The organism is Sinomonas sp. (assembly GCF_036848755.1).
Lineage (GTDB): Bacteria > Actinomycetota > Actinomycetes > Actinomycetales > Micrococcaceae > Sinomonas.
Genome location: NZ_DAIUJO010000021.1, coordinates 1 through 42697, shown reverse-complemented (window position 1 = coordinate 42697; position 42697 = coordinate 1). Strand labels below are relative to the sequence as shown.

Annotated in this window: 36 protein-coding genes; 24 read left to right on the top strand and 12 right to left on the bottom strand. The window is 69.2% G+C overall.

Going from position 1 to position 42697, the window contains the following annotated elements; translation table 11 throughout:
- Positions 1-257: 257 nt before the first annotated feature.
- On the bottom strand, positions 258-2225 hold the full coding sequence (gene acs / locus V7053_RS05195; RefSeq protein WP_334171204.1) for an acetate--CoA ligase: 1968 nt from the start codon (positions 2223-2225) through the stop codon (positions 258-260).
- Positions 2226-2462: 237 nt separating this feature from the next.
- Here acs and V7053_RS05190 point away from each other — a divergent pair, with 237 nt between their 5' ends.
- From V7053_RS05190 to V7053_RS05180, 3 genes are read left to right on the top strand one after another with little or no spacing between them, the layout of a single operon-like run.
- Positions 2463-4259, top strand: a complete 1797-nt coding sequence (locus V7053_RS05190) for a hypothetical protein (RefSeq protein WP_334171203.1) — start codon at positions 2463-2465, stop codon at positions 4257-4259.
- Positions 4256-5125: an endonuclease III gene (gene nth, locus V7053_RS05185; RefSeq protein ID WP_334171206.1), complete on the top strand. Its 870-nt coding sequence runs from the start codon at positions 4256-4258 to the stop codon at positions 5123-5125. The genes V7053_RS05190 and nth overlap by 4 nt, the downstream gene beginning before the upstream one ends.
- On the top strand, positions 5122-5796 hold the full coding sequence (locus V7053_RS05180) for an NUDIX hydrolase (RefSeq protein WP_334171202.1): 675 nt from the start codon (positions 5122-5124) through the stop codon (positions 5794-5796). The genes nth and V7053_RS05180 overlap by 4 nt, the downstream gene beginning before the upstream one ends.
- Before the next feature lie 12 nt (positions 5797-5808).
- On the opposite strand, the gene V7053_RS05175 is transcribed toward V7053_RS05180, so the two are convergent.
- Positions 5809-7479, bottom strand: coding sequence for a bifunctional 3'-5' exonuclease/DNA polymerase (locus tag V7053_RS05175; protein WP_334171201.1), 1671 nt, complete (start codon positions 7477-7479; stop codon positions 5809-5811).
- Between the two features lie 115 nt (positions 7480-7594).
- On the opposite strand from V7053_RS05175, the gene ssd reads away from it, so the two are divergent.
- The 7 genes from ssd (at position 7595) to V7053_RS05140 (ending at position 12898) form a co-directional block, all read left to right on the top strand.
- Complete coding sequence (ssd, locus tag V7053_RS05170) at positions 7595-8746, top strand: septum site-determining protein Ssd (protein WP_334171200.1); 1152 nt, start codon at positions 7595-7597, stop codon at positions 8744-8746.
- A complete protein-coding gene (locus V7053_RS05165; RefSeq protein ID WP_334171199.1) occupies positions 8743-9918 on the top strand; it encodes a TadA family conjugal transfer-associated ATPase in 1176 nt (391 codons plus the stop codon). The genes ssd and V7053_RS05165 overlap by 4 nt, the downstream gene beginning before the upstream one ends.
- Before the next feature lie 557 nt (positions 9919-10475).
- A complete protein-coding gene (locus tag V7053_RS05160; protein WP_334171198.1) occupies positions 10476-10835 on the top strand; it encodes a type II secretion system F family protein in 360 nt (119 codons plus the stop codon).
- Positions 10832-11452 carry a type II secretion system F family protein gene (locus tag V7053_RS05155; protein WP_334171197.1) on the top strand — a complete coding sequence of 207 codons (621 nt, stop codon included), beginning with the start codon at positions 10832-10834 and terminating at the stop codon, positions 11450-11452. Before V7053_RS05160 ends, V7053_RS05155 begins: the two co-directional genes overlap by 4 nt.
- Before the next feature lie 446 nt (positions 11453-11898).
- Complete coding sequence (locus V7053_RS05150; RefSeq protein WP_443022515.1) at positions 11899-12033, top strand: DUF4244 domain-containing protein; 135 nt, start codon at positions 11899-11901, stop codon at positions 12031-12033.
- Positions 12030-12434 (top strand): TadE family type IV pilus minor pilin, encoded by a 405-nt coding sequence (locus V7053_RS05145; protein ID WP_334171196.1) that lies wholly within the window; start codon positions 12030-12032, stop codon positions 12432-12434. The genes V7053_RS05150 and V7053_RS05145 overlap by 4 nt, the downstream gene beginning before the upstream one ends.
- Before the next feature lie 74 nt (positions 12435-12508).
- Positions 12509-12898, top strand: a complete 390-nt coding sequence (locus tag V7053_RS05140; RefSeq protein ID WP_443022514.1) for an Rv3654c family TadE-like protein — start codon at positions 12509-12511, stop codon at positions 12896-12898.
- An 11-nt stretch (positions 12899-12909) separates the two neighbouring features.
- On the opposite strand, the gene V7053_RS05135 is transcribed toward V7053_RS05140, so the two are convergent.
- Both V7053_RS05135 and V7053_RS05130 read right to left on the bottom strand, forming a co-directional pair.
- Positions 12910-15270, bottom strand: a complete 2361-nt coding sequence (locus V7053_RS05135) for a DEAD/DEAH box helicase (protein WP_334171194.1) — start codon at positions 15268-15270, stop codon at positions 12910-12912.
- A gap of 100 nt (positions 15271-15370) precedes the next feature.
- A complete protein-coding gene (locus tag V7053_RS05130) occupies positions 15371-16057 on the bottom strand; it encodes a GNAT family N-acetyltransferase (protein ID WP_334171193.1) in 687 nt (228 codons plus the stop codon).
- A 115-nt stretch (positions 16058-16172) separates the two neighbouring features.
- Between V7053_RS05130 and trhO the strand changes: the two genes are divergently transcribed.
- Positions 16173-17096: an oxygen-dependent tRNA uridine(34) hydroxylase TrhO gene (gene trhO / locus V7053_RS05125; protein WP_334171192.1), complete on the top strand. Its 924-nt coding sequence runs from the start codon at positions 16173-16175 to the stop codon at positions 17094-17096.
- Here the strand turns inward: trhO and V7053_RS05120 are convergent.
- The gene (locus tag V7053_RS05120) at positions 17069-17629 is read right to left on the bottom strand and encodes a hypothetical protein (protein ID WP_334171191.1); all 561 of its coding nucleotides are present in this window, start codon (positions 17627-17629) and stop codon (positions 17069-17071) included. The two genes, trhO and V7053_RS05120, sit on opposite strands and share 28 nt — an antisense overlap.
- 168 nt (positions 17630-17797) lie before the next feature.
- Here V7053_RS05120 and V7053_RS05115 point away from each other — a divergent pair, with 168 nt between their 5' ends.
- The 7 genes from V7053_RS05115 to V7053_RS05085 all read left to right on the top strand — a co-directional run bounded on the left by V7053_RS05115 (position 17798) and on the right by V7053_RS05085 (position 26351).
- Entirely contained in the window at positions 17798-18646 is an 849-nt protein-coding gene (locus V7053_RS05115; protein WP_334171190.1) for an aldo/keto reductase, read from the top strand.
- A 2-nt stretch (positions 18647-18648) separates the two neighbouring features.
- The gene (locus V7053_RS05110) at positions 18649-20253 is read left to right on the top strand and encodes a DUF7059 domain-containing protein (protein ID WP_334171189.1); all 1605 of its coding nucleotides are present in this window, start codon (positions 18649-18651) and stop codon (positions 20251-20253) included.
- 61 nt (positions 20254-20314) lie between these two features.
- Positions 20315-20998 (top strand): ArsR/SmtB family transcription factor, encoded by a 684-nt coding sequence (locus V7053_RS05105; protein WP_334171188.1) that lies wholly within the window; start codon positions 20315-20317, stop codon positions 20996-20998.
- Between the two features lie 170 nt (positions 20999-21168).
- A complete protein-coding gene (topA, locus tag V7053_RS05100; protein ID WP_334171187.1) occupies positions 21169-23937 on the top strand; it encodes a type I DNA topoisomerase in 2769 nt (922 codons plus the stop codon).
- Positions 23934-24467 (top strand): SseB family protein, encoded by a 534-nt coding sequence (locus tag V7053_RS05095; protein WP_334171186.1) that lies wholly within the window; start codon positions 23934-23936, stop codon positions 24465-24467. Before topA ends, V7053_RS05095 begins: the two co-directional genes overlap by 4 nt.
- A 7-nt stretch (positions 24468-24474) precedes the next feature.
- Positions 24475-25494, top strand: coding sequence for a Ppx/GppA phosphatase family protein (locus V7053_RS05090; RefSeq protein WP_334171185.1), 1020 nt, complete (start codon positions 24475-24477; stop codon positions 25492-25494).
- 38 nt (positions 25495-25532) lie between these two features.
- Positions 25533-26351 (top strand): sugar phosphate isomerase/epimerase family protein, encoded by an 819-nt coding sequence (locus V7053_RS05085; protein WP_334171184.1) that lies wholly within the window; start codon positions 25533-25535, stop codon positions 26349-26351.
- A 250-nt stretch (positions 26352-26601) separates the two neighbouring features.
- On the opposite strand, the gene proC is transcribed toward V7053_RS05085, so the two are convergent.
- The 3 genes from proC to V7053_RS05070 all read right to left on the bottom strand — a co-directional run bounded on the left by proC (position 26602) and on the right by V7053_RS05070 (position 29751).
- Positions 26602-27432 carry a pyrroline-5-carboxylate reductase gene (gene proC / locus V7053_RS05080; protein ID WP_334171183.1) on the bottom strand — a complete coding sequence of 277 codons (831 nt, stop codon included), beginning with the start codon at positions 27430-27432 and terminating at the stop codon, positions 26602-26604.
- A 230-nt stretch (positions 27433-27662) separates the two neighbouring features.
- Complete coding sequence (locus tag V7053_RS05075; RefSeq protein ID WP_334171182.1) at positions 27663-28346, bottom strand: potassium channel family protein; 684 nt, start codon at positions 28344-28346, stop codon at positions 27663-27665.
- On the bottom strand, positions 28339-29751 hold the full coding sequence (locus V7053_RS05070) for a TrkH family potassium uptake protein (protein WP_334171181.1): 1413 nt from the start codon (positions 29749-29751) through the stop codon (positions 28339-28341). The genes V7053_RS05075 and V7053_RS05070 overlap by 8 nt, the downstream gene beginning before the upstream one ends.
- A gap of 86 nt (positions 29752-29837) precedes the next feature.
- Here V7053_RS05070 and V7053_RS05065 point away from each other — a divergent pair, with 86 nt between their 5' ends.
- The 3 genes from V7053_RS05065 (at position 29838) to V7053_RS05055 (ending at position 33313) form a co-directional block, all read left to right on the top strand.
- Complete coding sequence (locus V7053_RS05065) at positions 29838-31097, top strand: acetoin utilization protein AcuC (protein WP_443022513.1); 1260 nt, start codon at positions 29838-29840, stop codon at positions 31095-31097.
- Between the two features lie 41 nt (positions 31098-31138).
- Positions 31139-31675, top strand: coding sequence for an ArsR/SmtB family transcription factor (locus tag V7053_RS05060; RefSeq protein WP_334171180.1), 537 nt, complete (start codon positions 31139-31141; stop codon positions 31673-31675).
- Positions 31676-31834: 159 nt separating this feature from the next.
- A complete protein-coding gene (locus V7053_RS05055; protein ID WP_334171179.1) occupies positions 31835-33313 on the top strand; it encodes a PKD domain-containing protein in 1479 nt (492 codons plus the stop codon).
- 21 nt (positions 33314-33334) lie between these two features.
- Here the strand turns inward: V7053_RS05055 and V7053_RS05050 are convergent, their stop codons facing one another.
- From V7053_RS05050 to V7053_RS05035, 4 genes are all read right to left on the bottom strand, one after another.
- Entirely contained in the window at positions 33335-34381 is a 1047-nt protein-coding gene (locus V7053_RS05050; protein WP_334171178.1) for a LacI family DNA-binding transcriptional regulator, read from the bottom strand.
- Between the two features lie 73 nt (positions 34382-34454).
- Positions 34455-37637, bottom strand: a complete 3183-nt coding sequence (locus V7053_RS05045; protein WP_334171177.1) for an alpha-L-rhamnosidase-related protein — start codon at positions 37635-37637, stop codon at positions 34455-34457.
- The gene (locus V7053_RS05040) at positions 37637-39685 is read right to left on the bottom strand and encodes a DUF6807 family protein (RefSeq protein ID WP_334171176.1); all 2049 of its coding nucleotides are present in this window, start codon (positions 39683-39685) and stop codon (positions 37637-37639) included. The genes V7053_RS05045 and V7053_RS05040 overlap by 1 nt, the downstream gene beginning before the upstream one ends.
- A 118-nt stretch (positions 39686-39803) precedes the next feature.
- Positions 39804-40463, bottom strand: coding sequence for a hypothetical protein (locus V7053_RS05035; RefSeq protein WP_334171175.1), 660 nt, complete (start codon positions 40461-40463; stop codon positions 39804-39806).
- Positions 40464-40741: 278 nt separating this feature from the next.
- Here V7053_RS05035 and V7053_RS05030 point away from each other — a divergent pair, with 278 nt between their 5' ends.
- The 3 genes from V7053_RS05030 to V7053_RS05020 all read left to right on the top strand — a co-directional run.
- Entirely contained in the window at positions 40742-41158 is a 417-nt protein-coding gene (locus V7053_RS05030) for an L-rhamnose mutarotase (protein WP_334171174.1), read from the top strand.
- The gene (gene rhaI, locus V7053_RS05025) at positions 41155-42318 is read left to right on the top strand and encodes an L-rhamnose isomerase (protein ID WP_334171173.1); all 1164 of its coding nucleotides are present in this window, start codon (positions 41155-41157) and stop codon (positions 42316-42318) included. Before V7053_RS05030 ends, rhaI begins: the two co-directional genes overlap by 4 nt.
- Positions 42319-42377: 59 nt before the next feature.
- Positions 42378-42697 (top strand): class II aldolase/adducin family protein (locus tag V7053_RS05020; RefSeq protein WP_334171172.1); only part of this gene is annotated, 320 nt, incomplete at its 3' end.

Here is a 42697-nt window from a genome sequence, read left to right as displayed (position 1 = left end):
CCTCGCCGGAGTCGAAGGCCAGCAGGACGCTGGTGCCGGCGGAACGGAGGTGCAGTGAGTCCATGGGGTCGCTTTCGGTGTCGAGGGGGCACGATGCGGATGCGGGTCGGAAGTCGCAGCGGGGGCCCGGCCTGTGCCGAGCCAGCGTGGGGTCCAGTATCGTCGCGAGGCGGGCTTGCCGGAAGAGGGCGTTGACACGGCGCGACGGCGGGGCCGCCCGGGAGGCGAGCCCCGCCGTCGTATGGCCTCTTGGGCGGTTACCTGCGCAGGTCGGCGGCGATCTGCTGCATGACGCCGGGGTCGGCGAGGGTGGTGGCGTCGCCGGGGTCACGGCCCTCGGCCACGTCCTTGAGCAGGCGTCGCATGATCTTCCCCGAGCGGGTCTTGGGCAGTTCGGGGACGACGAGGACGTGCTTGGGCTTGGCGATCGGGCCGATCTCCTTCCCGACGTGGGCCCGCAGCACGGCGGAGGGGTCCTCGCCCTCGGAGATCTCGACCTCGCCCCGGAGGATCACGAACGCGACGACGGCCTGGCCGGTGGTCTCGTCCACGGCGCCGACCACGGCAGCCTCGGCCACCCATTCATGGGAGACGAGTGCGGATTCGATCTCGGTCGTGGAGAGGCGGTGGCCGGAGACGTTCATGACGTCGTCGACGCGTCCCAGGAGCCAGACGTCGCCGTCGTCGTCCTTCTTTGCCCCGTCGCCGGCGAAGTACATGCCCTCGAAACGGGACCAGTAGGTGTCCTTGTACCGCTCGGGGTTGCCCCAGATGGTGCGGAGCATCGAGGGCCAGGGTTCGCGGACCACGAGGAAGCCGCCGTGCCCGTTGGGCACGGACTTGCCGTTCTCGTCCACCACGTCCACCGCGATTCCGGGCAGCGGGACCTGCGCCGACCCCGGCTTGGTCGCCGTGACGCCGGGCAGCGGGGCGATCATGATCGCGCCGGTCTCGGTCTGCCACCACGTGTCCACGATCGGCGCCTTCCCGTGCCCGATCACCTCGCGGTACCACATCCACGCCTCCGGGTTGATCGGCTCGCCGACAGAGCCGAGGACCCGGATGCTCGAGAGGTCGTACTTGTCGGGGATCTCGCGGCCCCACTTCATCATCGTCCGGATCGCGGTGGGCGCGGTGTAGAGGATCGAGACCTTGTACTTCTCGACGATCTCCCACCACCGGCCCTGATGCGGGGAGTCCGGGGTGCCCTCGTACATGACCTGGGTCGCGCCATTGACGAGCGGGGCGTAGGCAACGTACGAGTGGCCGGTCACCCAGCCGATGTCCGCGGTGCACCAGTAGACGTCGGTCTCGGGCTTGAGGTCGAACACTACCGAGTGCGTGAACGCGGTCTGGGTCAGGTATCCGCCGGTCGTGTGGAGGATGCCCTTGGGCTTCCCCGTGGTCCCGGAGGTGTAGAGGATGTACAGCGGGTGCTCGGAATCATGGCCGACGGCGGTGTGCTCGCCGGAGGCGGCGTCCATCAGCTCGTGCCAGTGCAGGTCCCGGCCCTCGGTCCACGCCACGTCCTGGCCGTTGCGGCGGACGACGACGACGTGTTCGACCGAGTGCCCGGGCTCGGCCAGGGCGTCGTCGACGGCGGGCTTGAGCGAGGAGGGCTTGCCGCGCCGGTACGTGCCGTCCGCGGTGACGACGAGCTTGGCCTCCGCGTCGTCGATCCGGGAACGCAGCGCCTCGGCGGAGAACCCGCCGAACACGACTGAATGCACAGCGCCGATCCGCGCACAGGCAAGCATCGTGACGACAGCCTCGGGGATCATCGGCAGATAGACGGCCACCCGGTCGCCCTTGCGCACCCCGAGGGACTCGAACGCGTTCGCGCATCTCTTCACGCGCTCAGTCAGGTCCGCATAGGTGATCGTCTCGGTGTCGCCGGGCTCGCCTTCGAAGTGGATCGCGACCCTGTCGCCGAGCCCGTTCTCCACGTGCCGGTCCAAGGCGTTGTACGCGGCGTTGACCTCGCCGCCCACGAACCACTTCGCGAACGGCGCCTCGGACCAGTCCAGAGCCTGCTCGAAGTCCTTCGACCACGTCAGGTACTTCCGTGCCTGCTCGGCCCAGAACGCGACCCGGTCCTGTCCAGCGGCGGCGTAGATGTCCTCGTGAACGTTGGCCGCGGCCGCGAACTCCGGCGTCGGCGGGAAACGACGCTCCTCATGGAGGAGGTTCTCGAAAGCGTCACCGTTGACGGTTTGCTGGGACATGAACGTCCTTTCGGCTCGATCCATCGCATGATCCAGCTCTGCTTCGTCGCGACATGATCCGGGTACCAGATCGGTGGCTCCTACGCAGTGGGCTGCCTCTTCCCACAGTAGACCTTGCGCAGTAGCAGTGGAGTTGCGCACGTCACATCCCGGACGGGTAACCACACCCTTGTGGGCTAGGTGGCGCACAGACGTTATGGCTAGGCTGAACGCCAAGGACGACCGAAGGAGCAGCCCATGTCTGATTCCCGTCAGGGTCCCTCTCGCGTTGGCGGCGCGGTGCCCGGACCCGACAGCATGCCCGAGAATCCGAAAGCCGGCAACCGTGCACCTCGGGTGCCCGAAGCCCCTCATGCCGAAGCCGGTATCGCGAAGGCAATCGTGGGCCCCTTCACTGCGCGCGACATCGCGGTGTTCCTTGGCGTGTTCATCACGTTCATCGGCTCGCTTCTGCCGCTCGTCCAGCGCGGCAGCACGCTGAACCTCTGGAATGCGCAGAACCTCTACTTCATCGGGATCGGAATCCTGCTGCCCCTCGTGCTGGCCGGTGTCTTCGTATGGCGCCGACTCTCGCCCGAGATGGCGTTCCGCGTCGGATCCCTTTCCCTCGACCAGTTCGCGTCCGTGGTCGCTGCCTTCGCGTGCTCCTACTTCTTCATCTTCTTGGTGACGGCCCTGACGCCCGGTGCGTTCGTGGGCTTCGTCGGCGGCGCCGTCCTCGTCCTGGCGACTGTCCTCGCGCCGGTCATTCCTGCCTTCGCCGTGGACTTCGGTGGGCGTGCCGAGGTGCCCGCCCACGTCGTCGCACGTGACGCCGTGGCGCCCCTTCGGAAGCCCAAGAATGAGAAGCCTGGGTCTCAGAAGCCTGGGATGCAGCGGCCAGTCCCGCTCAGGCCCTCCTCAGCGTCGGATGAGCCACAGGGCGCCGGATCCCGGTTCCCCGAGGCGGCCCGCACGCAGAATGCGCCGAGCGGTGCCCCCGCGCCGTGGGCCGGGAGCCTTGCGCCCGACGGCGCGGGCTCTCCCGAGCACTCCGGCGAACGGGCCGCTGGGGTCTCCTCGGCGGGGATCTCCTCCGCCGGGGCGGCAGCCGCGGCAACGGGTGCTGCCGGTGTGGCTGCGGCGGGAGCGGACCTCGCCGCGTTGGCGGCCGGAGCCATGGCTGCGCACGGGGAAGGTTCGCGGAGCGCGGAGGCGCGCGAAAGCGGGACCGACGCGCCGGCAAACCGGAGTGCTGATGCTCCGGCGGGTGTCGCCGGCGCGACATCCTCGCCGACGTCCTCGGGTGGGGGCGACGACGAGCTCATCGGCCGACACGACTCGCGAACCCCTCCGGCAGCGGAGGTGCCTGTGGGGGCCGCCGCGGATGACGCCGTCGTCCTCGGCGATGCGGACGGCGAGGCGTACGGCGCTCCCGCGGCCGCGGGACCGGTCGAGCCGACTGCTGAGCCGTCAGCGGGTGAGACGGCAGTGATGCCCTCGTCCAGTGAACCCGATGAGAGGCTGGCTGCCGGGGCTGCGGGCGTGCCGACTCGGGCGCCGGCGCGCGAGCCTGCCGAGACCGAGCCTGCCCTGACGGAGCCTGCCCCGACGGAGCCTGCCCTGACGGAGCCTGTCGAGACCGAGGCGGACCGGAGGGGGCACGGCCAGGGTGAGGCGGGCCAGGGTGAGGCTGGCCCGGGTGAGGCTGGCCGGGGTGAGCCCGCTCCCACACAGGCTTCGCCTGTCCTTCCCACTGCCGAACCCGAAGGGGACTCCGGCCCGGCGACCCAGCTCGCTCCCGCCGTCGACCGCTCTGCCGGGTTCGAGGCGACGCGGAGCTTCGAGGAGCCGGAGCCCGAGTACGAGGCGTTCTGGTTCGCGGTGAACCACGCGAGGGCGGCGCTTGATCCCGAGAGCGGCCTTCCGCTGTTCACGCTCGAGCCCGGTCAGTGGATCCTCGCGCTCCAAGACCGAGGGGATGAGTTCCTCGTCCAGAGCCAGGATGGAAGGATCGGCGTGCTGCGCGATCTGTCCGGAATCGAGCGGGGCTGAGCAGTCTCGCCGGCGCTGCTGCGAGGCCCGGACGGCGCCGGCTCACTGTCGACGAGTCGCCCCTTGCCCTCAAACGCCGCGCTCGCAAGATCAACCGCATCCTCGCCGACCTCTACCCGTACGCCCACGCAGAGCTCGACTTCCGCAATCCGTTCGAACTGCTCGTCGCGACCGTCCTGTCCGCGCAGACGACCGATGTGCGGGTCAATCAGGTCACCCCAGCCCTCTTCGCACGCTACCCGGACGCTCGCGCCCTGAGCGAGGCAGAGCCCGCAGACATCGAGGAGATCATCAAGCCGACTGGCTTCTTCCGGGCGAAGGCACGAAGCCTGCACGTCCTCTCACAGAAGATCGTGGACGACTTCGACGGCGTCGTCCCGGGGCGGCGCGAGGACCTCGTGAAGTTGCCCGGCGTGGGGCGGAAGACCGCCAACGTGGTGCTGGGCAACGCTTTCGGGGTCCCCGGGATCAGCGTGGATACGCACTTCGGGCGGCTGGCGAAGCGGTTCGGCTGGACCGACTCTGACGACCCGATCAAGGTCGAGCAGGACGTCATGGAGCTCTTCCCCCCTCGCGACTGGACGATGCTCTCCCACCGCGTGATCTTCCACGGCCGGCGCGTCTGCCATTCCCGACGTCCCGCTTGCGGTGCGTGCCCGGTCGCGGAGCTGTGCCCCTCGTTCGGGATCGGCGAGACGGACCCGCAGAAGGCGCGAAAGCTCCTCAAATACGAGCTCGCGCCGGGCCAGGAGGCCCTCCGCGAGGAATTGGTCGCCAACGTTCACAGGGCCGCGGAGATCCGCATGCGCGAGCAAGGGCACCCGGTCGTCGGACTCGCGGACCCGGAGCCGGGCGGCGTTCAGTGAGCGCGAGGGCGGAGCTCGAGGCCCTCGCCACCGCCATCCGCGAAGGGCGGATCGACCCGTTCGACCCCCGGTGGCATCCGAGCGTGGACCACATGGCGCGCGAGGCGGCGGTCCTCGTGCTGTTCGGCAAGCTCGATACCGTTCCGGCCGTTTCGGACAAGCCGCTCGCACCCGCCGACTTGGACGTCCTGCTCCTGGAGCGGGCGCACACGCTCGGTTCGCATCCCGGCCAGGTGGCCTTCCCCGGTGGAAGCCGCGACCCCCAGGACGAGAGCATCGTGGCCTGTGCGCTGCGCGAGGCGGTCGAGGAGACGGGACTGGATCCCTCCGGGGTCGAGGTCCTGGCCGAGCTGCCCGCCTTGGCGCTCGGGGTGAGCGGTTTTCTCGTGACGCCCGTGCTCGCGTGGTGGGCATCGCCGTCGCCCGTCGATGTCGTGGACTTCGGAGAATCCGCGCAGGTGTTCCGCACGCCGGTCCGGGACCTCCTGGATCCGGCGAACCGGGTCATGGGAGTGCTGCGACGCCGCGGGGCGATCTTCTCGAGCCCCGCCTTCCTCGTCAACGGCGTGCTCGTGTGGGGCTTCACGGCGATGGTGCTCGATGCACTGCTCAACGGGCTCGGCTGGGCGGTCGAATGGGACCGCGAGCGGAAGCACTACATTGCGGTGTGACGTCTGGGCGGCCTACTTCGCCTGGTCGTAGGAGTCGACGACGGCGATGCTCACCGGGAACTGCACGGGGGCGTCGCCGAAGAGAAGGCGCTTGGCCGCCGTCGCCGCCTCCTGCACGGCCTCGGCGCACGCGGCTGCGGCCTCCTCCTCGGCATGGATCATGACCTCGTCGTGGAGGAAGTACACGAGTTCGGCGCGCAGGCCCTGCCTCGCGAGGCGACGCAACTGCAGGCGCAGCTCGGCAATCCAGCACTCGGCCCACTCGGCGGCGGTCCCCTGCACCACGAAGTTGCGGGTGAAGCGCCCCCGGTCGCGAGCAGCAGCGTCGGCGCGGCGCTGCTCCTCGGCGGAAGTTGAACGCTGCAGTTGTCGCCATCGTTCGGATGGCGCAGGCGAGCTCCTCCCAAGGTGAGTCGTCACGGTCAGCCCACGTTCGCCGTCGCGCGCTGCCTGCTCGACGAAGGCGACGGCTCGGGGGTACAGGCGGGCGAGCTGCGGCATGAGGCGCCCGGATTCGCCCGTCGTGGCGCCGTAGATCGCTCCCAGGAGCGCAACCTTCGCCTTCGCCCGGTCGCCCCCGAACCCGGCCGCAGCGATTCCCGCATACAGATCAGCGTCTTGGGCCGCGGCCGCCATCGCCCCGTCTTGGGCGAGTGCGGCGAGGACGCGGGGTTCGAGCTGCGATGCGTCGGCCACTACGAGCTTGTGGCCAGGCAGCGCTCGGGCGGCCGCTCGCACCTGTTTGGGGATCTGGAGTGCACCGCCCCCGCGGGACGCCCAACGTCCCGTCACGACCCCGGCCACGACGTACTCAGGCCGGAACCGGCCGTCTCGCACCCACGAGTCGAGCCACGCCCATCCGTTGGCGGCAAAGAGCCGGGCCAGCTTCTTGTATTCGAGGAGAGGCGGGATCGCTGGATGGCCGTATTCGCGCAGCTCCCAGGCCCGGGTTGTCCGTGCCTCGATTCCCGCCCTGTGAAGCGCCCGCATGAGCTCCTGGGGCGAGTCCGGGTTGAGCTGAGGGGCTCCGAGGTGGGTTCGCAGCTCGTTTGCCTTCTCCTCGAGCTTCGCGGGCCGTTCGAAGCCGCGTGGTCGGGGTCCGAGCTGATCGGCGAGGAGCGCCTCGTGGGCCACCTCGTCCCACGGTATTCCGGCGGACTGCATCTCGACGGCGACGAGCGAGCCCGCGGAGTCCGCGGCACACAGGAGGCGCAAACGGCCCGGATGATCGGAGTCGGCGATGGCCCGAAGCTGTGCAGCCAGCTCATCCTCGAGTTCATCGGCGCCCGGGCCGGATGCGGGCTCCGCCTCGAAGAGCGAGCTCTGGCCCTGCGGCGGAGCGGTTGGCGGCATGCTGCCGATGGGATCCGCGGCACCCACCGCCGGAGGCAAGGAGCTTGCGAAGGCCCCGGTGCGGGCGGAATTCGTGAGGAGCGTCGCGCAGAGGCTCAAGTCATGGCATCGCTGGAGCCGCACGCCCGCGGCCAGCAGGTACGGGTACCAGTCGCCCGCCTTCTGCCAGACCCAGCGGGGGCGGCGCGTCTCCTCGACACGGGCCACATGGGCCGGCAGATCGGTGCGCGGGAGCGTGGTGTCGGGGCCGTTGCGCCGCCCGGAGGAGTCGAGGGGCCTGATCAGGACCTGACCGTCGGGGGAGGGGGCCAGGATCTCGTGCACCTCCATATTCTCGCCTGCGCTGAGGGCCGTTCTTGTCCTCCACAAGAATGCCCGCGGAGTGTCCTCCACATGGCACCGCTCCACGCCGCGCGGGTCGCGTTCGCGACGGCAGGGTTGAACCATGGGCATGAGACAGGAAACAGCCGAGGCCGAGGCCGGTTCGCCTCCGCGCGGGGGGAGGGTCTTCTGCGTCACGGAGGACCCTTTGCTCCTCGACGAATGCGCGCGCGTCGCCGCCGTGGCCGGAGTCGCGTTCAGAGCCGTTCCCACTCTCGGCGAGGCGATGCGGGAAGCGGACGACGGCGCGCCCCTCCTTCTCGGCGCAGACGTCGAGGAGGCCCCCACCCGGGCTCGGCCCCACGCGGTCCTCGTCGGGAGCGAGAGGGACAGAGGCCGCCTGTGGCGGAGAGCGACGGAACTCGGGGTAGAGCACGTCGCCGAACTGCCGGAGGCCGCCGGGTGGCTCGTCGAATTCCTCGGGAGACGGCTGACTCGGACGGACGAAGGCGTCGTCGTCGGCGTCATCGGTGGGTGCGGGGGCGCCGGTGCGAGTACGACTGCGGTGCTCTTGGCCGCGGCGGCGAATGCACGCGGCGACTCAGTACTTCTGGTCGACGGCGACCGACTCGGGGGCGGCCTGGAACTCTGCCTGTCGGAGGAACGCGGTTCGGGGCTTGCGTGGCCCGACCTTGCCTCCGCCAGCGGCCGCATCCACCCGCCCCAGCTGGAGGCTGCACTGCCGCGGGCCTTCGGCGTTCCCTACGTGTCGTGGCCAGCCTCGGCACGGTCTGCCAAGTCTGTGGGGCCCGAGGCAGTCGCCGGAGTGCTCGACGCGGGACGCAGCGCGTTCGAGCTCGTCGTGATCGACGTCGGGAGGGGCGGCGCAGGAATCGAGGAATTCGGTTGGGCGAGCGATCGGCTCCTCCTCGTCGTTCCCGGCCGCCTCCGTGCTGCGGTCGCCGCGGCCCAGCTCCTCCGGGAGATTCCGCCGGTGCCGACCGGGCTCGTGGTGCGTGGACGACTCGGAGAGGGGGTCGACGCTGAACGGCTCGCGGAGGCCGTGGGCTGCCCTCTCGCGGCCCATGTGCCGGAGCTGCGATCGGCCGACGCAGTATCCGAGGAGGGGCGCCTCCCTGAGCTGGCCCGCCGTCGCCCGGTGCGCAGAGCGACCAACTCCATCCTCGAGGGCTTGCTCGGCTCTCCGGCCAGAGCGTCGGCGAGAATCGGAGCATCGATGCCTCGGCACGCCCGGGTGCTTCAGGGCGTCCGATGAGCGCCGCCCAGCCCCTCGACGCAGAACTCCTCGAGGATGTGCGAGAGCGCGTCCTCGCGGTGCCCGGTCCGGTGACGCCAGCTCGCATTGCGGCGGCAGTCCACGAGAGCGGCCGCCTGCTCGGGACCGCCGGGACACTCGCGGCCGTCGAGCTCATTTCCGCTGAGCTCAGCGGACTGGGGCCTCTCCAGAAGCTCGTCAAGGATCCAGACGTCACGGACGTCCTCGTGAACGGGCCCGACGACGTGTGGCTCGATCGGGGACTGGGGCTTGAGCCAGCACAGATCAGCTTTCCTTCCGAGGAGGCCGTGCGCGCGCTCGCGGTGCGGCTCGTCGCGGCGGGGGGAAGGAGGCTCGACGACAGTTCCCCGTGCGTGGACGTACGCCTCGCGGGCGGGTACCGGGTACATGCCGTCCTGCCGCCGATCTCTACCGGGGCGACGCTCCTGTCCGTCCGCATCCGTCGCCATCGGGCCTTCGATCTCGCGCAGCTCGAGCGCGCGGGAACGATTGTGCCGGAGCAACGCACCCTCCTCGAATCGATCGCGAGAGGCCGAGTGAGCTATCTCGTGAGCGGCGCCACAGGAAGTGGGAAGACGACACTGCTCAGCACCCTTCTGGGCCTGGCCGACCCCAGCGAGCGGATCGTCCTCGTGGAAGATGCCTCAGAATTGAACCCCACCCATCGCCACGTGGTCGGGCTCGAGGCACGCCATGGCAACGTCGAAGGTAGTGGGAAGGTCGACCTCGCCGAGCTCATTCGCCAGGCCCTGCGGATGCGGCCCGACCGTCTCGTGGTCGGCGAGTGTCGGGGAGCCGAGGTCCGAGAACTCCTCACCGCGCTCAACACCGGGCACAGCGGTGCTGGCACCATTCACGCGAACTCCGCAGAGGCCGTCGGCGCCCGGCTCGTCGCACTTGGAGCCCTCGCGGGACTGTCGCCGGAGGCGATGACTCTGCAGGCGGCGAGCGCCATCGGAGCCGTACTGCATGTGGAGCGGAGCGAACGTGTGAGGCGCCTGGTCACTATCGCCGTGGTGTCCGAGAGGGCAGGGAGACTCGTCATGACTCCTGCTCTCGTGCGCGTCCCGGGTTCCGATGTGCTCCGCGACGGTCCGGGCCGGGACGCCCTCGCCGCCCGAATCGCCGGGGAGCCGGAGGCTACAGCATGATCCTTCCCCTCGTGTTGTTCATTCTCCTGTGGTCAGCCTTCATCGTCGCGACCCCGAGGCAGGGCGCCTTGCATCGCGCGCCGGGACGCAGCCCAGTTCCTGCGCTTCCTCTTCGCGCCAGAGCTCAGCAGAGAGCGGCAACGGGCCTGCACGATGCTGCGCTCCTCGTCGCTGAGCTAGCTGCCCTGCTCAGGGCCGGCCGATCAGCCGAGCAGATGTGGCGACACGCCGCGCTGAGCGCGAGGCGCCGACTCCGCCACGATGTCGAAGGCTCCGTGCGATGGCCAGAAAGCTCATCGACGACGAGATGGAATCGGCAAAGGACGCTGGCGCCCCAGAGGCTGCTCGGCCGGCCGGCACACGGGAACGACGCGGGCCGGGCGCCGTCTGCGGAAATCCTGGTCGCTGTCTTCGTGCTTGAAGCCGCAGCCCACGCGGCGGCTCTCGGCGCCCCGGTCGGGGTCGCAATTCGCGAGGCCCTGTCGCTGGCATCGCGGGACGGTCTCCCCACTGCGGACCCTGCGTCGGGGCAGACCGAAGGGCGTCGAAGAAGGACCTTGCCGGGGCGAGGAACGCTGGCCATCTGGAGCGACGTGGCGGCGTGTGTCGAGGCTGCCGAAACATCCGGCTGCCCGCTCGCCGCAGTCTTCGACCGGCTGTCAGCCCATCTTGAGTCAGATGCCGATGCGGCGGCGGCCCGAGCGACGGCACTCGCCGGACCGAAGGCCACCACCCGGATTCTCACGGTGCTGCCGTTCGTCGGACTTGTGCTCGGAACTCTCGTGGGGGCCAAGCCCTTGGAAGCACTCACCACGACGTTCCTCGGTTTCGTGTGCCTCATCAGCGGGGGCGTACTCGCGCTCGCAGGGCGCCTATGGTCGAGCCGGCTCGTGGCGCAGACGGGCGCACTGAGATGAGCGTCGGCGGCGGGATCGCGTGGCCGGGGTTGTTAGCTGTCGCGGTCGGCCTCCAGCTGTTCGCAGCGTGCTGCGTTCTGTTGCGGGGGCGGGGCGCAGGGCGCAGCTTGGGCCTCGTGCACGCGTTGCCCGACCGGGGCTGGCGGAATCCACTCCACCCGGCGAGCAGCGGACTGCGGCCAACGGCGGCCGGAGACGAGTTCTCGAAGGCCGCTCTCGTGCTCGAGCTCATCGCAGCGATGCTCGAGTCGGGCTCGTCACTTCACCGCGCACTCCGGATCGTCGCCCAAGCGGTTGGGCAGGAGACAGGCTCCGTCGCACGGGCCGCCACGGCCCTCGAGCTCGGCGTTCCCTGGGGTCACGCGTGGACCGACTCTCCCGAGGATCGTCTCGGGAGGGCGCTGCGCGAGGCACTGGACTTCGCCGCGGAAACCGGTGCCCCATCTGCGGGGCTGATCTCGGCCCGTGCTCGCATGCTCCGGCGCGAGAGGCACCGCGAGCTCGAGCGGCGAGCAGCTGCTCTCGGAGTCAAGCTTGTGGTACCGCTCGGAATCTGCTCGCTTCCCGCCTTCCTGTGCCTCGGCGTCGTCCCGCTGCTCCTTTCGATGGCTCCCTGAACTCCCGTGGCCATGAAGCAGTCTCCAGTGGGCTCGGATGAAATGCGAAAGAAACAAGGAAAAGCAAAGGAATGGAAAGGAAGAGAACGGAAAAATGCCACCGGACGCGGCGATAACAATGGCCGAGGGTAGGAATGACGGCAATAAATCAGGTGGGAATTATGGCGCATGAGAGCGTGGCCGTCGGCCAGGGCTCGCCTCAAGGGGAGACCGGTTCCGTTCCGCGAGAGCGCCGAAGCACCAGAAGTGGGCGGGCGGAAGTCGTGGAGCTGTATCCCGGAGCTGCGGAGAGGAGCCCCGTGCGGCAACTGCAGAAGTCGCGTGAGAGCAAGGGGAGCGCGTCCGCACGTCGGAGGCCCAGACGATGTCGGGAACGGCGACGATTCCGGCTGGTGGGTCGAGCGGCGCGAGAGGGAACTCCACGACGAGGTAAGGCTGAAGAGGGGATGGCGACTGCTGAGTACGCCATCGCGACCCTCGCCGCGGTGGCTTTCGCGGGGCTCCTTGTCGTCATCATGCGGAGCGACGAGGTGCGGGGCTTCCTCCTCAACATCGTTCGAGCGGCACTGGCCATCCCGTGAGGTCCTCATGCCTAGCACGCGGCCGGGAGGCGGCGGTCGAGACACCGCCCCCTCCCGGCCGCCGATCGGGGGGAGCGGTCACGGCCGAACTCGCTGTGGGGACCCTGCTCGTCGTTGCCCTTCTGGGGATGATCTTGACTGCCCTCAGCGCGGGTCTCACCCAGCTCAAGGTGGAGGAGGCTGTTCGGGGTGCCGCGAGGGAGATCGCACGTGGTGAGTCCCCTGAAACGGCCGGTGCTCTCGCGCGCACGATCGCGGGCGCCACTGCCACCTTCACCGTTGAGGTGGATGGGTCGACGGTCAAGGCCACGGCGGGTCTGCCGGTGCCCGGCCCACTCGCAGTTGCTGGCGGGCTCGTCGCCCAAGCGACAGCATCCGTCCGTCTGGAGTCTTCACCATGAGCCGCTCACGTCCACTGAGGACGGCGTGGGAGACTGCCGCAGCGTGCAGTGCGGCGGTGCCACGGAGCACTGCGGTGGTGCCTGCGGGGCCTTCACCGGCGGAGCAGTCGTCACGATCGGAGAGTTCCGACAGGGGAGCGGGGACGATCTTGGCTTTGGCTCTCGCACTTGTTGCGATCGCCGGGTGTTCGGGGGCGGTGCTCGTGTCGCAGGGCGCCATTGCCGGCGAACGAGCAGCACGTGCGGCCGACCTCGCGGCGTTGGCTGCGGCAGACGCCGAGCGAGGCCTCGGGCGCGGTGGGACGTGCGCGTCGGCGGAGGACGTCGCCCTGCTCAACTCAGCCAGGGTCGTCTCGTGCGAGATCGAGGCGCCCGGAGCGATCGTCCGAGTGGTGGTCCGGGGTGAGGACGCCGTCGCGGGACTCCGGGCCGAGGGCCGAGCCCGGGCGGGCCAGCCGCCGTGATTCGGGGCGGGCTACCAGGGTGCCGGTCCCACACCTACCTTGGCCCTCTCGGCCTCTCGGAGAAGCGCGCCGAGCAGGAGGATCGCTCCTGCCTTGTCGAGGGGGTTGTTCTTGTTGCCGCATTTTGGGCTTTGGACGCAGGAGGGGCACCCGGACGGGCATTCGCATGCCTCAATGGCTGCCTTCGTCGCTGAAAGCCACTCGCGTGCGCGTTCGAACCCTCGTTCCGCGAACCCCGCCCCGCCCGGATGGCCGTCATAGACGAAGATGGTCGGTTCCTCGGTGTCCGCATGCAGCGCAGTCGACACACCCCCGACGTCCCAGCGATCGCTGGAGGCGACGAGGGGGAGGAGGCCGATTGCTGCGTGCTCGGCTGCGTGGAGGGCACCCGGGAACTGCGCTTCGATCAGCCCCGCCGCGAACAGATTGCGGTTGTCCATGGTGAACCACACGGCCTTGGTGAAGAGCTCTCTCGCCCCGAGGTCGAGCGGCTCCTCGCCGAGAACCTCATTGGAGACAAGCGCCTTGCGCTGGAAGGAGACGACTTGAGTCGTGACCTTGACCTCTCCGAAGTGCACGGCGACGGGCCCCCATGCTTCGCTTGTCGTCTCCGACAGCACCTCGATCTGGGTGATGTCCCGTGCGGTCGTGTAGTAGTCCGGATTGACTCGGCGCACCACCACGCAGTGCTCGGCCTCGTTGAGCTCCTCAACCAGATAGCTCGCACCCTGGTGCACATAGATCGCGCCCTGATGCGCCTGATAGTGCGTCTGGGGCGAGTCCATCGAGCCCAGCACTTGGCCCGTTTCGGAGTCGATGATCTGGACCGGACCGCCGCCGTCTGCCCGAAGGCTCACCATGCCCGCCGCGCTCTCCGGGTGGGTCCAGAACCACCCCGACGTTCGACGCCGGAGGAGCCCCTGCCGTTCGAGCTGCCCGAGGATGCCTTCGGCCGCCGGGCCGAAGAGCTCGAGATCGGCGCGCGTCAGGGGCCTCTCGGCCGCCGCGGCGCAAAGGTGGGGTCCCAGAACGTAGGGGTTCGAGGGATCGAAGACAGTGGCCTCGACGGGGACGTCGAAGATCGCCTCGGGATGGTTGACGAGATACGTGTCGAGCGGATCGTCGCTCGCGACGAACGCCGCGAGCGCGTCCTGGCCGGCGCGACCCGCGCGGCCGATCTGTTGGAAGAGCGATGCCCGGGTCCCCGGCCAGCCGGCGACGAGTACGGCGTCGAGCCCCGAGATGTCGATGCCCAGCTCGAGTGCCGAGGTGCTCGCGATCCCGAGCAGTTCGCCAGTCCTCAAACGGCGCTCGAGTTCTCGGCGTTCCTCGGGAAGGTAGCCGGAGCGGTAAGCAGCAACCCGCCCGGGAAGACTTGGGTCGACCTCGTCGAGAAGCCGCTGGGTGATCGAGGAGATGGCTTCGGCGCCACGTCGGGACTTGATGAACGCAATGGTGCGTACCCGGGAGGACACGAGGTTGGCCAGCAGGTCGGAGGCCTCCGCGACAGCGGTGCGTCGTTGCGGCGCCCCGTTCTCGCCCCGGGCCTCAGTCAGAGCGGGCTCCCAGAAAGCGACTTCGGTTGCCCCGTGGGGAGACCCGTCGTCGGTTACGGCGACGACGGGAGCACCGATGAGTCTCGCCAGCGACGTCTCCGGCTCGGTGGTCGTGGCGGATGCCGCGATGAAGACTGGCTCTGCACCGTAGTACGAGCAGACCCGCCGGAGCCTGCGGAGGAGGTTGGCTACGTGAGAGCCGAAGACACCGCGATAGCTGTGGGCTTCGTCGATGACAACGAACCGGAGGCGGCGGAAGAACGCGGACCACCAGGAGTGGTTGGGAAGCACGCCGTAATGCAGCATGTCCGGGTTGGCGAGGATGACGTTCGCGTGCTCCCGAATCCAGCGGCGAGCGGACTGGTCGGTGTCGCCGTCGTACGTCTCGGCCCTCACCGTGGGGAGCCGGAGAGCTCGGATCGAGGAAAGCTGGTCGGCGGCGAGGGCCTTGGTCGGCGAGAGGTACAGGACCACGGCGCCGTCATCGTGTACGCGCCCGGGTTCGGCCAGTACCCGCAGTTCCGAGCGGTGGACTGCGTTGAGTGCCGGGAGCTGATAAGCCAGCGACTTCCCGGACGCCGTCCCCGTGGCAACCACGACGTGTCGCCCAGCCTGCGCATGATCAGCCGCTTCGATTTGATGGGTGTACGGTTCCACGACCCCGAGACGGCCATAGGCATGGACGAGATCGGGGTGGACCCACTCGGGCCACGGAGCTGTCCGGGCGTCTCGTGCAGGCAGACGGCGGACGTGACGCAGTTGCTCAGGGTGAGGGGTTCTCCCAAGGAGCGGAATCAGAGAATCGTGCTGCGCCACCCCAGCATTCTGCCAGCCACCCGCGATGGCTGCGGTCTCGCAGTCGTCGGGCGGTGGGGCGGGAACTGCCGGTGGGGCGGGAAATGCCGTCCGGAGGGGGTCAGTCGTTGAGGGAGGGGCCGTCCGGATTGCTCGGGTTCTTGAGCATGAGGACGCCCGACACATCGCTCCAGCCGAGGTGATGGTAGAGGTGCTGGCCATCGATAGAGGCAATGAGAAGCCCCTGATCGGCTCCGTGCCCGCTCACGGCTGCAGTGAGCGCTCGCATGACGAAAGAGCCGAGCCCCCGCCGACGGTACTTCGGCTCGGTGACAATGCGGTCGAAGACAGCGAACCCATCCGCTACGGCGACGTGCCCGCTCGCGGCGAGTTCGCCGTCGTCCGTCGCCACGGTGACCGTTGCGGCCCTGTCTTCGATATCGGTCTTGAGCTTGAGCTCGTCGTCGTTGAGCCAGGGATCCTCGACGTCCTTGCCTTCGAAGTCCATGACCATGAGCTCCTGGTCCGCGCCCAGCACGGCGAGCCCGTGCTGCTCGGCAAGGGTCCGGAAGCGGAGGTGATTGTCTGTGAGGATCGTCAGGATGCGGTCCCGGCTCGAAGACATGAATTCGGCGAGCCGGCGGAAGTCCTCATCGGAGGGTTCAGCGGCGAACGCGACCCAGTCGCCGGTACGGTCGGTCAATTGCGCAGCGGGGAAGCTGCCGACGGACTGCGTCGGATAGTGGCGTGACGAGGCCCAGCCCTCCACCCACGTGACCAGAAGATCCTTGAGCTCTGCCTCTGCCATAGGCATGACGATACCGGCGCCACGAGTTCCTGATAAGCCTCGTGATGCAACTGTCACTCCGCGGCAATCCGTCGGCCACCGGAGCCCCTTCGTTGCGCTCGGTACCCTTGAATGCGTGGCTTTGAACCGAATCGTCCTCTTCTACTGCTTCACTCCTCTGCCAGACCCCGAGGCCGTGCGGCTGTGGCAGCGGGCCCTCTGCGAGGCGCTCGGGCTGCGGGGACGGATCATCGTTTCGCCCCATGGAATCAACGCGACGGTGGGCGGCGACCTCGCCGCAGTGAAGCGCTATGTGCGTGCGACAAAGGAGTATCCCGGCTTTCGCGGAATGGACGTCAAATGGTCCGATGGGGGTGCTGAGGACTTTCCTCGCCTGAGCGTGAAGGTGCGCCCAGAGCTCGTTTCGTTCGGTGCGCCGGAGGAGCTCGAGGTCGACGCCGAAGGCGTGGTGGGCGGGGGAACGCGGCTCACTCCGGAGGGGCTTCACGAGCTCGTCGACTCCGAGCGCGCCGAGGGGCGTGACGTCGTGTTCTTCGACGGGCGGAATTCGTTCGAGGCCCAGATCGGACGGTTCAAGGGCGCCGTGGTGCCGGATGTCGAGACGACCCGCGATTTCATTCGCGAGCTCGATTCGGGCGCGTATGACGATCTCAAGGACAAGCCGGTCGTGACCTATTGCACGGGCGGCGTCCGCTGCGAAGTCCTCTCTGCCCTCATGCGGCGCCGGGGCTTCCGGGAGGTCTACCAGCTCGACGGCGGAATCGTCCGTTACGGAGAGGCCTTCCACGACGCCGGCCTCTGGGAGGGCTCCCTGTACGTCTTCGACAGGCGGATGCATGTCGAGTTCAGCGAGCACGCGGTCGAGATCGGACAGTGCGCTCGCTGCGAAGCGCCCACGAGCGACTTTCACAACTGCGAAAATCCAGCCTGCAGAGAACTGACCCTGTTCTGCCGGGACTGCGCCGCCGGCCCCGATCCGCTCCGCTGCCCCGAGGGGTGTGCTCCAGAGGTTCAGCGCTTGACGACGCGGAACGCATAGGCGGCGGCGTTCCCGCCGACCGCCGAGGCGGTGACGTTGGCCACCGCGTCCTGCGGTGCGACGAACGTCCTCACCCACATCTGGCCGCAGGCATAGTCGGAATCGACAATTGCCGTGCCCGCGAGCTCAAGGGTGAGGTGCGCCGCTGGGCCTCCGCGGCACTCGAACTCGAGAGTGATCGTTCCGCCGGGGACGGCGCTGCTGGAGATGACCGGCTCGCCCTGGAGGACGATGCCGTAGCCGAAGCCGAACGAGAGTCCCCTCTGGTCGGGCAGGGCGGTCTCGGCCCAGGAGGCCACCATGTCCGGGGTCCAGTCGTGCAAGGGCGGGTCAGTCACGTCCGGTGCGGGCAGCCGGTGGAAGGTCGGCGCTGGGGGAGCCGACGACGGCGTCGATCGCTCACCGAGGGGCGGGAGCCCGTCGTCGTACGAGTAGGCACAGCCGGCGAGGCCTGCCGCCACGGCCACCAGCACCGCCACGGCGCGGACGGTCTGCCGGCCACAGTCTCTTGTGCTCGGACCTCGGCGCGGCACAGTCCACCTCCTCGTCCTCTTTTCGATCATGCTCCCGCTGAGTCATCTGCGCCAGAGGCACAACGTGGGCGCCAAGGCCTCTTTCGGCGGCCGATGGTTTCGGGGCGAAGGGGCTCGGGAACTCGTTATAGCGTGGACAGAGAGCCATCATTCAGCGAAGGAGTCTCCGTGGGCCGGCGTGATGCAGTCAGCAAGGTGAGCCTCAACAACGGCGTCGAGATCCCGCAGCTTGGATTCGGCGTGTTTCAGGTGCCCTCCGAGGAGACCCAGGCTGCGGTCGAAGCTGCGCTCGAGGCCGGCTACCGGCACATCGACACTGCGGCCGCCTACCAGAACGAGGCAGGGGTCGGCGCGGCGCTGCGCGCGAGCGGGATCCCCCGCGAGGAGGTGTTCGTCACGACGAAGCTCCGCAACGGGGAACAGGGCAACCCACGCGAGGCCTTCGACGCGAGCCGACGCGCCCTGGGGCTGGACGTGATCGACCTCTACCTCATCCACTGGCCGGTGCCGTCCCAGGGCCTCTACGTGAGCGCGTGGAAGGAACTCGAGCAGATCTACGCTCGTGGCGAGGCGAGGACGATCGGTGTCTCGAACTTCCTCCCGGATCATCTCGACCGCCTTCTCGGCGAAGCGGACGTCGTGCCGGCGGTGAACCAGATCGAGCTCCACCCGACATTCCAACAGCCGTCGACGGCGCGGCGCACGCGCGAGGCGGGAATCGCAGTCGAGGCGTACAGCCCGCTTGGCCAGGGCCAGGACCTCGACGCCGAGCCTGTGGTTGAGGCCGCCCGCGCCCACGACGCGACACCCGCCCAAGTGGTGCTCGCGTGGCACCTCGCGCACGGCACGATCGTGATTCCGAAGACCACGAGCGCCGAGCGCATGCGGGAGAACTTCGCCGCCGCGGCGCTCGCGCTCGCACCGGGGGAAGTCGCAGCCATCGACGCTCTCGATTCGGGTTCCCGGATTGGAGCGGACCCCGCGACCGCGGCCTTCAGCCAGATGCCGCAGGCGTGAGCGTGGACTTCCGGGCCCTCGCCGCGCCCAGCTCGGGGGATCCTCGGCTCCTCCGGGCGCTCGCCGCCGACCTCAATGCTCTCGGCTACACCGTCGACGGTGTTGCGGATCTCCTGGGCCCGGCAGCCCACGCGGCGCTCGCGCGAGATCAGATCGTTCCGGCTGTCGTGGCGCTCGAGCGCAGGGGCCGGGACGCTCGAGCAATCCGGTCGGGTGGGCTGGTCACCGTCGTGCGCTGCTTCCTGCTCGGTCAGAACGTGGGGGCCGAGGAACTCGGACACGCCTTCCCGACCCTCGGGGCTGAGGGTCTCCTCGCGCTCGGGCTCGTCGAGGCTGAAGGGGAGGCAGACCCTCCTTCCCTTCGTGCCAGTGTCGACCTCCGCCCTTACGCGTGGGACGAAGGGGACGGGGAAGTCCGTCTCTGGGTCGCTTCCGACCTCGCGGCCCACCAGCGGGCAGGGGTGCTCCGCAAGGACCATGTGCTGGGGATCGGCCATGCCTCCGCGACCCTCATTCAGTCCACGGCGCGCCGTCCCGTCGAGAGGGCCCTGGACCTCGGGACAGGGTGCGGAATCCAGACGTTCCACCTGCTGCGGCACGCACGTCACGTCGTCGCCACCGACATCTCCGAGCGTGCACTCGCCTTCACCCGCTTCAACCTCCTGCTCAACGCCCCGGCGCTGGGACTGGATCCAGGACATCCCGACGACCGGGTCGAGCTTCGGCTCGGCTCGCTCCTCGAACCGGTCAGGGGCGAGCGCTTCGACATGGTGGTTTCGAACCCTCCGTTCGTGATCACTCCGCGTGTGGAGGGCGAGACACCGGAAGATCAGTTCACGTACAGGGACGGAGGCCTCGCCGGGGACCAGCTGGTTGCCGGACTCGTCTCGAGCCTGGCTGATGTCCTCGCCGAGGGGGGAACTGCCCAGTTGCTCGGCAATTGGGAGGTCCGCGAGGGTTCCGAGTGGCAGGAGCGCGTCCGTTCGTGGGTGCCGGCGGACCTCGATGCGTGGGTCGTCCAGCGTGAGCTCGTCGGCCCCGAGCAGTATGCCGAAACGTGGCTCCAGGACGCCTCGGAGCAGCGGGACGTTGCGTCCTACGCCCGCTCGTACGCTGCCTACCTCGAGGACTTCGCCTCGCGGCGCACCTCGGGCATCGGCTTCGGCATGCTGTGGTTCCGCCGTCCCCATGCCGGTCAAGCCCGGATCGGCCGCTACGAAGAGCTGGCCCATCCTCTCGAGCAGCCCCTCGGCCCTTACTGGCAGGCCGCGGTCGAGCGCGCCGACTGGCTGGAGCGCCTCGGGCCCGAGGGTCTAGCGGCCAGCCACCTCGTCGTCGCGGACGACGTCACGGAGGAGCGCCACCAGAGGCCGGGTGCCGAGCACCCGGGGGTCATTCTTCTGCGGCAAGGCGCAGGCTTCCGCCGAACCTCACTCCTGAGCACCGAGCAAGCGGGGTTTGTCTCGGCCTGCGACGGCCAGCTCAGCGTCGGGCAGATCGTGGGCGCGCTCGGCGCGCTCTTGGGGCGCGACGACGAGGACTTCCGCCGTGGTCTCCTGCGCGAGGTGAAGGAGTTGACGGTGGACGGGTTCCTTGTGAAGGCATAGTTTGACATCCTTGGAGAGATGTGGCGTAAATAACACCCACACCCCACGAAGTAAGAAGCACATGACCGAGAAGAAGCGCAGTCCCCGCACCGAGAACCCCGTGCGGATCACGGACCCGAAGGCGATCAGGGCGCTGGCCCACGGAGCGCGGCTCGCAGCCATCAATGAGCTGTACTCGAGCCAGAAGAGCTGGACGGCGACCGAACTCGCTGCGTTCACGGGCCTCACGCCCAGCGCGATGAGCTACCACCTGAGGGCACTCAAGAAGTGGGGCATCGTGGTGGACGCGCCGAACGACGGCGACGGGCGCGAGCGGCGCTGGAAGGCGGCCGGCACCGATCTCAACCTCGACACCGCGACGACGGGACAGACGCCAGGGCTCGCGATTGTCGACATGGAGCTCGATGCCCTGCGCAAGCGCATCGCGAGCCACGCGAAGCACCGCGACGCCGCGCGCCGGCGAGGGGAGCCGGACGAGTCACCGGTCATGATGGTCTCGGGCAACGTGCTGAAGCTGAGCCTCGAGCAGCGTGCCGAGTTCAAGCGGCGCATGTCGGAGCTGCTCGACGAGTTCGATCAGGCTTCCGTCGAGGACCAGGAGGAGATCGACGCGACGCCGCCCGGAACCGAGCGCATGTACGTGCTGTGGTCCATGCTCCCCGAGGTCCGGGAGGCGGCGGAGGCGCCGAGCAAGCCGTCCGCACGCCGGACGGCTCCGAAGTCCACGGCCGCGCGTCCTGCCTGAACGAAATCTGGCCGCCTTATCCACAGGGCGAACGTCCCCACTTGCATTCCGAGCGCCGTCGTATGGTGAACTAGGGACTTGCGCGGAGGCGCCATCGTGTCGATGGGCGTTCGCGCCGGGGGTGGCCTTGAGCCGCCTGCCCTGCATCGATTGTTGTCCTGAGGAGTAGCGTGGCCACGAAGGCTAGATCCGGCAAGAAGCTCGTGATTGTGGAGTCGCCGGCCAAGAGCAAGACCATCGCCCAGTACCTGGGCGAGGGCTTCGAGGTCGACGCCTCCATGGGTCACATCCGCGACTTGCCTCAGCCCTCCGATCTCCCCGCCGAGCTCAAGAAGAGTTCGCTCGGGAAGTTCGCCGTGGACATCGAGCACAACTTCGAGCCCTACTACGTGGTCTCGCCGGACAAGAAGAAGAAGGTCGCAGAGCTCAAGGCAAAGCTCAAGGACGCCGACGAGCTCTTCCTCGCGACTGACGGTGACCGCGAAGGCGAAGCCATCGCGTGGCACCTGCTCGAGGTGCTCAAGCCGAAGGTGCCGGTGCACCGCCTCACGTTCCCCGAGATCACGAAAGAAGCGATCCAGCGCGCCATGGCCGAGCTGCGCGACGTCGACGAGTCGCTCGTCGACGCGCAGGAGACCCGCCGCGTCCTCGACCGCCTCTACGGCTACGAAATCTCCCCCGTTCTGTGGCGCAAGGTTGCGGGCGGACTGTCCGCTGGCCGCGTGCAGTCGGTGGCGACGCGCCTCGTCGTCGAACGCGAGCGCGAGCGGATGGCGTTCCGGGCGGCAGACTACTGGGACCTCACCGCCACGCTCGCTCCGCAGGCTGCAGGAACGGACGACGGCGGCGCGGGCCAGCGCTTCCAGGCACGCCTTGCCGCGGTAGACGGCAAGAAAGTCGCTTCTGGGCGCGATTTCGATGATCGCGGGAACCTCACGGCCCGAAACGCCGTGCTCCTCGACGAGGTCGCGGCCCGGGCCCTCGCCGCGGGCCTCGAGGACGCGGCGTTCTCTGTCCGTTCGGTCGAGGAGAAGCCGTACACGCGGCGCCCGGCCGCTCCGTTCACGACGTCGACCCTCCAGCAGGAGGCGGCCCGCAAGCTCCGGTTCTCCGCTCGGGTGACGATGCAGGTCGCGCAGCGACTGTACGAGAACGGGTACATCACGTACATGCGTACGGACTCGACCGCGCTCAGCGACCAGGCCGTGGGTGCGGCGCGGCGTCAGGCGTCCGAGCTGTACGGGCCGGACTACATCCCGCAGCGTCCCCGCGTCTACGCCTCGAAGGCAAAGAACGCCCAAGAGGCCCACGAGGCCATCCGGCCCGCCGGCGACTCGTTCCGCACGCCGGCCCAGGTCGCCAAGGAACTCCGTGGTGACGAGTTCCGGCTCTACGAGCTCATCTGGAAGCGTACCGTCGCCTCCCAGATGGAGGACGCGAAGGGCTCGACCGCGACCGTGCGCCTCGGCGCCGTGGCGACGTCCGGCGAGGCTGCGGGACGCGACGCCGAATTCTCGGCCTCGGGAACGGTCATTACGTTCCGCGGCTTCCTTGCCGCCTACGAGGAAGGGCGCGACGAGGTCCGCGAGGATACCGAGAACGGTTCAGGAGGCACTGACGGCGGCCGCCTTCCTGCGCTCAGCAAGGGACAGCCGCTCGAGGCCCTCGAGCTCGCCCCGAACGGGCACCAGACGTCCCCGCCGCCGCGCTACACGGAAGCATCGCTCGTGAAGACGCTGGAGGAGCGGGGCATCGGGCGCCCGTCGACCTACGCGGCCACGATCTCGACCATCATGGACCGCGGCTACGTCCGGACGCGTGGGAACGCACTCGTCCCGAGCTGGATCGCGTTCTCGGTGGTCCGGCTCCTCGAGGACTACTTCCACGACTACGTCGACTACGACTTCACAGCTGAGATGGAGGAAGATCTCGACCGCATCGCAGCCGGGCAGCAGGCCGGGGCCGAGTGGCTCAGCGACTTCTACTTCGGCGGCGAGGGCAAGCCGGGGCTCACGACGATCGTCAACGGCCTCGGCGAGATCGACGCGCGGCTCGTCAACTCCGTCGAGATCGCGCCCGGCATCGTGCTGCGCGTCGGGAAGTACGGCCCCTACCTCGAAAAGCCCCTGCCCGCGGACGCGCCCGAGGGCACGGTGCCCGAACGGGCGAACGTCCCCGAGGACCTCGCTCCCGACGAGCTGACGGCCGAGAAGGCCCGGGAGCTCATGGAGAGCGCGGGTCCCGATGAGCGCGTCCTGGGCACCGATCCGCACACGGGCCACGTCGTCGTCGCGAAGAACGGGCGCTATGGCGCCTACGTCACCGAAGTGATCGCCGAGCCCACCCCCGAGCAGCTCGCCGCCCAGCCGGTCGAGTACTACAAGAACGGCAAGCCGAAGCCGCCCAAGAAGCCTGCCAAGGTCAAGCCCCGCACCGCGTCCCTCTTCAAGTCGATGAGCGTCGACACGGTCACGCTCGACGACGCGCTCAAGCTCATGAGCCTGCCGCGGGTCCTGGGCAAGGACGAGGAAGGCAACGTCATCACCGTGCAGAACGGCCGCTTCGGCCCGTACCTCAAGAAGGGCACGGATTCGCGGTCGATCGGGAGCGAGGAGGAGATCTTCACGATCACTCTCGAGGACGCGCTCACGATCTATGCGCAGCCGAAGACACGCGGCGGCCGAACAGCCGCAGCGCCGCTCGCGGAGTTCGGCGACGACCCCGAGTCGGGCAAGCCGATCGTCGTGAAGGAGGGCCGCTTCGGCCCGTACATCACGGACGGAGTCACGAACATCACGGTGCCGCGGGCCACAGCGATCGAGGAGCTCACCCGCGAGCGCGCCGTCGAACTCCTCGCCGAGAAGCGGGCCAAGGGACCGGTCAAGCGTGCCCCGCGCCGGGCTGGGGGCGGCACCCGCGCCAAGGCAGGCGCCAAATGAGCGAGGAGCAAGGATTCCCCCAGGCCGGCGCGGACGACGGCGGGGCGACGGCGGGAGCCGAACCCTCGCCATCGTCGGCCCCCCACCTTGATCCGACCCCCCTCACTGACCTCGAGGTCGCGCTCGATGCGGCATCGAAGGGTGAGGCGGACAGCTCGGAGCCCGTGCTCCTGTTCCTCAACAGCCTCGTGTGCCTCCTCGTCCCGGAGCCCGTCCCTGGCCAGACCGAATACGTCGAGCCCCTCGTCCTGACGAACTCCGAGGGCAAGCCTCTCGTCGCGGCGTTCACCGACGCGGCGCGGATCCGACCGGACTTCCTGGAGCACGCGCCCACCGTCGTCACGACCCAGGGCGCGTTGCTGCTCCAGAATCTCGGTGCCGAACTCGGCGTCGTGCTCAATCCCGGGAGCGCGTTCGGATTCGAACTCGCCGCCGAGCAGATCGCGGCGATCCTGAAGGACTTCAGGCCAGCAACCGAAGAAGAGATCGACGCGGCGCGGGACAGCGCCCCGGGGACGGGCGGGGAATAATAGGCTCATGCGTCTAGGCGTCCTCGACATCGGTTCGAACACCGTGCACCTCCTCTTGGTGGACGCCCATCCCGGCGCGCAGCCCGTCGCGTTCGCCTCGCACAAGCGATCGCTCTCCCTCGTGAAGCACCTCGACGACGACGGCAGCATCAGCGAGGAGGGCCAGCACGAGCTCATCGACTTCGTCCACGAGGCATGGGACTTCGCGGGCCGCCACGACGCGGAGGACCTGCTCGCGTTCTGCACGTCGGCCATCCGCGAGGCCGAGAACGGCGAGGCCGTGATCGAGCGGATCCACCGCGAGACGGGCGTGACTCTTCAGGAGCTCACTGGGCGCGAGGAGGCCGCGATGACTTTCTTCGCTGTGCGCCGCTGGTATGGCTGGGGACGTGAGAAGATCCTGTCCCTCGACATCGGGGGCGGATCGTTCGAGATGGCCATGGGCAACGACTCGCTCCCGGACATCGCCGAATCCGTGCCGCTCGGCGCCCAGCGGCTCACGCGCGACTGGCTCCCGGAGGACCCCCCTTCCGCGAAGTCAGTCAAGGAACTCCGGCGCTACATCCGCTCAACGCTCAAGCCGGTGGTCCGCGCGTTCCAAGAACTCGGCCAGCCGACGCTCGTGACCGGCACGTCGAAGACGTTCCGATCCCTCGCCCGGATTGCGGGGGCAGCACCCAGCGCGGCCGGCCCCTATGTCCGCCGAGTCCTGCAGCACACCGACCTCGGGATCTGGACGCAGCGGATTTCTGCCATGTCCTCCGCCGACAGGGTCCACCTGCCCGGGGTTTCCGAGGCGCGCGCGCTTCAGGTCCTCGCCGGGGCGCTCGTCGCGGAGGCCGCGATGGAGCTCTTCCACGTCGAGGAGCTCGAAATCTGCCCGTGGGCCCTTCGCGAAGGGCTCATACTGCGCCGTCTTGACCAGCTCGTCTTCGACGGGCCGCTCGCTCCACCCGACCACATCCGGCCGATCGCGAGCGAGCGCCGACGCATCGAAATGCAGCACCCAGCCTGGAGCGCCCAGTGAACGGCGCCGATCAGCCGCACTGGCGGAAAGCAGATGGTATGCCGGAGGTCCCAGTAGCGCTCTCGAGCGCATCCGTCTACCCGTTGAGCGTCCACGACGCGTTCGCATGTGCAGCCGACCTCGGCTACGACGGCGTCGAGGTCATGGTGACCAACAATGCGACCAGTCAGGAGCCGCAGGCCCTCATCCAGCTCTCGGAGCGATACGACCAGCCGATCGTCTCGATCCACGCGCCGACGCTTCTGCTGACCCAGCAGGTGTGGGGCGGCGCGTGGAACAAGATCCGCCGGTCGTGCGCGATGGCGCGGGAGGTAGGCTGCGACACCGTGGTCGTGCACCCGCCCTTCCGGTGGCAGACCGGCTACGCCGACGGCTTCACGATCGGGGTCCGGGACCTCGCCGAGGAGTACGAGGTGCACATCGCCGTCGAGAACATGTACCCGTGGCGGGTGCGGGGCCGCGACGCGCGGGCCTACCTCCCGCACTGGGACCCCGTAGGCCAGGGGTACCGAGACGTGACGTGGGACTTCTCCCATGCTGCGACGGCCCGGGAAGACAGTTTGGAAGCGCTCAAGTCCCTCGGTGACACGGTGCGCCACATCCACCTCACGGACGGCTCGGGCGGCTCGTTCCGGGACGAGCATCTGCTTCCGGGCGAAGGGACCCAGCGCGTCGGAGAATGCCTCGCCTACCTTGCGGATTCGGCGTTCGACGGCGTGATCGTGGCGGAGATCAGCACGCGCAAGGCGCGCTTCGCGGGGGAGCGCGAGGAGATGCTCGGCACGACCCTCGAGTTCGCGCGGAGGCATCTCGGGCAGCTCACGGATCGGAGCGGTGCCCAGCAGCGCGCGCGGTAGCTCCGGCGTCGTGCGTCTGCCCGGGCCGCTCCCCGCCCTGCGAGCAGCTTAAACGAGCAACGCCGGGCGGGTCGCGCAGGAAACTTTGGGGGGAATCTCCTGCACCCGCCCGGCGCCCGGGCCCGTTCCGGCGAACCGGAAGGACCCATCACTCGCACCTAATGAGTGATTCGAGTGTAGGAACCCTGGCTGGGCAAACCCTCGCTCCAGCCTGAAAAGCAGCTGGGAGCTGTGCCAGCGAAGGGGCGGCTCAGCCCAGCTCGCGCGTGATGTCCTTCGAACGCTCTGCTGCGGCCCGGGCGCCGTCGGCGATGATGCCCGGGAGGCCCCGCTCGTCGAACGTTGCGATCGCACGTTCCGTCGTCCCATTGGGGCTCGTCACCGCTCGACGCAACGCGATCGGATCGGCCCCGGGTTCGGCGAGCATGAAGCCCGCGCCCACGACGGTCTCCCGCGCGAGGCGGAGTGAGAGCTCCGGGTCGAGGCCGAGCCGGGTCCCGGCGTCGGCCATCGCCTCGGCGAGGTAGAACGCGTACGCCGGCCCGGACCCGCTCACTGCGCTGACGGCGTCGACCTGGTCCTCGGGAACCTCGACGACGAGCCCGAGGCTGTCGAACAGGCCTTTGACCTTCTCGATCTGCTCCCGCGTGGCGTGCGTGCCGCCAGAGACGGAGACGACGCCTCGCCCGACCCGCGCCGGAGTGTTGGGCATCGTGCGGATCACAGCCTGCCCCTCAGGGAGGGCCCGTTCGAGTTGGGCTATCGAGACCGCGGCGGCAACGCTGACGACGACGGCCGTCGGCGAGAGCGCGGGGGCGATCCTGCGCGCGAGGTCGGCAATCCCGACAGGCTTGACTCCGAGGATCACGAGCGAGGCCCCGCGGACGGCCTGTTGGTTCGCGTCGTCCTCTTCGCCGGTGGCCATGACAGTGACGCCGTAGCGCTTGGCCAGCTCCGCGGCGCGCTCGCGTCGGCGGACCGTCGCCGTCACCTCGGTCTTGGGGAAGCCTGCGGACAGGAGGCCGGCCATGATGGCCTCGTTCATGGAGCCGCAGCCGAGGAAGGCGATCTTGTTGCTCATGTGCCCATCCTGCCAGCCGTCGCACCCCGCGCGCATTCCCAGCTTCTTCACAACTTCGCTGAGGCCTACTCCCAAGAAGGCTGCCTACTGTTTTAAGTACCTCACAGGGTGCGAGTGATGGAGCGGCCGCTTCCCCCAAGCGGTCGCACGGCGCTGGCAGAGGCGGATATTGGTCCCCCACCTTCCCCGCATCTGCCAGCGCCTTACCCGTTAAGCCGGAAGACCAGGAATCAGGGGCGCGCCGCGAAGCGTTCGAGCAGGTCGACGTGGCCCGAGACGATGAGCATGTCGCGGCTGCTGACCTTCGTGTGCGGCTGCGCGTAGGTGAAGTCCTCGCCGGGACTCTTGACGCCCACGATCGTCACGCCGTACTTCGCCCGCACCTGGGACTCGGCGAGGGTAAACCCTTGGGTCTCCTTCGGGGGGTACATCTTGACGATGGCGAAGTCGTCGTCGAATTCGATGAAGTCCAGCATGCGGCCGCTCACGAGGTGGGCGGTGCGCACCCCGGCGTCGGCCTCGGGATAGATGACGTGGTTCGCCCCGATGCGGGAGAGGATCTTGCCGTGCGACGGCGTGATCGCCTTCGCCCAGAGGTGTTCGATGCCGAGGTCCACGAGGTTCGCCGTGATGAGGACCGAGGACTCGATCGAGGTCCCCACGCCCACCACCGCCGAACGGAACTCCTGGGCGCCGAGCTGGCGCAGGGACTCGATGTTGGTCGCATCGGCTTGGACGGCGTGCGTCAGGACAGGTGCCCAGGTCTCGACCAGATCCCGATCGCGCTCGATCGCGAGCACCTCGCGGCCCTGCTTGACGAGCTGCTGGGCGGTGGCCGCACCGAAGCGCCCCAGCCCGATGACGAGAACCGGCGCGTTCGGGTGGGGCCGGCCCGGGGGATTCTTGTCAGCCAATGATCGGCCTCTCTTCCGGATAGTGGTACAGCGATCTGCGCTGGCGCAGGGACAGTGCGGTTGCCATCGTGATGGTGCCCACGCGTCCGAAGAACATGAGCGCGGTGAGGATGTAGACCCCGGCTGGCGGGAGCTCCGAGGTGAGCCCGGTGCTGAGCCCGACGGTCGCGAACGCGGAGACCGAGTCGAAGAGGACCCGATCCAGGCTCTGTCCGGAGATCGCGAGCAGGAGCAGGCACGCGACCATGAGGAGCGTGGCCGCCATGACGATCACGCTGATGGCCAGCCGCATGATCTCCTGCGGGATGGTCCGCCCGAACGCGCGCACGTCGCGGTCCCCGCGTGCCTCGGCAACGATCGCGAGGAACATGACCGCGACGGTCGTGACCTTGATGCCGCCCGCCGTGGACGCCGACCCGCCGCCCGCGAACATGAGCGCGTCAGAGAGCAGGAGCGTCGACGGCGTGAGGTGGTTCATGTCGACGAGGTTGAATCCGAGCGATCGCGTCATGACGGACGCGAAGATTGCCTGCACGACCTTCTCGCCCGAGGGCATGCTCCCAATGGTCTGCGTGTTGTTCCATTCCATCGCACCCCAGAGGATGGCGCCGGCCACGAGCAGGATGATCGAGACGACGATCGTGAGCTTGGCGTGGAGGGTCCAGAAGCGGGCGCGCGCCTTGAAGCGCAAGAACACGAGGAGCACGGGGAACCCGAGGCTTCCGATGAAGCCGCCGACCATGAGCGGGACGAGGACCCAGAGGTCGTACTGGTAGGCGACCACGCCGTTGCTGTGCGGCGTGAAGCCCGCGTTGTTGAACGAGGAGATGGCATAGAACACGGCATGCCAGACGGCAGGCCAGAACTGCTCGCCCTGCGCCATGAAGGCTGGGGCGAGGAAGAGCGCCAGGACGCCCTCCACGACCACGGAAGTGGCGACGACGACCCGCAGGAGCCCGCCTACCTCGCCGAGGCGCCCCGCATTGTTCATCGCCTCCCGCGCGATGAGCTTGCCCCGGACGCCCAAACCCCGGCTCATCGCGAGCGAGAGGACCGATGCGAGGGTGAGGATGCCCAATCCGCCGATCTGGATGGCCAGGAGGATCACAACGTGCCCGAACGTCGACCAGTGCGTGGCCGTCGAGACGACGGTGAGGCCCGTGACGCACACGGCGGACGTCGCGGTGAAGAGCGACTCGTGGAGAGGGGTCACCTGGCCGTCGGCAGAAGCGAACGGAAGTGACAGCAGGAGGGTGAAGAAGACGATCACGCTGAAGAACGCGAGGAGCGCGAGGCGTGCGGGCGACGACGCGGCGAGCCGGTCGACGAAGTCGCGCAGCCCGGTCAGCGGGCCGAGGCTTTGGCGCGGCGGCGTGGGCCGCCATGACGACTCCGTCTCTACCACACTCAACCGTCTTTCATGCCGGGTCTGTTGGGCGGCCGAAGGCCGTACCGGACCAGTAAACCATGCGGGTCCGGTAGCCTGAGCTTATGTCCGACGCCGCACCGACGCAGCACTCGCCCGCGGCCTCGGGTGCGGCCCGCCGCCCGGACTTCGAGACGAGGGTCGCGTGGTCCGAGGCGCTCTGCGCCTACGACTTCGGCCCCCGCCATCCCATGCATCCGAGTCGGCTCGACATGACAGCTCGGCTCTGCGAGGACTTGGGGCTCTTCTCCCTTCCGCGCGTGTCCGTCGTCGAGCCCCACGTCGCGAGCGATGACGAGCTCGCCGCCGTGCACACGCGTGACTACATCGCCGCGGTCCGCCGCGTGAGCGAGGACCCGTCGTCGTCCGCTCCGGAACGTGGCCTCGGCACGGAGGACGACCCGGCCTTCGCCGGGATGCACGAGGCCAGCGCCCGGATCGCGGGCGGTTCCCTCGAAGCCGCCGACGCCGTGCTGGACGGCCGTGCGCAGCATGCCGTGAACTTTGCTGGGGGCATGCACCACGCCGCAGCGGACCACGCGAGCGGCTTCTGCATCTACAACGACGCCGCGCTCGCGATTCAGCGGCTGCTGGACGGCGGTGTCGGGCGGGTCGCCTACGTCGACGTCGACGTCCACCACGGGGACGGGACCCAGGGCGTGTTCTGGAACGATCCGCGGGTCCTGACCATCTCACTCCACGAGAGCGGGCTCACCCTGTTCCCGGGGACCGGTTTCCCGGACGAGATCGGGGGCCCGGAGGCCGCGGGGACTGCCGTCAACGTCGCCCTCCCTGCTAGAACGGGCGACGGCGGCTGGCTGCGGGCGTTCCACGCGATCGTTCCGCCGCTCGTCGAGGCATTCCGGCCCGAGGTGATCGTGAGCCAGCACGGCTGCGACTCCCACGCCCGCGATCCGCTCGCGGACCTTCGCACAAGCATCGACGCGCAGCGAGAGGTGGCCCTCACCGTGTCGCGGCTTGCCGCGCGCTTCTGCTCGGACCGCTGGATCGCCACCGGCGGAGGGGGCTACGACGTGATCCACGTGGTCCCCCGGGTGTGGACGCATCTCGTCGGCATCGCAGCCGGTCACCCCATCCACCTGCGCACTCCCGTCCCGGAATCGTGGCGCGAGTACGTCCGCGAGCATCACGCCGAGCGGCTCCTGCCCGGTGAAGATCTCCCCGAGAGCATGGGGGAGGAAGCGGATACGTGGTGGCGTTCGTGGGATATCGGCTTCAACCCGAACGACGCCGTGGACCGGGCCATCATGGCGACCCGGAGGGAAGTCTTTCCCCTCTACGGGCTGGACGCGTGGTTCGACTGAGGCGAGCGCCCAAGGGCGTTGCAGGTCGGTAGGCTGGAGTCATGATGACAGACATCTTCGCCGTCATCGCTGACCATACGCGGAGGGACATACTTCGCGAACTCTGTGCCGGCGACAAGGCGGTGGGCGAGCTCGTCGAGGCCCTCGACGCAAGCCAGCCCACGGTGTCGAAGCACCTGAAGGTCCTCCGCGACGCGGGCCTCGTGACCACGCGCGCCCAGGGACAGAAGCGCTACTACGCGCTCCGTCTCGAGCCGCTTGCCGAGGTCGGCGGCTGGCTCACCTCGCTGTGGACGACATCGGCCCCGGCACCCGAGGAATCGCCAGCGCCTTCGGCCGCCTCCGCCGTCGTGCCCTCTGCTTCCTCCCCGGCCGCGCCGGCAGTGCAGATCGCGGGGGGAAGCCCCCTCGAACCTGTGGCGCCCTCGCCCGCGGGCGTTGCGGCCGCTGGAACCCGACCGCAGCAGATCCAGCGCACCGTGGAGCGCACGGTCGAGCGCGCCGCGAAGGGCGCGGCCGAGATCATCGCAAACCTCCCGAAGTGGCGCCGGAAGGAACCGGGCCGCCAACAGGGCTAGCGCCAACAGGGCTAGCGCCAACAGGGCGAGCCAGGCCGTCCCGGCGCTTAGGTATACCTGTCCTCGCCAGTCCTCCGCTGGGCGGCCCATTTCGCGTACGGCCTACTCGTGCCCTCCGATGGCGCCGTCTGTACCGTGGCTGAATATGATCGGGGTCGCGTGGTGAAACGACTAATCGCCCTGGGCGCCGCAGCCGTGCTTGCCGTCTCGCTCGTCCTTGCCTTGCCGCTGTTCGCCGGACGGCTATTCGGTGGCACGCCGGCCTGTGCCGCAACGTGCGCAGCCGGGACGAGCGCGCCGAACGACAACTACCCCGGCGCCGTCGTGCGCGCAGACAACTTCGAAGCAGGCACGCTCTCCGGACTCACTGTGCAGACCAGCGGGACGGGAACGGCATCGGTTTCCTCCGCGCAGGCCCACGACGGAACCCATTCCGCCTTTCTGCACGCGACCGCGGATCGAAACTCGCGGGCCGACTTCTCGATAGCGCTGCCCTCGAACGCGCGCGAGGTCTATGCCGACGGCTGGTTCAATGTCACCCAGGCTGGCACGGCGGGCAGCAACGTCTCGTACTTCAGTTTCTTCTCGGGAAGCACCCGCTTCGTCGACGTCTACCGTGACAACAGCCACGGCCAGCTGTGGCTGCGCATCCTCGGGACGAGCAAGTCGTACACCTCCGTCCGCCTGGCGTCTTCCAGAGTCTCGCTGAACGCCTGGCACCACCTCGTGCTCCATGTGATCCCGAAGGGCAGCTCGACAACCGTCGAAGTATGGTTCGACGGGGCCTCGGTGTACTCCAGCCGCGAGGTCGACACGGCGGTGTCCTCCGTGACCAGCGTGATGGACGGCACCGAGCACTCCGCCCAAATGGGCGACATCTATATCGACGACCTCATCGTCAAGAGCGTGGCCGGCCCGGCACTGCCAGCCCTTGAGGCATCCTTCGCCGCCACCCCGACCTCGGGCGGGGCGCCGCTGAACGTGGCGTTCACCGACACCTCGCCGGGCGCCCCGACCTCCTGGTCTTGGGACTTCGGCGACGGGGCGACCTCCGCCGTGCAGAACCCGAACCACGTCTACAGCAAGCCCGGTACCTACACGGCGACCCTGACCGCAGCCAACGCCGGGGGCTCGAAGTCCGCCACCGAGACCATCACCGTCACCACCCTGGCCCAGCAGATGGACGCCAAGGCCGCTCTCTGGGGCCTTGGCAGCGCGACGAGCCCCGTCACGTCGATCCGCAACGGCGGCTTCTACCGCAACTATCAGCACGGCGCCGTCATATCGGCGCCGTCGAAGGTCCTGTTCGTCTCCCACGGGGGGATTCGCTTCGAGTGGGCGGCGCTCGGCTTCGAGAACGGCGTGATGGGCTATCCCACCACCGACGAGGTCGGGGGCCTGCGCGGCGGCGGGGTCTACCAGAACTTCGAGGGCGGCGCCATCATCTGGACTCAGGCCACTGGGCCCCACAAGTCCCTGGGCGCCATCCGCACCGCCTGGCAGTCCACGGGCTTCGAGAACGGCGTCCTCGGCTACCCGACGAGCGATGTCTACGCTGTCCCGAACGGCACGGCCCAGGACTTCCAAGGGGGCCGAATCTCCGATAGCGGCGGGGCCATCACCATCACCCATCGATGAGTGCGGACTCCTGCGACGGCACTACGCTCGCCCCTCGGTCGACTCCCTGACCACGAGCTCCGGCTTGAACACGACGTTGCGCGGCGCGAGCGATGGGTCCTCGGCCTCCTGGCGCAGGATCTGCACGGCGGTCTGGCCGATGAGATCCCGCGGCTGGCGCACTGAGGAAAGCGGGACGACGGCGGCGCTCGCGAAATCGATGTCGTCGTAGCCCACGATCGCCACGTCTTCCGGAACGCGAAGATGGCCCTCGCCCATGAGGACCTGGAGCGCGCCGATCGCGACGAGGTCGTTGCCGGCGACCAGGGCGTCTGGCCGCTCCGGGGCGTCCCGGGCGAGGAGCGCACGAGCGGCCCGGCGGCCGTCCTCGAAGCTCAGCCCCGCGGTCTCGATCGCCTCGACGGTTGCACCGTCGACCCTCGCGGCCGCGCTTTCGACGCCGGCGAGGCGGTCCTGGAGCTGGGCAAGGCCCGTGGGACCGCCCACGAAGGCGAGGCGCCGCCGCCCGAGGTCGAGCAGATGCTGGGCGGCGAGCCGGCCGCCTTCGACGTCGTCGACCGCGACGGAGCTGAGGCTGCGGCTGCCGGCGACCCGGTCGACGAGGACTGCCGGGGTGCCGCCGGCGCGGAGCCGCTCGAGTCGCTCGCCGAGGTCTCCGATCGGGGAGATCAGCAGGCCGAGCACGCGCTGCGTTTCGAAATAGTCGACGTGGGTGGCCTCCCTCTCGCGAGACTCGTCGCTGTTGGCCATCACGACGGAGAGGCCATCGCGCGCCGCCTCGTCCTCGGCGCCCCGGGCGACGTCGGTGAAGAAGGGGTTCCGGACGTCGAGCACAACGAGGCCGATCGTGGTCGACCGCCCGGCGCGCAGCTGCCGTGCGGCATCGTTGCGCACGAAGCCGAGTTCCTTGATGGCGGCGTGGACCCGTTCAACGGTGGCGGGCCGCACGATGTCGGGGCGGTTGAGAACGTTGGACACTGTGCCCACCGAGACGCCGGCGAGCTCCGCCACGTCGCGGATGCTCGCGGCCGTGTGGGACGGCGCTGACGAAGGGTGGGCACGGCTCATGCTGGGAGACTACCGCGACGTGAAAGGTTTCGCGTGATCCGATCGGCTGCCCCGTAACGGTCGTTCCGGCGGCTCAAGAGGACAGCTGCGGGGCATACGATGACACCAGTTCGGTGCCCGGGGGAAGTTCGCACTCGACGGCCAAGCCGCCGTCGTCCGCCCGGCCTCGGTCGCGACGCCAGGCAACCCTGAGCGTCCCCTCGTCGAGGGGCAGTTCCGCGCGCACCCAGTCGAGGCGGCACGCGGGCGGCCGGACTTCGAACCGTCCCGGCGCGACGCGGCGCAGGCCCAGAATGCCGTCCACGAGGACGGGCCAGGCGGCCGACGCCCACGCATGGGACTGGCTGTGGTCCGAGCCCTCGGCGAGTTCCCACGACTCCCACGCGAACGTCGCGCCCTCCGCGATCCACGCGAGGGGCCCACGGGAGGGATCGTCGAGCACGGTCCCGAGCGCGTCGTCGAGACGCCCAGCCTGGACCAGCGCCCAGAGGAGCCGGTGCCACGTCATCGGACCCATGCGGAGTCCGAGCGAGGCCGCGCGCCGCGCATCACTCGCCGCGCATTCCGGCCGGGTCGCGCCGACTGCGAGCGGGAACACGGTCGCGTGCTGCGAGGCGTGCGGGCTCGGGGAACCATCGGTTGCGAGGCCGTCCACGAACACGCCGTCCACCCGGAGGAGCCGGTGCATCGCGTCCGCGAGGGCCTCGGCGCGCTCCGCGAGAGCGGTTTCCTGCCGAGTGAGGCCAACGACGGCGGAGAGGCGCGCCGTCGCGGCGAGCGCGGAGAATGCCTGCGCGTTGACGGTGGTGCGAGCGGCCGCGGACATGTCGTACCCGAAGCGGTTCGGGGCGGGCCAGTCCACGATCCCGTGCAGGTACGGGCCCGACCCGCCGGCGAGGTCCGCCACGAGGCCCGCGCATGGGCCGTACTCTGCGACGGAGCGGAGCGCGTAGCCGCACGTCGCCTCGAGCTGGGGCAGGAGCTCGGCGACGAACGCGTCGTCGCCCGTATGCCGCCAATACGCCTCGGCCCATTCGGGCAGCATGAGGCTGAAGTCGGGGATGTCCCGCTTGCCGTCGCCGTTGGGGTAGACGGCGTTGACCCGCCCGTGCTCGCGGGGCGAGTTCCAATGGCGGCGCCCGGACCAACTGAACTCGCGGAGGGCCTGACGGGTGAACTCGCGCTCGCCGAAGGCGGCCATGGTCGCGTACGAGATGTTGGCCGCGTCCGCGAGGAACTGGCCCTTCTCGCGCGTCGGCGTGTCGACGAAGCGTTCCTGCACGCCGTGGAGGGCGGAGTCCTGGAGGAGCTGGAGCACACGGTTCAGCTGCGGGTCCGAGCATTCGACGACGGCCGCCGACGGGTGCGCAGCATGGACGACGGCGGCGTCCACGCGGGCGGGCCGGCGGCCCTCGAACTCGAGATAGCGGAAGCCGAGGTGCACGCGGGCTTCAAAGGATGCCGGCTGCGCATCGGCCGGTTCCCTTTCGGCCGGTTCCCTTTCGGCTGGTTCCCCTTCGGTCGGCCCCGCGAGGAATGACATGTCCGTGTTCTGGCTCGCCGTCGTGGAATCGTCGACACGGCCGTCGCCTGTCAGCCCGTACCCGGCCCGCAGACGCGTCGGCCGCGGCTGTTCCCCGCGTCCGAAGACGATCCGCGGCCTGCGCGCCCGCACGGTGCCGAAATCGGCGACGGGGGTTCCATCACGGGCCTCGAGCCAACGCACGGGCTCGTCGCGATGCTCGGCGACGTGGGCTCGGCGGGGATGCAGCACCGCCGGGAAGGCTTCCGAGGCGTGCGCCCCGAGCACACGGGCCGGCGCCCACCCGCCGTCGTCGAAGCCGGGCTGGTCCCATCCGCGAGGCGGTTCCGCGAGCCGATGCTCGACCGGATCGCCTTCGTCGTTGCGGTAGCCGGCCTGCGCGTAGGGGGCCTCGGCGACCCGCCACCCCGGTCCCGTGCCATACGTGGCGCGGCGGCCGTCGTCGTACTCGACGCGCAGCTCGGCGATCACTCCCGGCTCGGTCGCAGCCCGCCCCTGACCGGGGCCGTACCAGTGCGAAAGGACAGCGATCGCGGCGGCCGGGCCGGCCCCGGCGAGCTGCTCCGTGACGTCTGCGGCGTCGTAATAGTCCTCGCCCGCATAACCGAACGACGACAGGGCGAGGACCTCGCGGCCGCCGACGGAAACCCACGCCTGGTGGCGCGCGGCGGCGTAGAGCACCGCCCGCCGAATCCGGCCTTCTGGCCTGATCTCAGTTCGCAGCAGCGTCCATTCGTCGGGCTGACGGAACGGGGTCTCGGCGGGCCACGCGCCGAGGCCCTCGGCGGCGTCGTATCGGTACCTTGGCGTGCCCTCGGCATCGGAGACCGTGAGGGAGCGCAGGGCACCCTCGGCGCGCGGCGCTGCATGGAGCCCAAGGAGCGTCCCGACAGCGTGGGGCAGCGGGGCCCCGAGCACGTGCCTGCCGTCGACGGCGACCGCGAGCCGGCCCAGGCGTGCCTCCACCCGGAGGCGGAGCCATGGCCCGTCACCCGGCTTCGACGAGCTGTGGAGGGGAGCAGGGGATGCGGGCGCGTATGCCTCCGCGAGCGGGGCCGTCGCCCATTCGGATGGCTCGGCGGGTTGCTCCCACGCCGGAAGCGGCCGCACGACGATCCGGCTGTCGCGGGCGCACTCGAGGAGGAGGCCCGTCCCGGGGCCGGCGGAGTGGAAGACGAGACCAGCCATGCCGAGAACCGGCCGGAGCTCGGCCTCGATCACGAAGTCGGGACCAGTCTGGACGGGAATCGGAACGAACGGCGTGCCGTGCCAGCGCAGCGCGTTCCCGGCAAGCCGCAGGGGCGGGCGGCCGCCGGGGTTCCGACCGATCCACTGAGCGGACCAGTCGCTGTCCCCGAGCCCGGTTGCGAACTCGTGCTCGTCGCTCCACGGTCCCCACCCGCCGTCGGCTGTCTCGAGCCGCACGCGCCATCGGCACTCGGTGGCGGCGGGGAGGGTGGTGCCAGCCGGGACTGTCAGCCGGCTGGTGGCGTGCGGCGGGAGGGGAGAAGGGCCGGGTGCCCAGAGGAGGCGCCCGTCCGCGGCGCGAATCTCGGGCTCGGCGGCCACCGGCTGGAGCTGCTCCCCATCCGGGGCCAGAGTGGAAACCGGTTCCGCCTGCCACGACAATCGCGGGTTCGGGCCGGCCGTGAAGCAGCGCTCGGCACCCTCGACCCGCAGCCGGACCGGGTTCAGAGCGCGGGCCCCGACCATCAGGCGGCACCCCCGTCAGCAACGAGAGCGGCCGCCCCGTCCGCGGTGATCGGTCCGTCGACGAACCACATCCGGAACGTCCGTTCGAGCGACTCGCCGCCTCCCAGCTCCACTGCCCGCTCCCATGCGAGCGCGGAACCGACTCCCGGGTACCCGGCGAGACGCACGAACCACGGATCCTGTGGCGCCTCGGGGGCGGCGGCGACCACGATTCCGGCGTCGCCGCCTCCGAACGTGGAGCTCCAGGCGACCCAGGGGGCGGGATGTCCGTGGACCGCCTCTTCGCCTTCGTGGTCGGGCGTCATGACCACGGGCCGAGAACAGGGGGCAAGCCGCAGGAAGAACCCGCCGTAGCCCCCGCCCGTATTGCCGTTCGAACCGGGTCCCCCGAGGCTCACCGGGCCAGCCGCCTCGAGGCGGCTCTTGAGCTCGAGCCGCCACGCGCCGTCGCCGGCTGCCACGGCGCGCGCGAGCCTGTCCTCGCGCAGGAGAGTTGCGCCGTCGTGCGCCTCCCACCTCAGCGCGAGGCGCAGCGTTCCCGGACCGCTCTCGACGGCCTCGACCGTGATCCGCCCGTGGTCCGGGCGCCAGACGTACCGCCCGGCCTCGCGCGTGTAGGTGCGGCCACCCCACAGGTTGGTGCCGGAGACGTCTTGAAGCGCGAGGCCCAGCCCCAAGTGCCATGGATGGTCGAGCGGGAAGTGGTCGGTGACGGTGATCCCGCCCAGCGTCCTGACCGGATGGAGGTAGGGGCGCGGCGAGAGCGTCGGAGCGACGCGCTCGCCCCGCCGGAGCGCCGCGACAGCATCGCCGCCCGGAAGCGTGAGGACGGCAAGCGGTTCCTCAGGCGTGGCCCACGGCAGGCCCAGCTCGGAAAAGGTCGCCTGAGCCCGCACCGCTCGCGCGAGATCGCGCTCGATTCCGCGCACGACCGGACGGGCCGCTTCCCCCTCGCCGACCCAGTCCACGAACTCGTCCGGGATCTGCCGCGGCGCGGGGGCCGTGCGGACCGCCTCGAGGACGCTCATGAACGCGCCCGCGTCGGCGAGCGAGCTCAGGAGCGGAACTCCAGACGCAAGATGCTCGAGCAGGTTCTCGGTCAGATCGGTGCGGCCGAAGCGCTCCTCGCGCTCGCCGTTCGAGCTGCGGACGACGAGTCGGTCCTCGGTGTAGTAGAAGTCCGCTTCGCCTTCGGTGCCGTAGATCGTGACCCACGGTTCGGCCGATTCGCTTGCGCAGAGGGTGAGGGCGCACATGATCGGGACACCGTCCGCCGTCCGAATCCGCACGGCGGACGTGTCGTCCGCCTCGATCCGGTGCGCGTGGTAGAGGTCGACGTCGACGCTCGCGACGTCAGCTTCGCCTCGTGCCCCAGCGATCCGCAGCGCAGTCGCCACAGCATGGGCCAGCGGGTTGGTCACCACTCCGTCAATGACGTCGACCCCGTTGAGGCTGCGCTTGCCCGCCCAGCGCGACCGTGCGTAGTAGGCGAGGTCGCGCGTCCAGGCTCCGAAGGCGCCGACCGCGCGAAGTTCGCCGATCTCGCCAGAACCGAGCAATGCCTCGATCGCCGGGAGTGCGTGCGAGCCGAGGCTCTGGAACCCCACCTGAACCGCGGATTCGTGGCGATCGGCGTGCTCCACCAATTGGCGGTACGCGGCAAGCGATGGCACGGGCGGCTTTTCGAGATAGAGGTGAGCTCCGGCGTCGATCGCGACAGCCCCGAGCGGGCCGTGCGTCTGCAGCGGCGTCGCAATGATGGCCACGTCCGGCGTCGGACGCTCGGCGAGGAGGGCGTCGAGGCCGGCGTACGACGGCGTGCCGTCCGGAACGGTGCCATCGTCAGGCGGGCTGGGGTCGGCCACCGCGTCCAGGACGATGGCATCGGACTCGAGCAGCCGCTTCAGGTTGCGAAGATGCACGAGTCCGAAGCCGTGCACGCCGACGAGCGCGATGCGGGGCCGCCGCTGGATCGGGGATCTGCTGCCGACGGCGGTCCCCGGGGCGGAAGCCTGTGGGGACTCGGTGGAGTGTGCGGGGGTGCTCATGGAGCTCCTTTGCGCCGTGAGGGCCTTCAGGACTGAGGGAAAGCGTTTTCCAGAAGTCTCGCATGGGATCGCTGGCCTCGTCCAGAGGGCCTTGGGCGCGCGGCGCAGGCACGGCTCGTCAGTATCCGGAGGGGAAGCTGTAAGAGCTGGGAATCGTCGTCGGCGCTGGGCCGTGGACCAGCGCGATTTCTTCGTGCGCCTTCAGGACGACGTCCTTCGGGCTGCCTGCCTCCCTGGTCCCGTTCACGTAGACCTGCCAGGCGGAGGCGTCCGAATGCGCGCTGCCCGGGACGCTGCTCGTCCCGTCGAGGACGCCCCATTCGGTCAGAAGCTGGCCGAGGGTGTAGGTCAGGCCCGCCGTCGGGGCCTCGATGTGGATGATTCCTGATTCGTCGTGGGTGTGCAGGGCGGAGATGCCGTTCGGTTGTCCGTCTGCGCCGAAGCTGAAGCCGATCTCGGCTGGAACGGTGATGGCCCTGTCGTCCGCGATGACGTCGAGATGGGCGTGGTAGTGTTCCGCGCTGCCCTCGGCGGAGAGAACCTGGAGTCCCGCGGCCTTGATGTCGTCCGCACCGCGGGCCTGTACGAGCTGCCAGCCGGAAGGCGTCGCGGAGGCCGCGTCCCCGGAGGATGCGCCCGCTGAGGAGGCTGTGCCCGCTGAGGAGGCTGTGCCCGCTGAGGAGGCCGGGGAGGCCGGCGGCATTCCGGCTGACGACGAGCAGCCGGTCACCGCCAGGGCCAGCGTCGGAAGGATCAGGAGGGCAGGCTTTATTCTCACGTGTTCGACTCGCTTTCGCTGGACGCGGTGGGGCCAGTGTAGGGGTCCGAGCTGGGCCTCCTCCTAGCCGCTGGGCAGGGGCCCCCGGCGCCTGGCGCGCCCCGTTCCGCGCGTCGGACAACGTTGCGGTAAGAAGCTGTTGACCGCGCCGGCAGCTCGCTCTACTCTGGTAGAGACAGTTTTTGAATCGATTCACGAAATGGTATTCCGGAATCGCTTTCACGCATCGCTTTCACGAAATGCGACGACATGGTCGCCGTCGAACCTCAGGGAGCCCCATGAGCGAGACCGCAACGCGGCGGCGGATCTGCTTTCAGCAGCAGATCCATCCGGACCACATCGAGGAGTACAAGCGGCGCCACGCCGCGGTCTGGCCCGAGATGCTCGAGGCCCTCCGCGATGCGGGCTGGCACAACTACTCCCTCTTCCTCCGGCCCGACGGCCTCCTGATCGGCTACGTCGAGACGGACAGCCTCGACGCGGCCACTGCTCGGATGGCTGCCTACGAGGTGAATGCCCGCTGGCAGGCTGAGATGGCCGACCTCTTCGATGGCATCGAAGCGCCACCCGATGAATCCTTCGTCCCGCTCGAGGAAGTCTTCAACCTCGAAGACCAGCTCGAGGCCGCCGCGAACGGGCCCCAGATTTCGACCGACAAGATTTCGACAGAACAGACCACAGGAGAGCAAGCATGAGCACTGTCCGGATTCCCGAGGCCCTCGACGGGCTCGCGATCGAGGTTCCCTCGTGGGCCTACGGCAACTCGGGTACGCGATTCAAGGTGTTCGGCACTCCGGGCACCCCCCGCACCGTCCAGGAGAAGCTGCAGGACGCGGCGAAGGTCAACGAGCTCACGGGCCTCGCGCCGAGCGTCGCACTGCACATCCCGTGGGACAAGGTCGAGGACTACGCGGCGCTGCGCGAGTACGCCGCGGGTCTGGGCGTGAGGCTCGGCACGATCAACTCGAACACGTTCCAGGACGACGTCTACAAGTTCGGCTCGCTCACGCACTCCGACGCGGCGGTGCGCCGGCGGGCTGTCGAGCACCACCTCGAGTGCATCGACATCATGGACGAAACCGGGTCCCGTGACCTGAAGGTCTGGCTCGCGGACGGCACGAACTACCCGGGTCAGGACGACATCCGCGCCCGGCAGGACCGCCTCGCCGAATCGCTCGCCGAGATCTACGCCCGGCTGGGCGAGGACCAGCGGCTCGTGCTCGAGTACAAGTTCTTCGAGCCTGCGTTCTACCACACCGATGTCCCGGACTGGGGCACGTCCTACGCCCAGACGCTCGCCCTGGGCGAGAAGGCGTTCGTGTGCCTGGACACGGGCCACCACGCCCCGGGCACCAACATCGAGTTCATCGTGGCTCAGCTCCTGCGGCTCGGGAAGCTCGGCTCCTTCGACTTCAACTCTCGCTTCTACGCCGACGACGACCTCATCGTCGGCGCCGCGGACCCGTTCCAGCTCTTCCGCATCATGGTCGAAGTGGTCCGCGGAGGCGGGCTCGGCCCGGACTCGGGCGTGGCGCTCATGCTCGACCAGTGCCACAACCTCGAGGAGAAGATTCCGGGCCAGATCCGCTCGGTGCTCAATGTCCAGGAGATGACGCTGCGCGCCCTGCTCCTCGACCGTGCGGCCCTGGCCGAGGCCCAGAGGAACCACGACGTCCTCGCCGCGAACGCCGTCTTCATGGACGCGTTCTACACCGACGTCCGTCCGGCCCTCGCCGCGTGGCGAGAGGAGCGCGGCCTGCCCGCCGACCCGATGGCCGCCTACGGCGCTTCCGGCTACCAGAAGCTCATCAACGACACCCGCGTCGGCGGCACCCAGGCCGGCTGGGGCGCGTAGGCCAGCCCTCGCCGTCGTCCGTCCCGACCCCTGACTCGCAGAAGGAAGACCCCGAGACCATGAACCAGACGCAGAATCCAGCTGTCGCCCAGCTGATCGCCCGCTCGAACCGGCTGGGCGCCGACAAGCGCAATACGAACTACGCCGGCGGCAACACCTCCGCCAAGGGCACCGAGACCGATCCCGTCACGGGCGAGCCCGTCGAACTCCTGTGGGTCAAGGGCTCCGGGGGGGACCTCGGGACCCTGACCGAGAAGAACCTCGCAGTGCTGCGCCTGGACCGGCTCCGCGCGCTGAAGGGCGTGTATCCGGGGGTCGAGCGCGAGGACGAGATGGTCGCCGCGTTCGACTACTGCCTGCACGGCAAGGGCGGTGCCGC

Excerpts from the sequence above, each read along its gene's own strand:
- proC (WP_334171183.1), bottom strand. The coding sequence starts at position 27,432 with ATGAGCAACAAGATCGCCTTCCTCGGCTGCGGCTCCATGAACGAGGCC.
- V7053_RS05150 (WP_443022515.1), top strand. The coding sequence starts at position 11,899 with ATGGCGACTGCTGAGTACGCCATCGCGACCCTCGCCGCGGTGGCTTTC.
- rhaI (WP_334171173.1), top strand. The coding sequence starts at position 41,155 with ATGAGCACTGTCCGGATTCCCGAGGCCCTCGACGGGCTCGCGATCGAG.
- V7053_RS05130 (WP_334171193.1), bottom strand. The coding sequence starts at position 16,057 with ATGGCAGAGGCAGAGCTCAAGGATCTTCTGGTCACGTGGGTGGAGGGC.
- V7053_RS05065 (WP_443022513.1), top strand. The coding sequence starts at position 29,838 with ATGTCCGACGCCGCACCGACGCAGCACTCGCCCGCGGCCTCGGGTGCG.
- V7053_RS05155 (WP_334171197.1), top strand. The coding sequence starts at position 10,832 with ATGAGCGTCGGCGGCGGGATCGCGTGGCCGGGGTTGTTAGCTGTCGCG.
- V7053_RS05095 (WP_334171186.1), top strand. The coding sequence starts at position 23,934 with ATGAGCGAGGAGCAAGGATTCCCCCAGGCCGGCGCGGACGACGGCGGG.
- V7053_RS05190 (WP_334171203.1), top strand. The coding sequence starts at position 2,463 with ATGTCTGATTCCCGTCAGGGTCCCTCTCGCGTTGGCGGCGCGGTGCCC.
- V7053_RS05040 (WP_334171176.1), bottom strand. The coding sequence starts at position 39,685 with ATGAGCACCCCCGCACACTCCACCGAGTCCCCACAGGCTTCCGCCCCG.
- V7053_RS05165 (WP_334171199.1), top strand. The coding sequence starts at position 8,743 with ATGAGCGCCGCCCAGCCCCTCGACGCAGAACTCCTCGAGGATGTGCGA.
- V7053_RS05050 (WP_334171178.1), bottom strand. The coding sequence starts at position 34,381 with ATGAGCCGTGCCCACCCTTCGTCAGCGCCGTCCCACACGGCCGCGAGC.
- V7053_RS05105 (WP_334171188.1), top strand. The coding sequence starts at position 20,315 with ATGACCGAGAAGAAGCGCAGTCCCCGCACCGAGAACCCCGTGCGGATC.
- V7053_RS05045 (WP_334171177.1), bottom strand. The coding sequence starts at position 37,637 with ATGGTCGGGGCCCGCGCTCTGAACCCGGTCCGGCTGCGGGTCGAGGGT.
- V7053_RS05090 (WP_334171185.1), top strand. The coding sequence starts at position 24,475 with ATGCGTCTAGGCGTCCTCGACATCGGTTCGAACACCGTGCACCTCCTC.
- V7053_RS05085 (WP_334171184.1), top strand. The coding sequence starts at position 25,533 with ATGCCGGAGGTCCCAGTAGCGCTCTCGAGCGCATCCGTCTACCCGTTG.
- V7053_RS05030 (WP_334171174.1), top strand. The coding sequence starts at position 40,742 with ATGAGCGAGACCGCAACGCGGCGGCGGATCTGCTTTCAGCAGCAGATC.
- ssd (WP_334171200.1), top strand. The coding sequence starts at position 7,595 with ATGGGCATGAGACAGGAAACAGCCGAGGCCGAGGCCGGTTCGCCTCCG.
- V7053_RS05175 (WP_334171201.1), bottom strand. The coding sequence starts at position 7,479 with ATGGAGGTGCACGAGATCCTGGCCCCCTCCCCCGACGGTCAGGTCCTG.
- V7053_RS05060 (WP_334171180.1), top strand. The coding sequence starts at position 31,139 with ATGATGACAGACATCTTCGCCGTCATCGCTGACCATACGCGGAGGGAC.
- acs (WP_334171204.1), bottom strand. The coding sequence starts at position 2,225 with ATGTCCCAGCAAACCGTCAACGGTGACGCTTTCGAGAACCTCCTCCAT.